The sequence below is a fragment of the Bacillus cereus group sp. MYBKT14-1 genome (genome assembly GCF_051915185.1).
In the GTDB taxonomy this organism is placed as follows: Bacteria; Bacillota; Bacilli; order Bacillales; family Bacillaceae_G; genus Bacillus_A; species Bacillus_A cereus.
In genome coordinates this window covers 173,014-230,684 of sequence record NZ_JBQAEF010000008.1, presented here as the reverse complement: position 1 = coordinate 230,684, position 57,671 = coordinate 173,014, and the positions used below count along the sequence as shown (strand labels likewise).

Genomic DNA, 57,671 nt, shown 5'->3' with positions numbered 1-57,671 from the left:
ATGAGGAAGGTTGCGTGAAAATTGTTGACCGTACGAAGGATGTTATTAAAAGCGGGGGAGAATGGATTTCTTCGGTCGATCTTGAAAATGCTTTAATGGCACATGATGCTATATTTGAAGCGGCTGTCGTTGCAGTTCCTCACCCTCAGTGGCAAGAGCGACCAATTGCCTGCGTTGTTCAAAAGAAAAATAGTACGGTTACAAAAGAAGAAATATATGAGTTTTTAAAACCACAGTTTGCGAAGTGGTGGTTGCCAGACGATATTGTCTTTATGGAAGAAATACCGAAAACATCTGTTGGGAAGTTTTTAAAACAGGCGCTTCGGAAAGAACTGGAGCATTTGCATAGAGAGAAATAAGTGAACTTCTATTTGTAAACTCTAATACATTAATGGTTGACAAAAGAGGAGTGGAAAGATAATATAATTTTTGTAATATGTTACCTAAAATAAATTTTAAGTTTACAAATAGGAGAAGCAAATATGAATACAAAAAACTTAGTTTTTGTCGCTTTATTTAGTTCTATTATGGGAGTGTTAGGGTTAATACCTCCGATTGCTCTTTCTATTACACCAGTTCCAATTACATTGCAATCACTCGGTGTTATGCTTGCGGGTGGGTTGTTAGGATCACGTCTAGGTGCGTTAAGTCAGCTTATTTTCTTACTTATTGTAGGAGTTGGAGCACCATTGCTTGCTGGTGGACGCGGTGGCCTTGGTGTATTTGTTGGACCAAGTGCAGGATATTTACTTGGTTACATCATTGGGGCGTTTGTTATTGGTTATTTAATTGAGCGTTTACGTGAAGTTTCTATTATAAAAGTATTATGTATTAATATAATTGGTGGTATTTTCGTAGTTTATGTATTTGGTATTACTGTACAAGCGTTCTTAATGGATGTTTCTGTATGGGAGACAATGAAAGTGAGTGCTGTGTTTTTACCAGGGGATTGTATAAAAGCAATTATTGCGGCAGTTCTCGTAACAAAATTACATCGTTCATTGAAACATATTATTACGCCCGCTTTAAAGAATGGAAAATATACAAATGCGGGATGATAAAGGGAAGAAACACGTTAATTGCGTGTTTCTTTTTATTATTATTGTAAAGAAAGGACGTCTCATATGGGGATTACAAAAGAATATAAAAAGCATGCCTCTTTACAACCAAATAAAATAGCGATAAAGGAAAATGATAGAGTTTTAACATATAAAGAGTGGTTTGAATCAGTTTGTAAAGTAGCAAGCTGGTTAAATGAAAAAAAATCGAAGAATAAAACGATAGCAATCCTATTAGAAAATCGTATAGAGTTTTTACAACTATTTTCTGGTGCCGCTATGGCCGGGTGGGTTTGTGTTCCGTTAGATATAAAGTGGAAACAAGATGAGCTCAGAGAAAGAATTGAAATTAGTAATCCGGATATGATTGTGACAGAACGATATAAGGTGAATGATCTATTGGATGAAGAAGGAAGAGTAATTGAAATTGATGAGTGGAAAAGAATGATAGAGAAATATCTTCCTACATATTCCACTGTAGAAAGTGTACAACATGCTCCTTTTTATATGGGATTTACATCAGGATCAACAGGAACAGCAAAAGCATTTTTACGTGCACAGCAATCGTGGGTTCATAGTTTTGATTGTAATGTACATGACTTTCATATGAAAAGGGAGGATTCAATTTTAATAGCTGGGACGCTCGTTCATTCTCTTTTCTTATACGGGGCAATAAGTGCATTATATGTAGGACAAACAGTGCACATTATGAGAAAGTTCATTCCGAATCAAGTATTAGATAAGTTAGAAACTGAAAATATATCGGTTATGTATACAGTTCCGACAATGCTTGAATCTTTATATAAAGAAAATAGATTAATAGAAAATAAAATGAAAATTATTTCATCAGGAGCGAAATGGGAAGCTGAAGCGAAAGAAAAAATAAAGAATATATTTCCTTATGCGAAAAGATATGAATTTTATGGTGCATCAGAGTTAAGTTTTGTAACAGCACTAGTCGATGCAGAAAGCGAAAGAAGGCCAAATTCAGTAGGAAAACCTTGTCATAATGTGCAAGTTCGAATATGTAATGAAGCAGGCGAAGAAGTACAAAAAGGTGAAATAGGAACTGTTTATGTGAAAAGTGATCAGTTTTTTATGGGATACATAATAGATGGGGTTTTAACACGGGAGTTGAATGCAGAAGGTTGGATGACAGTGCGAGATGTAGGCTATGAAGATGAAGAAGGCTTTATATATATTGTTGGTAGAGAGAAGAATATGATTTTATTTGGAGGAATCAATATTTATCCAGAAGAAATAGAAAGTGTATTACATGAACACCCAGCTGTTGATGAAATAGTTGTAATTGGTGTGAAAGATAGTTACTGGGGTGAAAAGCCCGTCGCGATCGTAAAAGGAAGTGCTACGAAACAACAATTAAAGAGTTTTTGCTTACAGAGATTATCCTCTTTTAAAATACCGAAAGAATGGCATTTTGTAGATGGAATACCTTATACAAATAGTGGGAAAATCGCTCGTATGGAAGCAAAAAGTATGATTGAAAACCGGGAGAAAATATATGAATAGAGCAGTCATTGTAGAGGCGAAAAGAACACCTATTGGTAAGAAGAATGGGATGTTAAAAGAGTATGAAGTTCAGCAATTAACAACGCCGCTTCTTACGTTTTTAAGTAAAGGGATTGAGAGGGAAATAGATGATGTCATATTAGGTAATGTTGTTGGGCCAGGAGGGAATGTTGCGAGACTATCTGCTTTAGAGGCGGGACTTGGCTATCATATTCCTGGTGTAACGATTGATCGGCAATGTGGTGCTGGTTTAGAAGCAATTCGAACTGCGTGTCATCTCATTCAAGGCGGGGCAGGTAAGTGTTATATCGCCGGGGGAGTAGAGAGTACAAGTACGTCACCTTTTCAAAAAAGAGCACGATTTTCACCTGAAACAATTGGTGATCCTGACATGGGAGTAGCGGCTGAATATGTTGCGGAGCGTTATAATATAACGAGAGAAATGCAAGACGAGTATGCTTGTCTTAGTTATAAGCGGACACTGCAAGCGTTAGAAAAAGGATATATACATGATGAAATATTTTCTTTTAATGGATTATTAGATGAATCTATAAAGCCAGAAATGAATTATGGACGAATCATTAAAAGAACAAAGCCCGCATTTTTACAAAATGGAACAGTGACGGCAGGTAATTCATGTGGTGTAAATGATGGGGCATGTGCTGTTCTTGTAATGGAAGAGGGACAAGCTCGAAAGTTAGGTTATAAACCTGTCCTTCGTTTCGTTCGTAGTGCTGTAGTGGGAGTGAATCCCAAGCTTCCAGGGACTGGTCCGATATTTGCGGTGAACAAATTATTAAACGAAATGAATGTAAAAGTAGAGGACATCGATTATTTTGAAATAAATGAAGCATTCGCCTCAAAAGTTGTTGCTTGCGCAAAAGAGTTACAAATTCCGTACGAAAAAGTAAATGTAAATGGTGGAGCAATTGCGCTCGGTCATCCGTACGGTGCATCTGGTGCTATGCTTGTAACACGTTTGTTTTATCAGGCTCAAAGAGAGTCTATGAAATATGGAATTGCTACATTAGGAATTGGAGGCGGGATAGGGATGGCGCTATTATTTGAGAAAATAGAAGACTAGCGAGGTAACTAGTTTTCTACTTTTTGAGGAACATAAACATTACTACCAGGCTTCGCTTTCATTTCGTTCCAAGCAGCAATCGCATCAGCTTTTGCTTTCCCTTTATTATTTGGATCTTCGAAAAAGTCACGAGTAAAGCGATTGTATTCAAATTGTGCACCGATAGTTGTTTTGTATGTAGGGTCTTTTTTTCGTTCGTTTTCTTCATGCCAAAAAGCTATCGCGTCTTCATATGTTTTTCCAACATTCTCTTTGAAAAATTTTTGAAGAGCTACTGTAAAGCTGAAGTTTGTTCCGATTTTTTCTTTGAAAAAAGCACGAACATCTTCGCTACAGCGGTGATTGTTAGTAATAATCGTTTGAAGAGAAAGGTCTTTATAGGATAGGGAAGCTTTACTCACCTTTTGAACAGAGCTGTTTTTTAATATTTTACCAGTAGTTAAATAATGTGAGATACAATCGGTTATTTCGATCTTAGAGCCACTAGCTGGCAACCCATTCTCACGACAAAATGTTTGGAGTTCTGCTTTTAGCCAATAATAGTTTTGGAAATCTTCAATTGATATAGACTTTGTTAAAGGTGGACGCATGAATGTAACAACTACTTTCTTCCATAATTTTCTTCAATTATAAAACATATGTTCTTTTTATGGAAGGGTTAATTTGTAAATATAATGGGAAGAGGAGATTGCATATGGAAAATGTAATGCAAGTTCGTGTTACAGGAATTTTAATTGAAGATGAAAAGGTATTGCTAGTAAAGCAAAAAGTGGCTAATCGAAATTGGTCTTTACCTGGAGGAAGAGCAGAGAATGGCGAAACGTTAGAGGAAGCAATGATTCGAGAAATGAGAGAAGAGACAGGGTTAGAAGTTAACATTCAGAAGCTACTCTATGTTTGTGATAAACCAGATGCTCGCCCGTCTTTATTACATATAACGTTTTTGCTTAAAAGGATTGAAGGTGAAATTATGCTACCTTCTAACGAGTTTGATCATAATCCAATTCATGATGTGCAAATGGTGCCGATTAAAGATTTAAGTCATTATGGTTTTTCGGAAACTTTTATCAATCTTATAAGTGAAGGTTTTGTCAATGCAGGGAGTTATCAAGGTTTGAAACAAAATATAGGTCTGTAAATATAGGGGAAGGATAGCCGTTCGCTATCCTTCATAACATGTTTTAAACTGCTGACTGTAAAGAAGAAACAAGCTGATTTAAAAATTCATCTCCGCTCATAATTGCTTTCCCGCCACCGCGAGCACTCTTCTTATTTCCGCCACCTTTTCCTTCGATTGTAGGAAGAGCATCTTTTAAAAGAGCATTCATATCGAGCGATACTGATTTTCCGCAAGCGAGAATACATTGTAGTTTGTCATCATTTTCGATGACGAAATACGTAATTGCATGCTCTTGTTGTTCTGTAATAATAGCGGAAAGCTTTGCGATTTCTTGCATAGAACGATTTGTAAATACTTTAGAAATAAGTATGCCGGCATGAATTTTTATAGGTTGTAGAAGTAGTTCATTTGCCTCTGCAAATAATAATTTTTCATTCATTGTTTGTATTGCTTTTTCGTTTTCTTTTTGAGAAGTAAGCAGTTGCGCCACTTTTACTGGAATATCAGTTTCGCTACTGTTTAATTGTTTGGAGACATTTTTCATAATTTGTTGCTGTTGTCCCATTAATTTAAGTGTACGCCAACCAGCGATAAACGTTAAGCGTATACCACCTTTATTGCGCTCCCATCCTAGTACTTGAATAGGACCAACTTCACCAGTTCGTTTCGGATGCGTTCCACCACAGCCGTTGTAGTCAAAGTTTTCGATCATAACAACGCGTATATTTTCTGTCATAGTCGGTTCTTTACGAAGGGGCAACGTTTTCGCTTCTTCTAAGTTCATCCACTGGATGCGGATTGGATGGTTTTCAAAAACAATTTTGTTTGCAATTTTTATTGCTTTTTCAACCGTTTCTGCATGAAGATTTTCTGTTTCTAAATCAATTGTTACTGTTTCTTTACCAAGATGGAATCCAATTGTAGGCATGTTAAAATGGTCCCAAAAGGCAGCAGATAAAATGTGCTGAGCCGCATGTTGCTGCATATGATCAAAACGGCGCTCCCAATTGATTTTACCTTCTATGTCTTCTGTATGTAATTGTTCCGCAATGTAATGACGAATTTCTCCGTTTATCTCTTCTACATTGATTACATTGATATCATTTAATGTACCAGTATCATATGGTTGTCCGCCACCTGTCGGATAAAATGCTGTTTCACTCAAAACAACGTATAAGTTACCGTCTTTATCATAATCTTGCTTTATAATTTTAGTAGTAAAGTCTTGCTTATAAGCGTCAGTGTAATATAATTTGTGCTCCAATTTTCTTTCTCCTCTCGCATTAACTAGTTTCATTGTAAAGCAATTGAAATTAGTTTCCTAATATTTCAGAAGAAAGAAACTATTTTTAGAATTTTCTTGCTATAATAAGAAAAAGAAAATGCGGGGGTGGAATGAATATGTTATATGAAAACGGCGTAGATAAACTGCTTAGTTTAAGCAGAAATATTTCTGAATTATATCGAGAATTAAATGAAATGACCCGGATTTTAACGGATTGTAATCGAGAAAGTGTGAAGTTTGATCGGTTATATGTAAAAGAGGTAATGTGGAAGAAAGAAGATGTAATCGAGAAATATGACCAGTTACTTGTGCAACTTTGTATAAATGAATGCTTTGATCTAAAAAGTGTTATTACAGGGGAATATAAGTATACATATGAAGAAGTAGAAAATATCGTTTTACAATTTAATGAAAAGTATAATGTCGCAATTTTAATTAAAGATGTTTGTAAAGAATTACAGTTTACATATGGCATAGATATGGATATAACGAGAACAGCTCGAGTATCAACAGCTCAAGTATAAAAAGGGAAAAGAAAGCAGATCCTTTGCTTTCTTTTTTTATGTGATAACAGGGAGAGTAGGTTTTTAAGATGAAGGGGAAGTTACAAAATATTCATCCGTTAGGAATGACAATTATAATAGGGACTTTATTTGCGAGGTTCGCCACGTCAATGAGTATTCCTTTTTTAGCAATTTATTTAACGACTGTTAAAGGCGTATCAGCTGGAATGACGGGTGCTATTATTGGAACGAGTGCACTTGTTGGAGTGTTTGCTAGTTTTATCGGAGGGAATTTATCTGATCGATTCGGTCGAAATATGATTCTAATATGCTCCATGATCGTTTGGGTGTTTGTATTCATAGGATTTTCACTTGCAGATCATGTTTTAAGTTTCTTTTTATTAAATGCTTTAAATGGATTATGTAGGTCCTTTTTTGAACCGACGTCAAGAGCATTATTATCAGATTTAACGAAACCAGAGTATCGTTTACTCGTATATAATTTGCGTTACGGTGCAATCAATGTTGGAGTAGCGATTGGGCCACTTGTCGGATTACAGATTGGAAGCGCAAAATCAACAATTCCTTTTTTAGTAGCAGCTGGAGTATATATTCTATATACAGTTATACTAGCGTTCCAATTCAAGAAATATCCAGTGGAACAAAAGACAATCAATAAAGAAAAGCCTGTTACAATGCTAAATGCGCTGCGTATATTACGAAAGGATGTCGTATTTTTAGTTGCGTTAGTTGGTATTATTTTGAGTAATTGTGGTTTTTCTCACTTAACGACGACAGTATCACAATATTTTGCAAATGCACATATATTTGAGGATGGAGTGAAGCTATTCTCATATATGCTCGCTTTAAATGCAATTGTTGTAGTGATTATCCAATACCCTGTTATTCAAATGTGCAAAAAGTATACACCGTTAACATCAATTATGGTTGGGACTTTATTTGTGAGCGGGGGATTGTTTGGATTTGGAATAGTAGAATCTATGCTAGGTGCTGCCGTTTGTACAATTATTTTTACAATTGGAGAAGTCTTAATGTTTTCGATGACGGATGTATTTATTGATGATATTGCTGTTGCGCATCTAAAAGGAACATACTTCGGTGCGATGGGTTTTTCGGGAATTGGAGCAGTAATAGGTCCGTGGTTTGGAGGAGTACTTCTCGATTACTACGGGTACCAAAATGGGTTTGCAGTATTTTCAGCATTAGCTATATTTTCAACTGTGGCATTTCCTGTGCTTTTAGTTACAAAAGGTTTATCGAAAAAAAGATATGATAGAAATTCTAATATAGAAATACATGCGAAATAACATAAGCCCCAGTAACCAACTGGGGCTTAGTGTGTATTATATTAACTCTTAATTTGAAAAAAGAACTTTCTTTTCATGCTTATCAGCAACTTCATTTTTGGAAATATGAATGGCTAAATATCCATTTTCTAAGCAGGCTAGCATCTTCTTATAAATAATATTATCGGGTAAAGGAATGATCCGCTGTAAAGAAATATTTTTATGAAGTATGCAAATGTTTAGGCCTGTCTCCATCTTTTTAATGGCTACATTTTGTTCAGTTACATTTGGTACATCTGTTTCCAAAATGTATTCTTGTTCTGTTTCACAAAGGTCAATATGAATTTGATTTGGGAAACTAAAGTTGCTACAAGAATCAGAACAAAACTGATCCATCCATTCTTCGAAACCATCAACATGAAAAAGACAATCCTTCTTTTTCTTGCCCATGTAAGACACCCTCCGTAAAATCTCAATTCATACTATGTTATGCATGAATGAATTAGGGGTGAAGAATAAATGGAAAAATATAAACATTGTATGTGGAAAAGATAGCTAGTGTGCACTTTTTGTTTTACATGTCATGATGCGCATGATTTTTTTGGCGTGAATGGTTACGGTTTTTTACTTTATGAGATCCGCTTAATGGTTCAGGTTGTCCTTTTTTTTCTTTCGCTTCACGATTGTTTTTTCCCATTGTATGTGACACCTCCTCTTCCTCTTTAGAATGAGAGAAGTTTGCAAATTTATACGAGAATGTTTTTAGAAAAAAAGGTAAAGATAATTGGGACTAACTATTACAGAAAGGGGATTATATAATGCCATATCATAAAGATAAACAACAAGCGTTTCAAGCAGCTCAGCAAGGTGTTACACAAGCAGAAAATGCATTTAACAACATTGTAAAAAATGATCCAAACTACGGTCATGATTTAAAAGAATTACGCCAAGAGGTTCAGGAAGCGTATGAACAAATTCAAAATGCACTAGAAGTAGCTTCAGAAACACAACGCCCACAACTTGAGCAATACGAAAATAACCTTCAAAATATTATGCAGCATGTAGATCAATTAGAAAAGTAAATGAGGTTGTTGTGTATTCGACAACCTCATTACTTTAACGAACATTATGCTAAAACAGAAAATTTTTCTACTCGTTTTTTCTTTATTATGCGCATTACATATATTTCAAGTTGAAAAAGTGGAAGCGAAAATGTTGCTCAGAAAAGAGCTAGAACCAACTGGCTATGTAACATGGGAAGTACCTAATAATGAAAAGATTATTGCTATTACATTTGATGATGGACCGGATCCAACTTATACACCACAAATTTTAAATTTATTACGTCAATATAAAGCAGAAGCGACATTTTTTATGATTGGATTTCGGGTTCAGCGTAATCCATATTTAGTGAAACAAGTGTTAAAAGAGGGACATGAAATTGGAAATCATACGATGAATCATTTGTATGCGAGTAATTCATCAGATGAAAAATTAGAAAATGATATTTTAGATGGAAAGGAATTTTTCGAAAAATGGGTGAAAGAACCTTTGCTATTCCGTCCACCGGGTGGATATATTAACGATGCTGTATTTAAAACAGCGAAAGAAGCTGGTTATCAAACTGTTCTATGGTCGTGGCATCAAGATCCACGTGATTGGGCAAATCCAGGGGTTGAATCCATTGTAAATCATGTAGTGAAAAATGCAAAAAGTGGTGATATTGTATTGTTACATGATGGGGGAAATGATCGTAGTCAAACAGTAGCAGCGCTAGCAAAAATTTTACCTGAACTGAAAAAGCAGGGCTATCGATTTGTAACGGTTTCGGAATTGTTACGTTATAAACATTAGAAAAAATCCCAAAAGGTGAACGCTCCTTTTGGGATTTTTCGTTACTGGTTCTTTTTGCGTTTCTTATTATTTTGTCGTTCTGCAGCAGTTAAGTTTTCATTTGCAAACTCTTCGTTATAACCAGCACCTTGTCCTTGTGCAGATGCCGCATTCATTCCTGAAATAGTATGATTTGCTTTTCTTTTACCCATTTTATTTCACCTCTATAACTTTTTTTGTAAGTTGCATGATGAGCAGTTCATAGTATGTATGAACTGTAAAGAAAGCGCTAATAGAGCACTTTACTTTATGGTAATAGTATTCATAAGGAACATGAACACTATTCAAATTTAGAAACATAAAGAAAACTTATGATAATCTATAAGTTTCTTATTATTTACTTATTTAGAAAGTTGTAATAAGATATTATCGTAAGGTATTGAAAAGTTTGTCTACATTTTATATTCAGACAACTTAGTCACGTTTAACAGGGGGGAAACATAATGGTCAAACATAATCCATTTCAATCACGCGCAACTTTTGAAGTAGATGGAAAAACGTATCATTATTATGATTTGAAAGCGCTTGAAAACGCAGGGGTTGGCAACGTATCTCAATTACCATATTCCGTGAAAGTTTTACTTGAATCAGTACTTCGTCAAGTAGACGGACGTGTAATCACAGAAGAGCATGTTACAAATTTAGCGAAATGGGGAACGAAAGATGTGCAAGATATCGATGTTCCATTTAAACCATCTCGTGTAATTTTACAAGATTTCACTGGTGTTCCAGCTGTTGTTGATTTGGCTTCGCTTCGTAAAGCAATGGCAGACATGGGTGGGGATCCTGATAAAATTAATCCGGAAATTACTGTAGACCTTGTAATCGATCACTCTGTACAGGTTGATAGAGCGGGTACGGCAGACGCGCTTGCATTCAACATGGACTTAGAGTTTAAACGTAATGAAGAACGTTATAAATTTTTAAGCTGGGCACAAAAATCATTTGATAACTACCGCGCAGTTCCACCAGCTACAGGTATTGTACACCAAGTAAACCTTGAATATTTAGCACCAGTTGTTCACGCGGTGAAAAATGCTGAAGGTGACTTAGTTGCATACCCAGATTCATTAGTTGGAACAGACTCACATACAACAATGATTAACGGTATCGGCGTTCTTGGTTGGGGCGTTGGTGGTATTGAAGCAGAAGCAGGAATGCTTGGACAGCCTTCATACTTCCCAGTACCTGAAGTAATCGGTGTAAAATTAACTGGTACACTTCCAAGTGGTACTACAGCAACTGACGTTGCATTAAAAGTAACACAAGTATTACGTCAAAAAGGTGTAGTTGGTAAATTCGTTGAGTTCTTCGGTAATGGACTAAAGAGCATGCCTTTAGCTGACCGTGCAACAATTTCAAACATGGCACCAGAATATGGCGCAACTTGTGGATTCTTCCCAATCGATGATATTTCATTAGAATACTTACGTTTAACAGGTAGAGATGAAGAACAAATTCGCGTTGTTGAAGAATACTGTAAAGCGAACGGCTTATTCTATACAGCAGACAGCAAAGATCCAATTTACACTGATCTTGTTGAAATTGATTTAAATACAATTGAATCTAACCTTTCTGGACCGAAACGCCCACAAGATTTAATTCCACTTTCAGATATGAAAGATGCGTTCCACAAAGCTGTTGTAGCACCAGTTGGAACACAAGGACTTGGATTTAATGAGCAAGAGTTCGATAAAGAAGTGAAGGTTACATTAGAAGATAAAGAAGTAACGATGAAAACAGGTGCAATTGCAATCGCAGCAATTACAAGCTGTACAAATACATCAAACCCATACGTATTAATTGGAGCAGGTCTAGTTGCGAAGAAAGCAATTGAAAAAGGACTTGTAGTACCTGAGTACGTAAAAACATCATTAGCACCAGGATCTAAAGTTGTTACTGAGTACTTAGATAAATCAGGTTTAACAACATATTTAGACCAATTAGGTTTCCAAACAGTTGGTTACGGCTGTACGACTTGTATCGGTAACTCTGGTCCATTAGCGCCAGAATTAGAAGAAGCAATCGCAGCAAACGACTTATTAGTAACATCTGTTTTATCTGGTAACCGTAACTTTGAAGGTCGTATTCATCCACTTGTAAAAGCGAACTACTTAGCATCACCACCACTTGTTGTGGCATATGCACTTGCAGGTACTGTTGATATTGACCTGAAAAATGATGAAATCGGTAAAGATGCAAATGGTAATGCTGTTTACTTCAACGATATTTGGCCATCAGCTAAAGAAATTGAAGATGTAGTTCAAAGCGTTGTTACATCTGAGCTGTTCAAGAAAGAATATGCACAAGTATTTAATAGCAATGAGCGTTGGAATGAAATCCAAACTTCAAACGAAGCTTTATATACTTGGGATAATGATTCAACATACATTCAAAACCCACCATTCTTTGAAGGTTTATCTAAAGAACCAGGTGAAGTTGAAACGTTATCAGGCTTACGCGTAGTTGGTAAATTTGGTGACTCTGTAACGACAGACCACATTTCACCAGCAGGTTCAATCGGTAAGCACACACCAGCTGGACGCTACTTATTAGAAAACGGGGTACAACCAGTTGACTTTAACTCTTACGGTTCTCGTCGTGGTAACCATGAAGTTATGATGCGTGGTACATTCGCGAACATCCGTATTAAAAACCAAATTGCACCAGGAACAGAAGGCGGATATACAACATACTGGCCGACTGGTGAAGTAACATCAATCTATGATGCTGCTATGAAATATAAAGAAGATGGCACAGGTCTTCTAGTTGTTGCTGGTAAAGATTATGGTATGGGAAGTTCTCGTGACTGGGCTGCGAAAGGTACTAACTTATTAGGTATTAAAGCAGTAATCGCAGAAAGCTTCGAACGTATTCACCGCAGTAACTTAGTGTTAATGGGTGTATTACCACTTCAATTTAAAGATGGCGAAAGTGCTGAAACGTTAGGTCTTGTTGGTAACGAGTCATTTGAAATTCAAATCGACAAATCAGTTAGACCACGTGATCTTGTAAAAGTAGTTGCAACTGATTTAGATGGCAACGAAAAACAATTTGAAGTAGTAGCTCGTTTCGATAGTGAAGTTGAAATTGATTACTACCGTCACGGTGGTATTCTGCAAATGGTTCTTCGTGAGAAAATTGAAGAGTCAAAAGTGTCAAACTAAATAATTGAAATGAACGAGAAGGAAGCTAACAACTGTTAGCTTCCTTATTTTATGGAAAGGGATGAAACCATTTGGTTTCATCCCTTTCTTTTTACTATAAAAATGGAGGAAACGTCATGACAGAGTATAAAAGAATATTGTTGCCGTTACGACAAGAGAAAATATTAGTAATAGCAGCTGTATGTAGTGGGATAATTGCTGCCATTTTAAATTTATCACGCCCAATTTTCATGGGATTAATTGTAGACAATCTTATTCAAAGAGAGCTAAAAGGTGCGTATTTATATATAGCTTTGTTTGCGGGTAGTCGCTTTTTAATGTGGGCGAACAATCTTTTATTTGATTATATAAGTTCAAAAGCGAGTCAACGTATATTACAAACGAAACGTATAGAATTATTGCGTCACTATTTCTCATTACCGTTTGAAGAGAGTGAGAAGATTAAGCAAGGAGAGTTAGAAACTTTGGTCGTGTCTGATATTCCGAACTGGGTCAGGTTATATGGCTCTATATTAATAGAATATATACATGCCATTGCGCAATTTATAGGTGCGTTCATAGCACTACAACATATAGATATACAGTTCATATTGTGGATAACTCCGTTTTTATTTTTAAGTGCAACGGTTCCGATGTTGTTTGGGGAAAAGGTAAGAAATATCGCAAGCGTTGCTCAAAAAAATCACTCAAGTGTTGTAGAGATGGTGTCACAGTTTGTAAAGGGAATACAAGATTTGCGGAGTTTACAAAAAGAAAAATGGGCAATTCGCTTATTTAAAAGAGTAACGGCACAATCGTATAAAACAGAAGTAAAGAAGACGATGATGCAACATTGTATTGGAGTAGTTGGAACGGTGATTGAAACAGGAGCATATATCCTTGTTCTCATTATAGGTGCACAAAAAATAATGAGGGGAGAAATAGAAGTTGGTTCACTCATTGCAGTGTTAGCGACAATTGAGATGCTCTTTTTCCCTGTCCGTTATGTAGGCGATTTATTAATAATGACACAAGTTGCAGTCGCTTCGGCAAATAGAGTTTTTTCCTTTTTAGATAAAAGAGTGGCAGATAGTAATGTAGAAAGAGCGATGGGGATGATAATAACAAATGTTTCATTTCAGGAGAGTGAAGAAGAGAAATGTAGAATTAATAATATTGATTTGCAAATTAATCCTGGTGAATTCGTTATCATTGTGGGAGAAAGTGGTGCAGGAAAAACAACGCTTTTAAAGTTAATAACAGGCTTGTATACACCATCTAACGGTAGCATTGCTTATTATGGTAATGAAGCTCGTATGACTACAGTGTGGCAAGAACCACGTTTTTTCCGAACGACGGTAACAGAGAATATGTATTTCGGGGAAGAGGGTTTAGAAAATCAGTTAGAAAAAAATAGTGAACTTATAAATGCAACGCCGATTATTAGAGGGTTGCCTGTGCTACATAAAAGCGGTGAAGAGTTTTCAGGAGGCGAAAAAAAACGTCTTGCATTATTACGAGCAATTGGTTCAAATCCGAATCTTATTATTTTAGATGAACCGACTGCGGGGTTAGATCCGAGTAATCAAGAAACTGTTTGGAATATGATTGAAGGACTAGGAAGAGATGTAACGAGAATTGTGGCAACACATGATGTAGAGAAAGTGATACTAGCGGATCGTGTTGTCATAATGAGAGAAGGAAGTATTGTTGCATGTGGAAGTCCTGAAAAATTAATAAATAGTCATTCATTTTGAAAGAGATGTGAATAAAGATAAGAGCAGTGACCTTATCTTTATTCAACATCATTTATTTGATATTGGATAGATTCTGAATGATTTAGATCTACGTTAAAAGTAGCAGTCATAAGGAAAGTTGCAATTCCAAGGATTAAGAAAAGGACGAATGAGACTAGAGAGATGTAAAGACAAATACGCCCTACTTTCTTTTTTTCAAGATCGTTACTAAAGAGTGAAATGATCCATGTAATAATACCGATTGGGTATAAAAGAAAACTAAGAATATATAATGTTATTTTTTCGAATGAATTCATAAAAAATCCCCCTTTTGTTGAAGTTTATATAACTACGAAAGTAAAAAGGTGAATGGGCCCATAAGAAGATAAACAACACTTCATCTGTTTTTCTAATCATATGATAAAAAGGAAAAGATTACACTTCAAATGAGAATATTCTAATTATTTCGACTCTGAATATTTCCAAGCTTGTCCGTATAAGCTAAAATAAGGTATATAGTATTTTGATGAATGTGTTAAAAGAAGATAATACGTTAGGGTGATATAAAATGTGGCGGAAGCTTACGATTATTGTAGTGTTACTTTGTTTAGCGGGATATGCAGCTTATGAACAGTTTGGTAATAAAGAGCAGGCGGTAAAAGTGAAGCAAGAAAAAAGTGAAGCTGCGATGAAAGAGATTATCGCAAGGAATGGTATTGAAATAGGGAAGAGTGCGCCAGACTTCGAATTAACGAAGTTAGATGGAACGAATGTAAAGCTATCAGATTTAAAAGGAAAGAAAGTGATTTTAAACTTTTGGGCAACGTGGTGTGGACCTTGCCAACAAGAAATGCCGGATATGGAGGCTTTCTATAAAGAACATAAAGAAAACGTAGAAATTTTAGCAATCAACTATACGCCTTCAGAAAAAGGTGGGGGGGCAGAAAAGGTAAGCAATTTTGCTAAAGAAAAAGGAATTACTTTTCCTATTTTATTGGACAAGAACATTGATGTGACAACAGCGTATAAAGTAATTACGATTCCAACTTCGTATTTTATAGATACAAAAGGTATCATTCAAGATAAGTTTATTGGGCCGATGACGCAAAAAGAGATGGAGAAAAGGGTTGCTAAATTAAAATAATGGTGAAAAGGTAGAGGTGGAGAGTTCCCATTTCTGCCTTTTCTTTTTCAAGTAGTAATAACTTCATGATATGATGTAAGAAATATAATCGTTTAGAGATAAAGGAGTGTATGGAGTGGGGAATGTATCCTTACCGTTAGATTATGTTGTAATTGATTTTGAAACAACAGGATTTAACCCTTATAATGATAAAATTATTCAAGTTGCAGCGGTGAAATATCGTAATCATGAACTCGTAGATCAATTTGTTTCATACGTGAATCCAGAGCGGCCAATTCCGGACCGAATAACGAGTTTAACCGGTATTACCAATTATCGTGTTTCAGATGCACCGACGATTGAAGAGGTATTACCTTTATTTTTAGCATTTTTACATACAAATGTTATTGTGGCCCATAATGCTTCTTTTGATATGCGCTTTTTGAAAAGTAATGTAAATATGCTTGGGTTGCCTGAACCTAAAAATAAAGTAATTGATACTGTATTTTTAGCGAAGAAATACATGAAGCATGCGCCTAATCATAAACTTGAAACGTTAAAGCGAATGCTTGGAATTCGTTTAAGCTCTCATAATGCATTTGACGATTGCATTACGTGTGCTGCTGTTTATCAAAAGTGTGCAGCTATTGAAGAAGAAGGGAAACGAAAAGTAAATAAGGTTATGCTTGATGAAACTGCGGTATATGAAGCGGTGAAAGAAATACTTGCATGTAATAAACGTAATGTAGAATGGCTACGTTGTATGAACGTAGGAAGTTATTTAGATATAAAAGCTTTTTATCCAGTTATGAGAGTAAAGGTAAAAGGGCGAAAGAAATATGTATTAACAGAGATATTAGAAGAAGATGTGAAAGAAATATGTACAAGCTTAAAATGTGAACCAGCGTTAAAAAGTGAAGTTGGTAATACGAGAATTATGCTTAATAGCTTAGAGGATGTTATGAGATTAGAAAGTTATATTTTAGAGCAGTATGATTTTGTATTACAGGCGCTTCATGATTATAAAGAAAATGAAATGAATGCAGATGAAAAGTTGAAAGAGTATTTAAATATTATGGTATAAAAAACTCCGTGTGCAATATATTGTACACGGAGTTTTTTTAGGAGTACTAAAACATAAAATTTTCTTACAAATCTGATTAAAGAGTTTTTCGTTTGCTCATACTATGTAATAAGAAAGCGAAGGAGAGAGGGTGAACAACATGAGAAGAAGTCGCCGTAAATCGTTTGAAGAACTTGTAAATGAAAATAAACAACAATTATTAAGCGATCGTGATGCAATTGATCGCATTGAAGAGCGCATTGAAAAACGTTATGAAATGAAACTTTTTAAGCAAGCTGAATAATTCTTAACACTAGTACGATACTAGTGTTAAGGAGGCGATAGTAATGGGTAATCCGAAAAAAAATTCAAAAGACTTTGCACCAAATCATATTGGAACACAATCGAAAAAAGCTGGTGGAAATAAAGGAAAGCAAATGCAAGATCAAACAGGTAAACAACCGATTGTTGATAATGGTTAAAGAAAAGGAGAATATTACATTCTCCTTTTTTATGTATAAATTTGAGGAAAGATAGGTAATTTAAGATGGTGTGTATATACAATATTAGGAGGGAAGTACATGCCAAATCCAGATAATCGAAGTGACAACGCTGAAAAGTTACAAGAAATGGTGCAAAATACAGTTGATAACTTTAATGAAGCAAAAGAAACAGCGGAACTTTCTAATGAAAAAGATCGTGCTGCTATTGAAGCAAAAAATCAAAGACGTTTAGAAAGTATTGACTCATTAAAAAGTGAAATCAAAGATGAATCTTAACAAAATGTACAAAAAGGGCTGACTTTTGTCAGCCCTTTTTCGTAATCGTAAAATTTTCAACGAGTAAACGCCAATTTTGTGGGAATGGTAAACCGATTTTCCAGTAACTAATACCACCTATACCTTGTTCTTTCATTAAATTGAATTTACTTTGAACAGACCGTGAATCTTCAAACCAAACTTCGTGTTGCACGCCGTTTTCATCAAAATAATTAAAATGAGGAGCTTGGGCTGTGAAATCATAACGAATAGGGACATTATATTTACGAGCTAGTGCAACAGCTGCGACAGAGCTAATTGCTTTTGCGAGTGGATTTCCTTGTTTAAATGGAAGCTTCCAATCAAACCCGTATAAATTTTGCCCCATCATAATTTTTTGGGGAGGCATTTGAGATTTTGCATATTGAAGTACTTCTTTCACCGGACCGATAGGAGAAATTGCCATCGGTGGCCCGCCCTGCCATCCCCAGTCATATGTCATAATGACGACGAAATCAACAATTTGCCCTTGCGCTTTATAATCGTGAGCTTCGAAAAATTTTCCCTTTTGATTTGAACTTGTTTTCGGTACGAGAGTTGTGCTCAATGTGTACCCGCTAGGTAAGCGTGTTTTTACATTTCGTAAAAAACGATTATACGCTTCGCGGTCTTCAGGTGCTACACTCTCGAAATCGAAATGAATGTCTCGCATGCCATATTTCTCAGCTGTTTGCAAAATGTTTGTAATAAATTTGTTTTGAATCGTTGCGTCGCGTAAAATAACCGATGTTAGATCGGCACTGAAATTACCATTTTCAATATTTGTAATAACGAGCATAGGGATTGTTTTACCCTGCGTTGCAATATTAGCGATTTTAGCTGTTTCAGTAGGTTCTTTTAATGTGCCATCTCTTTTTGCCTCAAAACTAAAATAAGCTAAGTATGTTAAAAATGGATTGATGGCACGTGTAGCATTAACTAAACTCTCTTTAATCGGTATAGTGGAAGGTTGTAAATAAGCGATGGATTCTACAGCTCGTTTTGTACCTTTTGGTACGTATAATTGTTGTCCGACATGGAGAATAGATTTTAAAGATAAATTATTCACTTTAGCTAAACTAGCGAGGGGGACATTATATGTTTGAGAAATTCGATATAGGCTGTCACCAGGCTGTACATAATAATTATTCCCTTTCGTATTAACGATAAGTGCCTGACCAACCACGAGCGTTTCAGCTGGATTTAATCCATTGTCTTTTACTATTTCGTCAGGTGTTGATCCATATTTTGATGCCAAGCTATATACGCTATCACCACTACGAACAGTTACAATTTGAATCATATGCTGGCTCCTTTCAGTAAAAGATTCACTGTTTTTATTTTATTTTTGATTCCGCTGTATTATGATTAAATGTATGCAAGGTAGCAGAAGTGAAAGAAGGGAAGAAACAGTTAGTGTATATCTACAAAAATATATAATTAGTGATAAAATATTTGTAGATGAAAAATTGTCGCCGGAGTAAAGTAGTTTCATGGGATGAAAAATATGAAAGTATATTCAATTGGTGATTTTGCAAAAAAAGGCAGGTAGGATAGAACAAACTAGTTGCCATCTTCAAGGGAAAATAAGCTAAGAAGAGGGTTAAGGGGTTGCTGGAAAATGATGCTTGCGAAGAAAGTGAGAATCAAGCCGAATAAAGAACAAGAATTGCAACTTTGGAAATCTGTTGGTACGGCAAGATGGGCTTATAATTGGACACTGGCGAAGCAAGAAGAGAATTACAAGAATGGCGGGAAGTTCATATCAGACGTTTTTTTACGGAAAGAATTAACTGTATTAAAGCAGACTGAAGAATATGCTTGGTTGTACGATGTTTCAAATAATATAGCCAAACAAGCGATTAAAGATGCTTGTGAAGCATATAAGCGATTTTTCAAGGGACTGGCTGATAAACCACGATTCAAAAGCAGAAGGAAAGCAAAACTCTCTTTTTACAATGATAATGTCAAGTTAAAAGTAAAAGAAAAACAAGTTTTGATTGAGAAAGTTGGTTGGGTAAAAACATCCGAAAAGTTACCTGTAGGGGTTAAGTACTCTAATCCACGCGTTAGCTTTGACGGTAAGTATTGGTATTTGTCTGTCGGTATTGAACAGGAGTTTACAAAAGAGAAGTTAACGGCTGTTTCGTTAGGAATAGATATTGGAATCAAAGAATTAGCATATTGTTCTGATGGGCAGAGGAAGAACAATATCAACAAAACAAAAATGGTAAGACAGGTAGAGAAACGCCTTCGTAGGTTGCAACGTCAAGTTTCTCGTAAATATGAAATGAATAAGGAGGGAAACCGTTTTGTCAAAACAAGCAACATTATAAAAATCGAGAAAGAGATACGACAACTACATAGAAGGTTATCAAATATCAGAAAGAATCATCTTCATCAATCCACGAGCGAAATTGTGAAAACCAAGCCATTTCGCATTGTGATGGAGACGTTGCATATGAAAGGTCTGATGAAGAATAGATACCTAGCTAAAGCGATTGCGAAGCAGTGTTTATATGAGTTCAAAAGACAAATTCAATACAAGTGTGAAAAATATGGTATTGAATTTGTAGAAGCTGATACATGGTATCCTTCTTCAAAAATGTGTTCCAGTTGTGGAAGCATTAACAAAGAACTAAAACTTTCTGATCGTGTATACAAATGCGCTTGTGGTCACGAAATGGATAGGGATTTAAATGCGGCTATCAATTTGTCACGGTATGAATTAGCCAGTTAACATCTAAAAAAGTTACGGCTAATATGTAGGATTCGTTGTATCCGAATTTACGCCCTCGGAGTGTTACATCAAACGAAAGTAGCTTCTGTGAAATCGGACACGTAGAACAGGGAAATAAACAAAATTTATAGATTTTTATAAGTTTATGGCAACGGCGAATATACATATGTTTGTAGCAGAACATGAAGTTGAAATCCGTTATGCGGAAACAGATCAAATGGGTGTTGTTTACCATTCAAACTACTTAGTGTGGCTTGAGTTAGGTCGCACGAAACTTATACAAGATTTAGGTTTTTCATATGTTGAAATGGAGAAAGAAGGAATTATTTCTCCTGTGTTAGATTTACAAATTTCATACCGTAAAGCGATGCGTTACGGAGAAAAAGCAATCGTAAAAACATGGGTAGATACTGTGAGCCCACTTCGCGTTGTATATGGATATGAAATATATAATGGTGATGGTGAACTTTGTATTACTGCAAGTACGACGAATATTTGTGCGAAAAAAGAAGGGTTCCGCCCTGTATCATTTAAAAAGTTATATCCTGAGTGGTATGCGAAATATGAGGAAATTAAGAAAAAATAAAAAAGCGTGGCAGAAGCCACGTTTTTTTATTTTTCATAATTAAATTGTGGGAAGTCGTCACCTTCGTTAAGTGTAACAGATAAATTATGTCCATCGAAGAACCATTCATCATCGCCTTCAATAAAGAAGTTAATACCTTCTTCTTGAATTTGAACAGCAGGATGTGCAGGGTCATCTTTACGAATACCTAAAGAAAGTCCTTTTTGCACAGTACTGCAACCACCGTATTGTACGAAAAAGCGTAGTGTTTCATTTGATTGTAAGTTTAATTCATTTTTATACCATTGTGCTGCTTCTTTTGTTACGGAAAGATTCATGTATAGTTCCTCCAAATTATGTTGCTTTTTCTTTAGTATAAAAAATAACGCAAAAAGACGCTATTAATATGCTTCACGTTTTCTTTTTGCGTTATGTGGGTTACGATCTTATTTTTGCTTTTTTGAAAAGTTTGCTTTTGGTTCAGTTTTATTTATAATTCGTCCGATATTTGCACGGTGTTTATAAATAACCATACCTGCTAATAAACACATCGCAATAATGAAGATTTTATCCCCGCTAACAATGGATGCAATAACAGCAACAACTGCTGTTACCATAGAAGAAAGTGATACGTATCTTGTTGTAAATAAAAGGGTGAAAAATACAACAGCCAATATTGCAAAAACAACTGGTGAATAGCATAATAGCACCCCAGCAGAAGTTGCAACTGCTTTACCACCGCGGAATTTCGCGAAGATTGGATAGACATGTCCAAGAACAGCCGCTAACCCGAACCATAGTGGATGAATATCTAATCCGAAAATCATTGGTAGACTTGTTGCTAATGTCCCTTTTAAAATGTCAGCAATTGTAACGGTAAAACCTGCTTTTTTCCCTAATGTGCGGAATGTGTTTGTTCCGCCTAGATTACCGCTCCCGTGCTCACGAATATCGATTCCGTAGCCGATTTTTCCAACAACTAGTGCAAATGGAATCGAGCCAAGTAAGTAGGCAACGATAAATAAAAGATATGTAGTAACCATAAGTTCAGTCTCCTTTATTCAAATGTGTTGATAAAGGGTAAAAAGAGTTTTTCCCGTATATTGTACCATATATTTGTAAAGAGCACATTTCTTTTTTGTAAATGAAAAATTCATTATTTCGTGAAAAAAATTTCACAGTAATGTTACATTTCTCACAGAAACAGTAAGACTATATGTAGTAACATTTTAATCAAAAGATAACAACATATTGGTGGAGGGTTATAAATGTTACAAAATAATACACGTGGAGAAGAAGAATTAATGAAAGTGTTTGAGACAATAGTCCACGGCAATGAACAAGATTTGATGCAAGAAAATGCAAATGTAGACGGCCGCTCTCCAATGGGCGTAATGGGAACGTTCGCATCTGAGAGTGCAAAATATTATGCTGTTGAGAATTTATTGTCAGATCAAGTGAAAAAAGCGATAAATGAAAATATATTATATCCACATGATTTAGATTTTTATGCAACAGGAACGACGACTTGTTCACAAATTCCGTTAGCGCAAATGCTTGCTAACGGTTTTCATACTGGACATGGACATATGAGACAACCGCAAGACATTAAAAGTGCATTGGCTCTTTCGTCTATTATTTTTCAAGCGAATCAAAATATGCAGCATGGTGGTCAATCGTTTGCACTCTTTGATATTGATTTAGCACCTTATGTACGAAAAACAATTGAGAGACATAAAAAACGATTACAATCATATCCGCTTACGAAAGAACAAATAGAAGAATTTGCATGGAAAGAAACGGAAAATGATACGTATCAAGCGTGTGAGGCTTTCGTTCATAATTCGAATAGTATGCATAGTAGGGGCGGAGGACAAGTACCGTTTATTTCTATTAATTATGGAACAGATACATCAAAAGAAGGAAGAATGTTAATTAAACAACTTTTAAAAGCGACACAAGCTGGACTTGGTAAAGGAGAGACACCGATTTTTCCGATTCAAATTTTCAAGATGAAAAAAGGTGTGAATTTTGAAGAAAGTGATCCGAACTACGATTTATTTGAATTAGCATTAGAGACAACCGCAGAGCGATTATTCCCTAACTTTTCATTTTTAGATGCTCCGTTTAATGCAGTGCATTATGATGGAAGACCAGAAAGTGAAGTATGTTACATGGGATGTCGTACCCGTGTTATGTCTAATATACATGGAGAAGAAACAGCGATTGGTAGAGGGAATTTATCATTTACGTCTATTAATTTAGTGAAATTAGCGTTAATTAGTGGTTCAAAAGAAGCGTTTTTTGAAGCGCTAAACTATTATTTAGATTTAGGAATTAAGCAGCTATTAGAAAGATATGCGTATCAATGTACGAAGCGAGCAAGAGATTTTCAGTTTTTATATTCACAAGGTGTATGGCGTGGTGGAGAAACGTTGCAGCCTGAAGACTCCGTAGCCTCGATTTTAAAACAAGGGACGTTAAGTATTGGTTTTATCGGTCTTGCGGAATGTTTAGTAGCTTTAACAGGAAAGCATCATGGGGAAGATGAAGAATCATGGAAACTTGGGTATGAAATTATTTCCTTTATGAGAGATAGAATGGATAAAGCGACAGAAGAACATCAACTGAATTTCTCAGTAATTGCAACTCCAGCAGAAGGATTATCAGGGAAGTTTGTGAAAAAAGATAGAGAAGAATTTGGCGTGATTGGCGGCATAACGAACCATAATTACTATACGAATTCATTCCATATTCCAGTTTATTATAACATTCAAGCGATAAATAAAATCCGTTTAGAAGGCCCGTTCCATGCTCTCTGTAATGGAGGACACATTACTTATATTGAACTAGACGGAGCAGCAATGCATAACAAAAAGGCATTAAAACAAATTGTACAAGCCATGGCAGAACATGGCGTTGGATACGGTTCAATTAATCATCCTGTTGACCGTTGTAAGTGCTGTAGTTATCACGGGGTTATTGGGAATGAATGTCCAAGTTGCGGGAATGAAGATGAGGCTAATATAGAAAGAATTCGCCGTATAACAGGCTATCTTGTAGGAGATATGTCAAAGTGGAATAGTGCGAAACGTAGTGAAGAGATAGATCGGGTGAAACATAAATGAAAGTGATGAATATTATTCATGATAGTGTAGTAGATGGAGAAGGATTGCGGACAGTCGTGTTTTTTGCGGGCTGTCCGCATCGTTGCGTTGGTTGCCATAATCCGAAATCGTGGAATATTTGCAACGGAACGGAAATGACAGTAGAAGAAATTGTGAAAGAGATTGCAAGTAATCCATTAACTGATGTAACATTTTCAGGTGGAGATCCATTTTTTCAAGCTGCTGAAGTGAAAAAGGTAGCAAAAATCGTGAAAGATTTGAAAAAAAACCTATGGATGTATACAGGTTATACGTTAGAAGAGATACAGAGTTCTCAAAATAATGATATGATAGAGTTGTTACATTATGGGGATGTTTTAGTCGATGGAAGGTTTGAAATTGAGGAAAAAGATTTAACACTTCCATTTCGCGGAAGCTCCAATCAACGTATTATTCGATTGAAAGAGTAAAAAGGCGGGATAGATTATATGAACAAAACGGTATTGCTTGTTGAAGATGAAAGAAGATTACGTGAAATTGTTAGTGATTATTTTCGTAATGAAGGCTTTGAAGTAATCGAAGCAGAAGATGGAAAAAAAGCGCTAGAGTTATTTGCAGAGCATGAAATTGATTTAATTATGTTAGATATTATGTTACCGGAAATAGATGGATGGTCTGTTTGTAGAAGAATTAGAAAAGAATCAGCAGTACCAATTATTATGTTGACAGCACGTTCGGATGAGGATGATACATTGCTAGGTTTCGAATTAGGTGCAGACGAGTATGTAACGAAACCATTTAGCCCGAAAGTATTAGTAGCTCGTGCAAAGACGTTATTGAAACGTGCGGATGGTGCGGTAGGAGTAGCGGAAGAAAATGCTATGTCTTTAGCTGGAATAGAAGTGAATCGTCTATCTAGAACTGTTTTAGTAGATGGAGAAGAAATTATATTGACACATAAAGAATTTGAACTTCTTGTGTATTTAATGGAGAACAAAGGAATTGTGTTATCACGTCAACATTTATTAGACCAGTTATGGGGATATGACTATTACGGTGATGACCGAACGGTTGATACCCATATTAAAAAACTTCGAAATAAGCTAGGAGATAAAGCGAAGCATATCGGTACTGTTATTCGAGTTGGTTATAAATTTGAAGAATAATCTAGAACGATTTGTGTAATTTAGCCTAGGGAAATGGTAATTTTATACTCTCTTTTGAAGGTAAAATGTACAAAAAATACTTTTTTTGTCTACAATGTTAGATAAGTGTATTTTTTTAATTGGATTTCACGATGAGTTCACAAGAAGGACACAAAACGTGACTATACTGAAAATACGAATTCACCAGAGAGGGGAAATAAAACATGGGATATTACGACGGACCAAATTTAAATGAAGAGCATAGTGAAACGAGAGAAGTGAGAAAATCAGGTAGTAAAAAAGGCTATTTCTTCACAGGTTTAGTGGGAGCTGTAGTCGGAGCGGTTTCGATTAGTTTTGCAGCACCATATATGCCATGGGCTCAAAATAATGGAGCGCCAGTATCATCATTTAGTTCGGATTCAAAAGTAGAAGGTACTGTAGTTCCTGTTGTAAATAAAGCGAAAAATGAAACTGATTTACCTGGTATGATTGAAGGGGCGAAAGATGTTGTTGTAGGTGTTATTAATATGCAACAAAGTGTTGATCCATTTGCAATGCAACCGACAGGTCAAGAACAACAAGCCGGTTCAGGATCAGGTGTTATTTATAAAAAAGCAGGAAATAAAGCATATATTGTAACAAACAACCACGTAGTAGATGGAGCAAATAAACTTGCTGTGAAGCTGAGCGACGGAAAGCAAGTTGATGCGAAATTAGTTGGTAAGGACCCTTGGTTAGACTTAGCGGTTGTTGAAATTGATGGATCTAATGTAAATAAAGTTGCCACTTTAGGTGATTCAAGTAAACTTCGTGCGGGTGAAAAAGCCATTGCAATCGGTAATCCACTTGGATTTGATGGAAGTGTAACGGAAGGTATAATCAGTAGTAAAGAACGTGAAATTCCGGTTGATATTGATGGGGATAAACGACCAGATTGGCAAGCACAAGTTATTCAAACGGATGCAGCGATTAATCCAGGTAATAGTGGTGGTGCATTATTTAACCAAAATGGTGAAATAATTGGGATTAATTCAAGTAAAATTGCACAACAAGAAGTTGAAGGAATTGGATTTGCTATTCCAATTAACATCGCAAAACCAGTTATTGAATCTCTTGAAAAAGATGGAGTAGTAAAACGTCCAGCTCTTGGAGTAGGTGTTGTTTCACTAGAAGATGTGCAAGCTTATGCAGTCAATCAATTGAAAGTACCGAAAGAAGTAACAAACGGCGTTGTATTAGGTAAAATTTACCCAATATCACCAGCTGAAAAAGCTGGTTTAGAGCAATATGATATTGTAGTAGCATTAGATAATCAAAAAGTAGAGAATGCTCTTCAATTCCGTAAATATTTATATGAAAAGAAAAAAGTAGGCGAGAAAGTAGAAGTTACATTCTACCGTAACGGTCAAAAAATGACGAAATCGGCTACTTTAGCAGATAATTCAGCTACAAAGAATCAATAATCGAAATAAAAGAAAGTCTCTTTCATATTGAAAGAGACTTTCTTTATCGGCTATACTAAAGGAATAGGAGGGATTAATTATGACAATTGAAAACCCAACTCGTACGGAAATTGGTGAAGTGTTAAAGAAAAGCAAAACAATTGCGGTTGTTGGATTATCAGATAAGCCAGAACGTACATCGTATATGGTTTCAAAAGCAATGCAAGATGCTGGATACCGCATTATTCCAGTTAATCCAACAGTAGATGAGGTGCTCGGAGAAAAGGCAGTTTCTTCACTAAAGGATATTAAGGAACACGTTGACATTGTAAATGTATTTCGTCGCTCAGAGTTTTTAATGGATGTTGCAAAAGAATGTGTAGAGATTGATGCAGATGTTTTTTGGGCACAATTAGGAGTACAAGATGAGGATACATATAAACTTTTAAAAGAAAAAGACTATACTGTAATAATGGATCGTTGTATTAAAGTAGAACATGCGATGACAAAATAGTATAGATTTAAAGGTAGAAAGATTGATTCAGCCCTCATTATAGATAAGTAGGGCCGATGAACGAGGTGTTCATCATGAGATTTTTTAAAGGCTGTTTTTGGGGATTGTTACTTGTAATCCCGTTTTGGATCTTGATCATTTGGATCATAATAAAGGTTTGGAATGTGTAATCTTGGAATACATATCCATTTCTCGTTGACAAACGATTATTTTTCTGAAATAGTAGCCTAGAGGAATCCTTGTGAGAAAACAAGGATTTTTCTATTGAAAATGGTATATAAAAGAGATAAGATAACTTGCCAAAACGATAGTCGAGGCGTTATTCTATAATAGAAACATATGTTCTGATTTTGGATTAGGAAAGGGGCAAGGAGTTTGGCGAAGCATCAGTTCCAATATAATGAAGATGCGATTCAAGTGTTAGAAGGACTTGAAGCCGTTCGAAAACGCCCGGGTATGTATATCGGGAGCACGGACAGCCGTGGATTGCATCATTTAGTATATGAAATAGTAGATAACTCCGTTGACGAAGCGTTAGCGGGATTTGGCGACGAAATTTCAGTCGTAATACATAAAGATAATAGTATTAGCGTTATAGATAAAGGGCGAGGAATGCCTACGGGAATGCATAAACTTGGGAAACCTACACCTGAAGTTATTTTAACTGTACTTCATGCCGGTGGTAAGTTTGGTCAAGGTGGTTACAAAACGAGTGGTGGTTTACACGGTGTTGGGGCATCAGTTGTAAACGCCTTGTCTGAATGGTTAGTCGTAACGATTAAGCGTGACGGAAATATTTATGAACAACGCTTTGAAAATGGTGGTATTCCTGTAACGACGCTTGAGAAAATCGGAAAGACGAAAGAATCTGGTACAACAATGCATTTCAAACCAGATACAACGATCTTCAGCACTACAAATTATAACTATGAAACATTATGTGAGAGATTACGCGAATCTGCATTCTTATTAAAAGGGATGAAAATCTCAATAAAAGATGAACGAAATGATTTAGAAGATGTCTTTCATTATGAAACAGGAATTGAAGCTTTCGTTTCCTATTTAAACGAAGAAAAAGATTCAATTCACCCAGTTGTATATTTCACTGGTGAACAAAATGGGATTGAAGCAGAACTAGCATTTCAATTTAACGATGGCTACTCAGAAAATATTCTTTCGTTTGTAAATAATGTACGTACAAAAGATGGTGGAACACATGAAGCTGGATTTAAAACAGCGATGACGCGTGTGTTTAACGAGTATGCTCGTAAAGTAGCACTATTAAAAGAAAAAGATAAAAACTTAGAAGGTACAGATATTCGTGAAGGTGTAGCGGCTATCGTTTCGGTACGTGTACCAGAAGAAGTGCTTCAGTTTGAAGGGCAAACGAAGGGGAAACTAGGTACAAGTGAAGCGCGTTCTTCAATTGATGCCATTGTATCTGAGCATTTAGCATACTTTTTAGAAGAAAATCCTGATGTAGCTACACTTCTTGTGAGAAAAGCAATTAAAGCAGCACAAGCCCGTGAAGCAGCCCGTAAAGCAAGAGAGGAAGCGCGTAGTGGTAAGAAAAAGAAAAAATCAGAAGGTACGTTAAGCGGGAAATTAACACCTGCACAATCACGTAACCCGCAAAAAAATGAACTATACCTAGTAGAGGGTGACTCTGCCGGTGGTTCTGCGAAACAAGGACGAGACAGACGTTTCCAGGCCGTATTACCGTTACGTGGTAAAGTAATTAATACAGAAAAAGCAAAGCTTGCTGATATCTTTAAAAATGAAGAGATTAATACAATCATTTATGCGATTGGCGGCGGTGTAGGAAATGAATTTGATGTTGAAGATATTAACTACGATAAAGTTGTAATTATGACCGATGCCGATACCGATGGGGCTCATATTCAAGTATTGTTATTAACGTTCTTCTACAGATATATGAAGCCACTTATCGAAGCTGGTAAAGTATTTATCGCACTTCCTCCTTTATACAAAGTAAGTAAAGGAAAAGGTAAGAGTGAGGTAATTGAATACGCTTGGTCAGATGAGGAATTAGACGGTGTAACGAAAAAAGTTGGAAAAGGCTATATGTTACAACGTTATAAAGGACTTGGTGAAATGAATGCGGATCAATTATGGGAAACAACAATGAATCCTGAAACGCGTACATTAATTCGCGTAAAAATTGATGATGCAGCTAGGGCAGAGCGCCGCGTTACAACGTTAATGGGCGATAAAGTAGAACCGCGCCGTAAATGGATTGAACGTAATGTACAGTTTGGTATGCAAGAAGAAGGAAATATTTTAGAAAATGAAATGATTATGGAGACGGAGGTGGAATAACATGCAAGCAGAGAAGTTTCATGACCTCCCGCTTGAAGACGTGTTAGGTGATCGCTTTGCACGTTATAGTAAATATATTATTCAAGATCGTGCACTTCCAGATGCACGTGATGGCTTAAAGCCAGTACAAAGACGTATTTTATATTCTATGTATGTAGAAGGTAATGTACATGATAAAGCGTTTCGTAAATCAGCTAAAACAGTAGGTAATGTTATCGGTAATTATCATCCACATGGAGATTCCTCTGTATATGAAGCAATGGTACGCTTAAGCCAAACTTGGAAAGTACGTAATGTTTTAGTTGAAATGCATGGTAATAACGGTAGTGTTGATGGGGACCCAGCGGCAGCGATGCGTTATACGGAAGCTCGTTTATCACCAATCGCCTCTGAATTATTACGTGATCTTGATAAAGAAACAGTTGAATTCGTGTCAAACTTTGATGATACGAGTGAAGAACCGGTTGTATTACCAGCAGCGTTCCCGAATTTATTAGTGAACGGATCTACAGGGATTTCCGCTGGTTATGCAACAGAAATTCCTCCGCATCATCTTGGAGAAGTTATTGATGCTACAATGATGCGTATTGATAAGCCAAATAGTACTGTTGATGATTTATTAACAGTTATGAAAGGACCAGATTTCCCAACAGGCGGTATTATTCAGGGGATTGATGGTATTAAAAAGGCGTATGAAACAGGCAAAGGTAAAATTATTATTCGCGGAAAAGCAGAAGTTGAAACAGTGCGCGGTGGGAAACAACAAATTGTAATCACTGAAATTCCTTACGAAGTGAATAAGGCAAACCTTGTAAAGAAAATGGATGAATTACGTCTAGATAAAAAGTTAGATGGTATTGCTGAAGTGCGTGATGAGACAGATCGTACTGGTTTACGAATTGTTGTTGAATTAAAGAAAGAAGCAAACGCCGAAGGTATTTTAAATTATTTATATAAAAATACAGATTTGCAAATTCCATATAACTTTAATATGGTAGCGATCAATAATCGTCGTCCAACACTTATGACATTACCGAAAATTTTAGATGCTTATATTGGACATCAAAAAGAGGTTATTACGAGACGTTCGCAATATGAATTAAGAAAAGCAGAAAATCGTCAACATATTGTAGAAGGTTTAAAGAAAGCATTATCGATTTTAGACCAAGTAATTGAGACAATTCGAGCTTCAAAAGATAAACGTAACGCGAAAGATAATTTAAGTGCAAAATTTGGCTTTACAGAAGCACAGGCAGAAGCAATTGTTTCCTTGCAATTATATCGCTTAACGAATACAGACATTACGGCGTTACAAGAAGAAGCAGATGAGCTTAATAAGAAAATTATTGAGCTACAGGCAATTTTACAAAGTGAAAAAAGATTGCTTCAAGTAATTAAAACTGATTTAAAGAGAGTTAAGAAAACGTATAGTGATGATCGACGCGCTATTATTGAAGATCAAATCGAGGAAATTAAAATCGATGTAGAAGTGATGATCCCACAAGAAGATGTCATCGTTACTGTAACGAAAGAAGGATATGTGAAACGTACTGGATGGCGCTCACATAATGCCTCAAACGGCAAAGACTTCGGTATGAAAGAGGGTGACATCTTACTTGAACGATTCGATACGAATACGACAGAGACAGTCCTCTTATTTACGAATAAAGGAAACTATATATATCTGCCAGTATACGAAATGCCAGATATTCGTTGGAAAGATTTAGGTCAGCACGTTGCTAATATCGTTTCACTCGACCGGGATGAAACAATCATTTGGGCAACGGTTGTACCGAACTTTGAGGAAGAAAAACGATTTATCGTATTTGTAACAAGAAATGGTATGATAAAGAAAACAGAATTAAATCAATATAAAGTTCAGCGTTATTCAAGAGCATTCGTTGCTGTAAACTTGAAAAAAGATGATGAAGTTGTCGATATATTTGCGACAGATGGAACGAGTGATATCGTTCTTGCTACACACGGTGCATATGCACTTATTTTCCATGAAGAGGAAGTAAGTCCAGTCGGTGTAAGAGCTGCTGGAGTGAAAGCAATTAATTTAAAAGAAGATGACTATGTCGCTTCTGGTAAACCGTTAAATGGTGACAAAGATCAACTTATTCTTGTAACACAGCGCGGTGCTGTAAAACGCCTAAAAGCATCAGAAATTGAGAAATCAACGAGGGCGAAGCGAGGTCTTGTTATTTTCAAAGAATTAAAACGTAATCCGTACCGCATTGTCGGTATTGAAATCGTTCGGGACGATGAATTAGTTTACATGAAGACAGAGAAAAACATTGTAGAAGAAATTGATCCGAAAGCGTATCGAAATAAAGACCGGTATAGTAATGGTAGCCTTGTGCTAGATGTTAATGATACTGGTGAAGTAGTAGAAACGTGGACGAAGAAAAGACCAGAATAAAGAGGGCATCTTGCTATGAATAGTAGCAAGATGCTTTTTTCTAGGCAATTTATTATGTAAATAATAATAATCTTGTTATAATAACTAAATGAAATCGTTCTCATAAAGTGAAACTTTAATCAATGGGGAGTTTCTTCATCCTCACTGATTATTAGTTGAACCAATCGGGCTTTAACAAGCAGTTGATTCCTCACCTAATGCCTTAGCTTTCACTGAATTTTGAGTTAGGAATCTTACTGCCCGTTAAAGCGGGACAAATGGAGGGGCAACATGAAAAAAATAGGTGTAGGGATTGTAGGATTTGGTTTTTCTAGTACGACATTTCATATCCCACTATTACAAACAATAGAAGAATATGATATTCGTGCTGTATTATCCTCAAAAGAAGAGGTAGTAAAAGAAACATTACCAAACGCTAATGTTGTTAGTACAATTGATGAATTGGTGAAGCGAGCTGATGTTGACTTAGTTGTTATTACATCACCTAATACAACTCATTTTCCATATGTAAAAGAAGCAATTTTAAAAGGTAAGCATGTTGTTGTAGAAAAACCATTTGTTGTCTCAATTGAAGAAGGGGAAGAGCTTATTTCATTAGCAGAGCAGCATAATGTAATGTTAAGCGTATATCATAATCGTCGTTTTGATAATGATTTCTTAACAATTAAGAAATTGTTAGGAGAAAACAGAGTAGGGAATGTATACGCATATGAATCGAATTTTGATCGTTTCCGTCCACATGTACGTGATCGATGGAGAGAAAAAAATCTACCAGGCTCCGGTATATTATACGATTTAGGATCGCATTTAATTGACCAAGCGTTATCAATATTCGGGAAACCAGATGCGATAAGTGCAGATGTAATAAAACAACGACCAGGTGCAGAGGTGGATGATTATTTCCACATAGTACTTCATTACGGAGTTAAACGTGTCATTTTACGTAGTAGCAGTTATGTGAAAAAAGCTGGACCACATTTTATAGTGCATGGAGAGAAAGGTTCTATCGTGAAGTACGGTATGGATTCGCAGGAAGAGCAATTAAAAAATGGAATGAAGCCAGGTGATAACGGTTATGGAGTAGACGATGAAGAGAATTTTGCTACTTTAGAAACAGAAGAAAGCTTAGAGCGTATTCCAACAGAAGTCGGTTGTTATGACAATTATTATAAAGGTGTACGAGATAGTATATTAAATGGTGAGGAACTACCTGTAACAGCAAAAGAAGGTTTAGATGTTATTAAACTGATTCAATTAGCGATTGAAAGCAGTGAAAAGGGTAGAGTCATTTCTATAAAATAAAAAGACACGAATTTCGTGTCTTTTTTATTAGGAATATGTGAATATGATTAATTAATTAGTTTAGTCGTTTATCATACATTAATTGGATTTGTATGCCATAAGGATCTTCAATAATACTATATGCTTCACTAAATATATTTTTTTCTAGCGGAGAGATTATTTTCACATGCTTATCGGAAATTAAATTATTATAAAACCGTTGTATTTCCTCTAAATTAGCGCTTTGAATGCAAAGTGACATGTTATTTCCAACGTTATAACGTTCATTATGCTTCATTGTATCTTCTGCTATCATTAGCTTTGTATTCCCAATTTGTAAAACAGAGTGAGCAATATGATCTTTATTTTCACTTGTAATTTTAAAAGAACTATCTCTTTTCGCCAGTTCTTCATACGTAACAATCATTAATTTTTTGGCTTCTAAATTACGTGTATAAAAGTTAATCGCCTCCTTTGCTTGCCCGTTCATTGAAAGAAAAATAGCTATCTCTAATGTCATAAATATATAACTCCTTTATTAGTTGATAATTATAATATAGATTAAAAAGGTTTCAATACATGATACCTTTTTGGGAGGGAAATATGAAAAAAACTGAACGAATAAATGACATGCTTATTTTCTTAAATAATAAAGGATATTTTAATTTAAAAGATTTAATGGCTAGATATGATATTTCTAAAAGTACTGCGTTGCGAGATATTCAATCATTGGAAGAAATAGGTGTACCCATATATTCTGAATTAGGTAGAAATGGAAGTTATAAAATTATAGAAAATAGTGTGTTATCGCCAATTTATTTTAGTGTGGATGAAATGTATGCGTTATACTTTTCAATTCTTACGCTAAATGGATACAAGACAAAACCATTTAATGTAGAAAGTATTGCGCTTGAAAATAAATTTAAACATGTATTACCTGATAATGTGAGTAAAAATATTTCAATTATGGAACGAACGCTTTCCTTTGAAGTAACAAATCATAGTAATTTTAGTCCGTTCTTAAAAGAAATTTTACAGGGAATTTTTGCTGAGCGAGTTTATCATTTAACATATTTAAAAAAAGATGAGGAGCAAGCATTGGTTGCCCAATTTATTCGAGTAGAATCTAAATTTGGCCAGTGGTATGCTAAAATCTTTGATTTTGAGACAAATCATGTTCAAATAATTAGATGTGATAAAATTCTTTCTATTGTGGAAACGAGCAATATTAATCCGAAAAATCTTGAAGAATTATTAAGTTATCTTACTACCTTTCACAGAAAGTCTGATGCAATTGATTTTAGCGTCATTGTTAATCAAAAAGGAAAGGACATTTTTGATAAAGAGAATTATCCTTCCATGAGGATGCAAAAGGAAAATGAAAATTACATTATAACAGGCTATTTTAACAAGCAAGAATTTGATTTTATTTCAAGTTATTTTATGAATTTCGGTGAAACGATTATTTCAATTCAGCCTGTTATGCTAAAAGAGTTAATCTATAATAAGGTGTTATCTATAAAGCGGCATTTAACTTCTTTAAGATAAAGTTAGTTTTAGCTATTTATTTGATATGAAAAAGCCCTTGAGATTTAAATATCCAAAGGGCTTTTTGGTGATTGTATTTGTTTTTTAGAAACAATTATTTTTCTGGGACGGACAGTCCATAAAAGAACATCGTGACGATATCTTGTATATGTTTTTCCCGATTTCCTTCAAGAAGTTGTGCCCCAAAATCATCACCTAATTTAGTAAACATTTGAATGTAAAGTAACATCATTTCTTTAGTAAGGTGTGGATTAATTTCGTTTTTGCGCTGAGCTCGTTCTAATATTTCTAAATACCAGGGTAGGATTTTTTCATTTTGATAACTATAAATAAACTTACGGAGTTCTTCGTCCCTTTGCATCATTTGTAGTAACATATCAGGTTGAAATAATCCGCCAGTATTCATTTTTCTTACAATCATTTTTTGCATCATATCATGAAAAGGTAATTTTTCTTCTGCAAGCTCTTTATAATATTGAAATTCAGATATGATAAATTCTTGTATAAGCTCCCTAAATAACGCATCTTTACTTCCGAAATGATTATAAATTGTAACTTGAGAAACGTTTGCTTCTTTTGCGATATGTTCTATTTTCACTTCATTAAATCCACGTTCTGAAAATAATACGAATGCTGCTTCTTTAATGGCACGCTTTTTCTTTTCTTTTACTCTTTCAAAGCCGTTCAATGCAATCACCTCACTTAAAATATACAAGAAAAAATAATGGAAAACAATAATTTTGAAATATGGACTAATAAATATTTCAAAAAATTGTTGCGAATATGGAAGATGAGGAGTACAATAATTTTGAAATATCACATATTCAATATTTCAAAAAATGAGGTGGAATTATGATTTCAGTTCAAGATGTCACAAAACAGTTTTCGAATGGAAAAGGTTTGTTTCATATTACATTTGATGTAAAAGAGGGAGAAGTATTTGGTTATTTAGGACCGAATGGTGCCGGAAAATCAACGACGATTCGTAATTTAATGGGATTTATAAAACCGACAGCTGGTAAAGCGACAATTTTTGGATTAGATTGTTGGAATGAAGCAGCGAAAATTCAAAGGGAAGTTGGTTACTTGCCAGGTGAAATTTCTTTTATTGAAGGAATGAATGGATTAGAGTTTTTAAAATTAATGCAGGGAATGCGTGGATTAAAGGATACGAAAAGACGAGATGAACTGATAGAGCGTCTGCAATTTGATGTGAAAACACCGATTCGCAAAATGTCTAAAGGAATGAAGCAAAAAGTAGGGATAGTCGCTGCATTTATGCATGATCCAGAGGTGTTAATTTTAGATGAACCAACATCTGGACTTGATCCACTTATGCAACAAGTGTTTATAGATTTAATATTAGAGGAAAAGCAAAGAGGAAAAACAATCCTAATGTCATCACATATTTTTACTGAAATTGAGAGAACTTGTGATAGAGTAGCTATTATTAAAGATGGTCGACTCGTAACGGTTGAAAATATTCACGATTTACAAAGTATGAGAAGACAGGTGATAGATGTAACAGTATCATCACAAGAAGAGATTGAGTCCCTTACAAAGTGTAATTTGCAATTTGAAGCGGTAAAAGGTAGAGAGGCATCTATCATTGTACAAGGAAACTATCAAACTGTTTTACAAACACTTTCAAACTATAATGTAACGGCACTTCAAACGAGAGCGATGGATTTAGAACATTTATTTATGCATTATTACGATAAGAAAGAAGGGGTAACGCATGAATAAGCAATTATTTTTAGCTAGTTTGAAAGAAACACAAAAAAGTATTTTGAGTTATGCGTCTGGTGCAGCTTTATATCTGTGGTTATTAATTTGGATATTCCCGTCAATGGTATCAGCGAAAGGGCTAAATGAATTAATAGCTGCCATGCCTGATAGTGTGAAAAAAATCGTTGGTATGGAAAGTCCGATTCAAAACGTAATGGATTTTCTAGCGGGCGAATACTATAGTCTATTGTTTATTATCATTTTAACAATTTTTTGCGTAACAGTTGCGACACATTTAATTGCTCGTCATGTAGATAAAGGAGCAATGGCATACTTGCTAGCAACACCTGTATCTAGAGTGCAAATTGCGATTACACAAGCTGCTGTTCTCATATTGGGACTTCTAATTATTGTATCTGTTACGTATGTAGCTGGGTTAGTAGGTGCAGAATGGTTTTTACAAGATAACAACTTAAATAAAGAATTATTTTTGAAGATAAATGTAGTCGGAGGGCTCATATTTTTAGTCGTTAGTGCGTATTCATTTTTCTTTTCTTGTATATGTAATGACGAAAGAAAAGCACTAAGTTATTCAGCGAGTTTAACTATTTTATTTTTCGTATTGGATATGGTGGGGAAGTTAAGTGATAAGTTAGAATGGATGAAAAACCTATCATTATTTACGCTGTTTCGTCCGAAAGAAATTGCTGAAGGATCATATAATATATGGCCGATAAGTATAGGTTTAACTACTGTAGCGCTTTGTATTTTTATCGTAACGATTGTAGTATTTAGGAAGAGGGATTTACCGTTATAGAGTAGAAAGTCCACTGAGAAAGTGGGCTTTTTTTATTTGTAAATTTAAACTAGTATGTTTATCACATAACACTTATAAAGGATATTTATCTTTTTAATTACAGGAATATTCAAAAAAATGAACCTTTTTCTAGGTTCATACGTCTAATACATGTAAAGTTAAATTGGAAGTGATGAAGTGAGGATGAAACAGGAGGAGCAATTGTGAAAGTAATCCCTTTATATAAAATGATTGTAAAAGAAGAAACGGATGTTTCTTTAGCGAAAAAAGGTGATCATGAAGCCTTTATAGCGCTTATACATACAGAAAAAGCGAAGATGTATCGAATAGCAAAGGCGATGTTACGTGATGAGACAAATATAGAGGATGCGATACAGACAACAATTTTAAAAGCCTATGAAAATATAAAAAAATTAAAAAAAGAAGAATTTTTTCAAACTTGGTTAATTCGAATACTAATAAATGAGTGTAACAATATTATTAGAGCGTATAAAAATGTAATTGTGACAGAAGAGAATGATTACAATATGAGTGTTTGTGATCAGTATGAAGATATAGATTTGTGTAATGCGATTCAATCGTTACATGAAGAATTAAGAGCTGTTACGGTGCTTTATTACTATGAAGACATGCATCAAGAGAGTATAGCAAAGCTGTTAGAAATACCGGAAGGAACAGTGAAATCAAGATTATCACGTGCGAGGGAACAACTACAAAAACGATTAAAGATGGAATAGGGGGTGTAAAGGATGGATAATGAAAAATTATTTGATGAGAAATTAAAAAAGAGAATAAAAGATGAAAATGTTATAGTACCTCCAGAGTTAAATGAAAAGATTAATAGCAAGCTACATAATCTTAAGGTAAAAAAGAAGAGTTACAAAATTCATATGATGATAATTAGTACAGCGGTTTGTATACTTTCAGTGGTATCTATGTCTGAGTTTTCTATACAAAGTTTTGCGCAAAATGGTGGAGTATTTGAATATGTAAAGAAAAAAGCGTTTTCTGATTATGAAAATGAAGAAGAAATAAAATCGAATGTACATTATCCAGATAAAGAAAAGATTCATCAAAAAATGCTAGATTCTATTGATTATTTTAAAAATATTTCAGGACAATTTGAGGAATATTCTAGCTCATCAAGAATTGCTACAACATATAAGTATGCGATTGATACGGAGAAACAAAGAGGTATCTCTTCGAAAGAAGATAAACTAGCCAAAAAACGAACAATTATATATAACGAGGGGAAGAAAAAAGAATTTGATGATGAGAAGTATACTTATAAAGAGAAAAAATGGAACCCGAAAGAAAGAAACAATGAACTATTAAAATTAAATCCTACGGAAAGGTTAGTGAGAAAATCAGATGAGAAAAAGAGATATGATGATGAATATGTAGGGCTAGCTAAATATAGTATTCAATCAGAATTCGCAGATTTATTAATTCGATATAAAGATTGGAATTATAAAGAAACGAAATATCTTGGATTAGATTGTTACAAAATTGAAGGAGTTATAAACATAGAGATGCCTGTTAGCACCTCTGAAGATTTAAGAGGGAAATTCGAAATGGTTGTGGAGAAAAATACAGGGGTTATGTTGAAATTTCTTAGTTTTCAAGAAGGCTTGATTCAATATTCAGTTACGACTGAATGGATACAAATAGATAAGGGATTGAAAGAAAGTATGTTTCAAAAGGATAGTGCTAAATATGAAAAAATGAAAAACATATTGGATGAATAGAAACAGGAGGAGAGTAAATGGGTAATCATTCATCTTTAAGAGAAGAGAAAAATAAGCAAAAATATAAAAAGAAAACGATAATAAGTTTACTACTGGCGGTATTACTATTTGGTGGAATTGGCTATGGAGCCTATGTATATATGAAAACTTCTAGTCTTGTACAAAAATCTAATTTGAATTTAGCACGAGGTGAAAAATCCAATTTACGTGAGAAATCTGTAAAGCCAATTGCAAATCATGTTTCACTTTTAATTATGGGAATTGATGAAAATCAAGAACGACAAAAGGAATATAATGGTGCATTTCATACAGATGCATTATTGTTAGCGACTTTTAATAAAGACGATAAAACAGTGAAATTAACGAGCATACCGCGTGATACATATACATATGTTCCAGTTGAAAAGAAAAAAGATAAAATAACCCATGCATATGGAAGTGGTTTCGTTAAAAATGGTAAAGATGGAGGACCGCAAGCTTCTGTGGAAGCAGTAGAAAAATTGTTACAGGTGCCTGTTGATTATTTTGTGAAATTTAATTTTGGTTCCTTTACTAAAATTGTTGATGGGTTAGATGGTATTGAAGTGGATGTCCCAGTTGAATTTACGGAGCAAAATAGTAAAGATGAACCTGATGCGATTCATTTGAAAAAAGGATTACAAAAATTAAATGGGGAAGAAGCACTTGCACTAGCAAGAACGCGCCATATTGATAGTGATGCAATGAGAGGACAGCGCCAACAACTTGTTATTGAAGCGATTTTAAGTAAATTAAAAAGTGTAGGATCGATTACGAAGCTAGAAAAAATAGTTGAGGCGGTTGATGGTGATTTTAAAACAAATTTAGTAATGGATGATATTTTATCTTTTTATAAATACGGTTTAAACGGTTCATTTGAAAAAATACAATTAGCTGGTGATGATTTATACTTACCTAATGGCCCAAACGGGCAACGTGTATATTATTATAATCCTAATAAAAAAGATCTACAGAGTTTGAGTAATACTCTTAGAACACATCTAGGATTAAGTGAAAAAAAGATTGAGGAGAATTAAAGCAGATGTAATGTCTGCTTTTTTATTATGTTAAATAGTATGTCTTTTATTCGTAAATATTATATACTATTTTCAATTTTAAGATAATAGTGTAACATAAAATTATAGTTTAAGTTAAATAACAGGGGGGCTATTACATAGAATATATCATTAGCAATTATTGAAATAGTATGGGAGAAATGAAAATACAGGGGAGTATCAAAAATGAGAATCGTAAAGAATTTAACATTCCAAGTTATTGTGGCCATTATTTGTGGTATTGCAGTAGGGGCAATTTGGCCGAGTGTTGGACAACAAATGAAGCCAATTGGTGAAACATTCATCAATATGATTAAAATGGTTATTGCACCGATTATCTTTTTAACAATTGTGCTCGGTATTGCAAGTATGGGAAGTATGAAAAAGGTAGGCCGTGTTGGTGGGAAGGCACTATTATATTTTGAAATTGTTACAACAGCGGCTTTAATTATTGGTATCATCGTAGCGAATGTTGTACGTCCAGGAGATGGATTAGATCCCTCAAAACTAAAGGGCGGAGATGTTTCACAATATGTACAAAGCGGACAAGAAATGAAATGGATGGATTTCTTTTTACATATCGTGCCGTCTAACATGTTTGAAGCATTTGCCAAAGGTGATATTTTACAAGTTCTGTTCTTCTCCATTTTATTCGGCGCAGGGTTAACGATGTTAGGGAAAAATGGACAACCGGTTATTGACTTTTTTGAAAGATTATCGAAAGTATTTTTTAACATTTTATCAATTGTAATGAAATTAGCACCGGCTGGAGCATTCGGTGGGATGGCATTTACAATTGGGAAGTATGGTTTAAGCACGCTCATACCACTTGGTAAATTAATGATTTGTGTATATGCGACAATGGTATTATTTGTTTTTATTGTTTTAAATTTTATTTGTAAACTGTACAAATTTAGTTTGTGGAAATATTTAGCGCATATTAAAGAAGAATTACTTATTGTTCTCGGGACATCATCGTCAGAATCAGTACTGCCGCGGATGATGACAAAGATGGAAGACTTCGGGTGTTCGAAACCGGTAGTAGGTTTAGTCATTCCAACAGGCTATTCTTTTAACTTAGATGGAACAACGATTTATTTATCAATGGCAACTATATTTTTAGCACAAGTTTTTCACGTTGATCTTTCACTAGGTCAACAATTAACTATAATAGCTATTTTGTTAGTTACATCTAAAGGAGCAGCGGCAGTAACCGGTGGGGGATTCATTGTACTAGCATCTACTCTATCTGCAATGAATGTTATCCCATTAGAAGGTTTAGCGTTATTACTTGGTGTAGATCGTTTCATGTCAGAAGCACGTGCTATCGTTAATTTAATTGGTAACGGTATTGCAACTGTAGTTGTTGCGAAAAGTGAAAATGAATTTGATGATGAGAAGTATACGAGAGTAGTAGAGGAAATGAAAAGAGAAAAAATGGTCGGGTAAAAAGTCAGCTTTGCTGACTTTTTTATTTTTGTAGAAAAGATGTTTTTAGATATATGCATTATTTATTAGCAATAATTAACAAGTATTCAAGTGGTAAATGAGATGAAAGTGATTAAAACAACGGATGTGTATGAATGCGAAATAAGGTTTGAACAAAATATGGCATTTTTATGAATATTACTGTAAAAAAATAATTTTTTAAAAATTTTCAATAATAATACTTTACAAAAATTAAAAAATTAGTAGAATAAGAATTAGTAAGAATCGTCTGATAAATATATAGAGAAAAACAGAATTATCAGAAAATTCTTTAATAGCTATCGTTAAGAATTAGGGAGGGTACAAAATGAAAAAGAAACAAATGAAAAAACTAACAGCAGTTGTAGCACCGGTTTTAGCAATGAGCATGGCGTTAACAGCATGTTCTACATCAGGTGGAGATAAGAAGACAAGCACAAACTCAAGTGGAGATAGCAAGTCAGAGGGAAAATTAGCGGCAAAACAAGTGTTGAATCGAACAGTAAACCAAGAGATTCCAACGATGGATTCTTCTAAATCAACAGATACAGTATCTTCACAAATGCTAGGGAATACGATGGAAGGATTATATCGTCTTGATAAAGATAATAAGCCTATTCCAGCTGCAGCAGAATCTAGCACGAAAAGTGAAGATGGTAAAAAATATACATTTAAACTACGTAAAGATGCAAAATGGTCAAATGGAGATCCAGTAACGGCGAAAGATTTCGTATATGCTTGGCAACGTCTATTAGATCCAAAAACAGCTGCTGAGTATGCATTTATCGCATTCCCAATTAAAAATGCAGAAGTGGTTAATAAAGGTGAAAAACCTGTAGCTGAATTAGGAGTGAAAGCGGTAGATGATCTTACGCTTGAAGTTGAATTAGAGCAAGCGGTACCGTACTTCTTAAACTTAGTAGCATTCCCATCGTACTACCCATTAAATGAAAAATTCGTAAAAGAAAAAGGGGAGAAGTTCGGTATAGAGTCTGATACAACAGTTTATAATGGACCGTTCGTTCTTAAAGATTGGAAGCATGAACAAGGATGGCAATTAAAGAAAAATGATCAATATTGGGATAAAAAGACTGTAAAACTTGAAGAAGTTAACTTCAGTGTTGTTAAAGAACCAGCAACTCTTATCAATTTATATGATAGCGGTCAAGTTGACTTTGCTTTATTAACTGGAGAGTTCGTAGATAAATATAGAAGCAAGAAAGATGAATTTGGCACATATTCACAAGTGAGTACGTATTTCATTCGTATGAACCAAAAACGTGATGGACAAGACACGCCATTAAAGAGCAAAAAATTACGTGAAGCAATTGCGCTATCAATTGATAAAAAGAATTTAGCAAATGTAATTTTAAATGATGGATCAAAAGAAGCTGACTTCTTAGTACCAAAAGGATTAGCAACTGGACCGGACGGTAAAGATTTCCAAGAAACATTTAAAAATGGTTTGAAACCAAATCCTAAAAAAGCTGCTGCAGCTTGGGAAGAAGCGAAAAAAGAACTTGGAAAAGATCAAGTTACGATTGAATTCTTAAACTACGATACTGGTAATGCGAAAAAAGTTGGCGAATATATTAAAGATCAGATTGAGAAAAACTTAAAAGGTGTAACAGTTAATATTAAACTTCAACCATTTAAGCAAAAACTAAAATTAGAGACTGAACAACAATATGATATTTCGTATGGCGGATGGAATCCGGATTATGCAGATCCAATGACGTTCTTAGATATGTTTGAGACTGGACATTCTCATAACCAAATGAGCTTCTCTGACCCTAAATATGACGGCATGGTGAAAAAAGCTGGAACGGAATTAATGAGCGATGCGAAAAAACGTTGGGAAGAGTTAGGAAAAGCTGAAAAAACATTACTTGAAGAAGATGTAGCGATCGTACCTTTATATCAACGTGGAGATTCTTATGTTTTACAACCAAATGTAAAGGGAGTAGTAAAACATAATATCAGTCCAGAATTTAGCTTTAAGTGGGCATATGTAACTGAAAAATAATAGAGTTAAAAAAGCATTTCAAAGTAGCTAAGCTACTTTGAAATGCTTTTTTTGAGCTTAAAATACTAATTTTTAGTATGGTTAAATAGAGGAGAATAAGGTGTATAGTATGTACATATAGTAGATGGGGGATAAATCCTACTAAAATTAAAGAGTCGGAATATTTAAAATTAAACTATTTACAAATGCGAAAAAAAGAGTAGAATAACATTAGTTGTAATTTTCTGAAAAATTAATCTTTAGTAAGGGGTCTCTCAAGGGTTGGTAATGTACATATAATTAGGGAGGGTACAAAAATGAAGAGAAAAAAGATGAAAAAGTTAACGGCAGTTGTGGTACCAGTTTTAGCGATGAGTGTTGCATTGACAGCATGTTCTGGGTCAGGTGGGGAAAAGAAAACGACTACTACATCAAATAGTGGGGAAGAAAAAAAATCAGATATTAAATATGCAGCGAAACAAGTATTAAATCGTACGGAAAACCAAGAAATTCCGACGATGGATACTTCTAAATCTACTGATACATTAGGTGCGCAAATTTTAGGGAACACGATGGAAGGCCTATATCGCCTTGATAAAGACAATAAGCCAATTCCTGCTGCGGCAGAGTCTAGTACGAAAAGTGAAGATGGTAAAAAGTATACGTTTAAACTGCGAAAAGATGCAAAATGGTCAAATGGTGATCCTGTAACAGCGAAAGATTTCGTTTTCGCATGGCAGCGCTTACTTGATAAGAATACTGCGGCAGAATATGCATTTATTGCTTACTATATTAAAAATGCAGAAGCGATTAATAAAGGGGAAAAACCTGTAACTGAATTAGGAGCGAAGGCGGTAGATGATTACACGCTAGAAGTAGAATTAGAAAAACCGGTACCGTATTTCTTAAATTTATTAGCATTCCCATCATACTATCCATTAAATGAAAAATTCGTAAAAGAAAAAGGTGATAAGTACGGTTTAGAAGCAGATACAACTGTGTATAACGGTCCATTCGTTATGTCTTCATGGAAACATGAACAAGGTTGGCAGCTGAAGAAAAATGATAAGTACTGGGATAAAAAGACTGTGAAATTAGAAGAAATTAACTATAGTGTAGTAAAAGAGGTTGCAACGAAAGTAAACTTATATGATACAGGATCAATTGATTTTACATTACTATCAGGAGAGTTTGTAGATAAATATAAATCGAACAAAGAAGAATATGGTGAGTATGCGGAATCAAGTACATTCTTCTTACGTTTAAATCAAAAACGTAACGGACAAGACACGCCTTTAAAGAGCAAAAAACTTCGTGAAGCAATTGCATTATCAGTTGATAAAAAAGGATTGGCAAATGTAATTTTAAATAATGGATCAAAAGCAACAGATCAATTGGTTCCAAAAGGACTTGCGACAGGGCCAGATGGTAAAGATTATCAAGATACATTTAAAAATGGTCTGAAATATAATCCGAAAAAAGGAGCAGCAGCTTGGGAAGCGGCGAAAAAAGAACTTGGAAAAGATCAAGTGACAATTGAATTGCTAAGTTATGATGATGGAACTGCGAAAAAGATTGCTGACTATGTAAAAGATCAAATTGAGAAAAATTTAAAAGGTGTAACGATTAATACAAAAATTCAGCCGTTCAAACAAAAATTAAAATTAGAAACTGCGCAAGATTATGAAATTTCTTATGCAGGTTGGAGTCCAGACTATGCGGATCCAATGACATTTATTGATATGTTTGAATCGAAGAGCCCGTACAACCAAATGAGTTATTCAAATCCAAAATACGATGAAATGGTAGGAAAAGCAGGTAATGAATTAATGAGTGATGCGAAAAAACGTTGGGAAACGTTAGGGAAAGCTGAAAAATTATTCCTTGAAGAAGATGCAGGGTTAGTTCCTTTATATCAAACAGGAAGATCGTACGTAATGAAACCGAATGTAAAAGGAATTGTGAAACATAACATCAGTCCAGAATATAGCTTTAAGTGGGCGTATGTAACTGAGGATGGCGGAAAAAAATAAAGTGAAAGCATTTCAAAAGTGGCTGAGCTGCTTTTGAAATGCTTTTTAGTATGCATAAGGGAATAAATCTCGTTAGCCTATCGAGAATCGGGTAGGTAATTAGGAAGGTTCTATCGGAGGAAAATAGAGAGGTCAGTAAGTAGTAAGACAGATGAATGATAGTAAGAGACCTCATGCTAATAAGAAAAATATAGAACGTAGTAATAGATTGGAATAAGGGAAGGGATGTTTACATATAGTAGACGGGGGATAATTCATATAGTAGTTAAAACAGCAAGTTACTATAATAAAAAAATAAATATTTAGAAAATTTACAAAAATACTTTACAAAATCTAAAAAAACAGTAGAATATTAATTAATAAGAATTTTCTGATAACGAAAGTTAGTAGAGAATTTCTAAATGTTAATATCGTACATATAATTGGGGAGGGTACAAAAAAATGAAGAGAAAAAAGATGAAAAAATTGACAGCGGTCGTAGCACCAGTTTTAGTAATGAGTATGGCATTAACAGCTTGCTCTGGATCAGGAGATAAAGAGAAGGCAAGCACAACACCGAAAAGTGGTGAAAAAGAAGGCGGAAAATTAGCAGCGAAGCAAGTCTTGAATTTAACAGAAGCCCAGGAAATTCCATCTATGGATTCTTCGAAAGCGACAGACCAAGTATCGTTTCTTGCTTTAAATAACGTAATGGAAGGTTTATATCGACTTGATAAAGATAATAAAGCAGCTCCAGGGGTTGCTGAATCATATAAAAAGAGTGATGATGGTAAAAAGTATACATTTACATTAAATAAAAATGCAAAATGGTCAAATGGAGACCCTGTAACAGCGAAGGATTTCGTGTTTGCTTGGAAACGTGCAGTAGATAAAAATACAGCAGCAGAATATGCATACATTATGTTTGATTTAAAGAACGCAAAAGCAATTAATGATGGGAAAGCACCACTTGATACGTTAGGTGTAAAAGCTGTAGATGACTACACATTAGAGGTAGAATTAGAAAATCCAGTTCCTTACTTTGTAGAATTAACTTCATTTGGAACATTCTATCCGTTAAATGAAAAATTCGTAAAAGAAAAAGGCGAAAAATTTGGTTTAGAAGCAGATACAACGTTATATAACGGACCATTTACATTAACGGACTGGAAACATGAAGAAGGATGGAAATTAAAGAAAAATGCACAATATTGGGATAATAAAACAGTTAAGTTAGATGAAATCAACTTTAACGTAGTAAAAGATAGCGGTACACGTGTAAACTTATATGAAAGCGGACAAATCGATCGTGCGGGACTTACATCTGAAATGGTTGACAAATATAAATCAAATCCGGACTTCTATACACAAAAAACACCATCAACGTTCTTCTTACGTTTAAACCAAAAACGTGGTGGGCAAGATACAGTATTAAAGAATAAAGATTTACGTTTAGCGATTGCGAAGGCATATGATAAAAAAGGCTTAACAAACGTTATTTTAAATGACGGATCTACACCGGCAGATTACTTAGTACCAAAAGAATTTGCGAAGAGTCCAGATGGAAAAGACTTCCGTAAAGATAACGGAGATATTTTAAAAACAGATGTAAAAAAAGCAAAAGAACATTGGGAAAAAGCGAAAAAAGATCTTGGAAAAGAGCAAGTAACGATTGAGCTATTAAACTACGATAGCGATAATGCGAAAAAAGTAGGAGAGTTCTTAAAAGGAGAACTTGAGAAAAACTTACCAGGGTTAACAGTGAACTTGAAAAATCAACCGTTTAAGCAAAAGTTAAAATTAGAATCAGATTTAGATTATGATTTATCTTACGCTGGTTGGGGACCTGACTACTTAGATCCAATGACATTCATTGATATGTTCGTTACAGATGGTCCTCATAACCAAACTGGATATTCAAATCCAAAATATGATGAAATTGTACAAAAAGGTAAAGGCGAGCTATTAACGAAAACGAAAGAACGTTGGGATAGCTTACTAAAAGCTGAGAAAATGTTACTTGATGATGCTGTAATTGCACCATTATATCAACGTGGTGATGCTATCGTTCAAAGACAGAAAGTAAAAGGTATTGTTCATCACCCAGTTGGTGGAGACTACAGCTATAAATGGGCATATATTACAGAGGATAAGTAAGATGAGGGGCGTACAATACGCCCCTTTTTCTATGCATTTTTCTTCCGTCTTCGAATATATAAAATAAAAAAGGGAGAATCCCATGAAGCGAAACACATACATCGATTTCCTAGCTTATTACGGAATAGGAAGTGCTCATCCTGGTGGTTTTACGTTAACAAAACAATTGTTAGCACAACTGCCTTTTAAATATGGGGCGAATGTCCTTGAGATAGGTTGCGGTACGGGGAAAACAGCGGCATATATGACAAGGGAATTTGGTTATAAAGTAACAACGGTTGAAAAGAATGAAATTATGATTCAAAAGGCAAAAGATAGATGGTTGTTTGAAGGGTTAGATATAAAATTAATTGAAGGAAATGTAGAGCATTTACCGTGTTTGAATAACTCATTTGAGTTCGTACTTGGAGAATCAATCATCGCTTTTACAGACAAAGAAAGGGTTATCTCGGAGTGTTATCGTGTATTACAGCAGGATGGTAAGCTTGTTGTCATTGAAATGATTATTGATAGGCACATTGATAAGAGTGAGGAAGAAAAAATCGCCCAATTATATGGCATGAAAGAACTATTAACTGAGAATGAGTGGGTACAATTATTTCAGAAAGCAAATTTTAAAAGAATTACAATTGCTGGCGGTGGCACGATTGCAGAAACGATCTCTGGCTATGTAGAAGAGCCAGAATGGAATGTATCCTCACATATTCCGAATGAGTTATATGAGGCGTGGGTACAGCATGAAAATGTACGGCTTATGTACCAACACATTTTAGGGCATCGTATTTTTATATGTGAAAAATAAAGAAAAAGAGTTGGCTAAAGGTAGTCAACTCTTTACTATGTTAAATGAAAAATAATGCAGCTAATGTAATTCCGAAGATGAAACCAAATCCGAGTTCAACACCCCAGCCACAACCGCCGCCTCCCCAGCCGCCGCAACCACAACTACTACAACCACGACCACCACATCCGCAGCTGCTGAATCCACCACCGCCACCGCCACCGCATCCAAATCCGCAACTATCACATCTGCTAAGGCCGCCGCAAAGATCGCAACCACCGTTTGCATAAGCGTCATAGTATCCGAATCCGGAATCAAAAGATGAGCGCTGTTGCACCGGTTCAATCCATACAGAGCTTTGTGTCACATCAATTATTTTTCCTAAATGTATACGGCCATCACGGTCTTCAATCCGAACAACTTTTCCGAAGTAACGTCGGCATGTATCATAACATTTTTGTCTATGCATGTTCTTTCCTCCTTCCGCATTACAGTAATACGATATGTAAGGGGGACAAGTGCGGCTTGTACGAATGCCCTATCTATCATAATTGTTGTAGGAAAGGGGAAATATAAAAAGAGGATATATAAGGAGGAAAAGGCATGAAATCTACAGATCAGTTTCAGACATACGAAGTACCGTGGGAAGAATTTATTGAAGCGTTGCGAGAGGAAATGAAGAAGCAAGTAGGGGCAGATATTATTGATACAGTAGTTTGCAATTTAGAAGATGGTTTTGAAGTGTATACATATGTGCAGGGGGATTTAGATTTTGAATATAAGGAAGCACTTGAGAGAAAATACGGAAGTGATGCGAAGACATCTAATGTGTTAACGATAATGTTATTAGCTAGTATTTATAATACAAGTGAAGAGAATATACGCTTGCATGCGGATAATAAAGAGAATCCGATTGTTGAAGTGTATGTAAAGCAAGGAAACACGCTGTGAAAGGCGTGTTTTTTAATTGTATGATAAAATGTTAGAAAATTAAGAAAGAAGGTGATGAATTGGGAATTAAACATCTTAATTTAACAGTTACAGATGTAACAGTATCTAGAGAGTTTTTAGAGAGGTATTTTGGTTTAATTTGTAGTGGAACAAGGGGGAATGCCTTTGCAGTTATGCGTGATAATGATGGATTTATACTAACGTTAATGAAAGGAAAAGAAGTTCAGTATCCAAAAACATTTCATGTAGGATTTCCACAAGAAAGTGAAGAACAAGTAGATAAGATAAATCAAAGATTGAAGGAAGATGGATTTTTGGTCGAGCCTCCTAAGCATGCCCATGCGTATACGTTTTACGTTGAAGCACCTGGTGGATTTACAATAGAAGTGATGTGTTAAGTTAAAAATCAAACTTTTTGTTATGTGTTTTTAAAATAAAAAGTAGGAAAAGTCTGTTTTAAGCGTGGAGCTTAAACAGGCTTTTTTACTTATATAATTGGATAGAGAATGCTAGAAGGAATATTACCAAGTGTATGATCTGTTTACATAATAAAGTTATGGTGGGTTAGTTGTCCTAAAATACAAGTCATATATCTTGTTTCCTCTCATAAATTTAAACATAGGAATTTGTCTACAAAGGTGGCGAAGCCTCATCATGAAAATCCGAATTTGTGCCACGTTCATGTTGTTTCTATTTATATGTTTACCTTTATCAGCTTTTGCAAAAGGAGAGGAGGCAAAGGAAAGGGTCGTTTCACTTGTATATGACGATTCGGGCAGCATGAGAAATAACGATCGCTGGAAATATGCCAATTATGCTTTGCAAAGTTTAGTTGCGCTATTGGATGAAAAAGATAAATTTTCTTACGTTCCAATGAGTAAGCCGAATGATCCATTAAACATTTCGTTAACGAAGGATAAAAGGCAAACAGAAATTGAGGGAATTGGAGCATGGAAAACGTATTTAAATACTCCATTTAGCGCAGTAGAAACGGCGATGCAATCTATAAAAAAGGAAGCCGATATAGATGGGAAACGTGAATTTTGGCTTATTGTGTTAACTGACGGGGCATTTAATGATTTAGAGAAAGATAAGGTTGGCGGAAAAGAACAAATTTTGCGGAAATTAGCCCAGTTTAAGAAAGAAATGGATGCAAAAAAGATATCGTTACATCCAGTCTTAATTACGATGGAAGAAGATTTAGGACAACAAGAAAAAGAACAACTAAATACGTTCAAGGAAATATGGAAGAAAGAGATAAATGGTGTTACGATGCCGTCAAGCGGAGAAGATGGCATTGTAAAAAGCGTCAATCAAGTGGCAGCATTAGTTGCAAATCGTGATCCGTTCTCTTCCGTTGAATCGATTGTAAAAACGAAAGTAGTAGGGAAGAAAGTAGAGATTACAACACCATTTCCGTTAAAACGTATGACACTGGTACGACAATCGCCTTCTTTGCCCGATTATCAGGTCACACAAATTTCTAAACCATTACAATTACAATCTTCTTTTTCCATACATGCACCAGGTGAAGCGAAATTGTTCGGAAATATAGTTCATATCAGTACGGAAAATGAAGAAGTTATTAAACCAGGAACGTATACGATAGAAGTGGACCGAGATATTGAGAAAGAAGGATTACAAGTACTAGTCGAACCGGCACTTAATTATACTGTTTCTACTTATGACAAAGAGGATAAGGATAGAAAAAATGTTGAGGAAATGTATGAAGATGTGACAGCTGTTATTGAAGCAAAACCTACTGAGTTGCCAGTTCAGTCTTCTTACTTTCAGGCAGAAGTAGAAATAGACGGGAAGCAATATGCGATGAAGTGGGACGATAAAAGACATGTATTTTATTACGAAACGAAGCTTACTAAAGGATTAGTACGCGGGAAAGTTCATATGAACATAAAGGGGTTTTACAGACAGACGAAAGAATTTAAAATCGAAACAACGAAAAAGCCTAAATTATCACTTCAAACTGTCACGAAAGATTATGAAGAAAAAGTAACAAATTTAGAGAATAGTAAACCATTTATTATACAACCACAGTTAGATGATAAGCCGATGACAGAAGAGGCTGTAAAAAAACTATTAAAATCTACTGGTGTCACATCTAAACAATCAATCAACTATGAAATAAAACAGCATGGTAATCAAATTTACATTTATCCTCGACCGCATTACTCCGACACATTCAATTTTACAGATACCGGCACCGTAGAAGCTACCATCGTAGTGCAGGATTCAAAGTTACAAGAAGTAAAGAAAAACATAACATTCCATATTCAAGATGCTCCGTTTTATGAAAAATATGCGCTTATTTTTAAGTTTGTCATTCCTATCACTTTATTACTGCTAGTAGTAGGAATCATTGTTTTAGGATGGATTATTCGGCCAAGATTTCACCGGAAAGCACTACTGTATTATGAATGGGATCAAGAGGTAGCGAAAGATTGGCTATATCAATCTGAACCAGAATTACTTCGGAATAAATGGTGGAACCATTATTTTGGTATCCCATTTAGAGCAGAAAGAAAAACCGTGCAATCCGTTACGTTTATAGCGAAGAAAGGTTCGAAATCTGTCTTTGTAGCGAAAGAATCACAAGTAGTTGGAATGATTATTGATGGAATGTTTATAGCAGAGGATGAAGTAGGAATGGAACATAAGACACTATATCCAAATGAACTTTTACTAATTGATAGAGGATATGGTAAGGAGATTTACAAATACGAGTGTGAATAGTAGGTAGGGATAAGAAGGGGATGGAGTATTGATCCTCTTTCCTTTTTTCCAACAAGCAAGAATAGGAAGGTGGTTCACATGACATTACAAGTTCCAACAATATTAATTGGTTTAGGTGGAATCGGTAGTACTGTGACGCATCAAATATATGAAAAACTGCCTGAAGAGCGCCGGAAAAAGGTAGCAATGCACGTATTTGATACAGATGTGAATACATTAAGTAAATTCGATCATATTCGAAAGTTTAAGACACAAACAAGTTCTAGTAAAACGCCTAGGGAGTATATTGCGGGAGATCCAACGATCCCAGAGTGGTTTCCGATGGATCCGACTATACTTGATAAACCATTAACAGAAGGAGCAGGACAGTTACGCGTCATTTCACGTTTAGCGTTACGTGCTGCGATGAAAGAAGATAAATTGACGTCTTTTTGGCAAGAAATCGAGAAAATCTTTCCGGTTACAAGTGATCAAACGGAATATGGTGTGCGTGTCATTATAGTAACATCACTAGCAGGCGGAACAGGTTCAGGGATGTTTCTGCAAATTGCTTTATATTTACGTGAAATGCTTCGGAAGAAATTGCAGCATCATAACATTTTAATACGCGGTGCGTTTTTAATGCCGGATGTTTTAGTAAAGACGAGAACGGTTAGCGCGAAAGAATTTGAAACGGTGCAAGCAAATGGCTATGCATCTTTAAAAGAATTACATGCTATTACGCTCGGGTCTACTGGAGAATTATCAAAACGCGGCGGTGTAACAATTGAATTAGAGTATCGCCCTGATCAAGTAGATGAAGACGGAAGAACGAATCATACAATTAAACAACATCATTTACCGTACAATTATTGTTTCTTATACGATTACGAAAACCTACATGGACACCATTTACACAATTTATCAGACTATATGGAACAGATGGCAAATACAATTTATTTACAGTTATTTAGCCCGATGTCCACAAGTCATTTTGCACAGGAAGACAATCAAATTCAGCAATTAGCAGAATCAAGCGGAAAAGGACGATATTGCGGGGCAGGAACGGCAAAACTCATTTATCCATATGAACATGTGTTAAAATATTGTGCTTTAAAATGGGCCGTGCAAGGTTTAGATGAATCGTGGCTTCATTTAGATCAACTGTTTCAAGAGAAGAAGCAAAGATACGATCAAGATGTAAAACGTGGGATGCAACGTGAAAAGCCGGAGAGAGGTAAAAGTTATTTAGAGGACTTGGAGCATCTTGCTACCCGTCCAGAGCAAGCTCATATTTTCTATAGACAAATGTACAATGAAACACGTGAAGGAGCAGAGGGTGGTAAGCTCGGAGTTGCGAAATCAAAACTGTTTTTAGAAGCTGTAGAAAGTTATGTACAACGAACGGTGCAAAAAGATGAGGAATTAAATCGTCTGCAACATGAGTGTAAAATTTCAGCTACGAAACTGAAAATGATGGAACAGATGAAGGGTGAAGTGGCAAGAGTGGATCATGCGGTGCGTTTATATGCGTATGCGATTCCGAGCCGGGTACATGAACATGTAACGACACTTTTATATGACATGATTGAATCAGACCGCTTTTCACCAAGTGGTTCTGAAGGGCAGTCCTATCAATTAAATACATGGTTTTTAAAGAAAACAGATCCCGTTCACCCAGTAGCAGCGCGTTTTATGTTATATGAAATTCGAAAGCAGTTAGTAGAAAAAATGAATCGACTACATGAAAATAATGAACAAAAGCGTAATGTAATTCAAAATTACGATAAAAAATTTAATGTGGGTAATATTGATGGAACGGTAACGGCTGTACGCCGAGTAGAAATTGCTCAACAACAAGGCTGGTTCGGAAAAATGATTAATAATCAGCAACGTTTATTCAAAAGAGAATTTGAAGACATCGTAACGCAATATGTACACAAATTAAATGAATATCGAAAAGAAATGCTATTAGAACTTGTATATCAATCGCTATATCAAGCAGTTAATAAAATGATTCAATATTGGGAAAGATTTTTTGATAATTTACATGAAACACGTGAAAATTTACTGTTTGAAATCCAAAAGCGCAGTAAGGAATTTGAAGGGAAAACAAACCCGACGAATGTATATGTATTAGCTGAGGAACAGCTGCAAGAAAAGATATGGCAAGATATGCAGCAACATTTAAATTTAGGTGTACTACCGAAAGATATATCAGCGGAAATTTACATGAGTTTGTACGGGGAATATTGTCGTGATGCGAAAACAGAAGAGATTCAGTCGAAAAAGGTAGAGGATTTCTACCGAGAACATATACTGAGCTATTGTTATGACGAACTGCAAGTACGCTATCGTGATAAATTAGAACTGAATATTATTGAAGCGTTGCGAAAAGAAGCAGATTATAAGAAACGTGATCGCGATGAATACGTTCGTGAAAAAATTGAAGACCTGTTCCATTTAGCGAGTCCATTCGTTCCGAAAGTTGCTCATCATAGGGAATTACAATATTGGGGTATACATCCTTCTTTAAAGAAAGAGTTGCAAGAGGAATTAATTCAAGAAATGTTTAAAGAAAAAGATACAGTACATGAAGCCTTTTCGCCATTTGAAGTGATCTGTTATCGAGCGCATTACGGCTTATCGCTGCAAGACTTTCCTAAATTATCATCAGGACATATTTCAAATGGATTTATGAATGATAAAGGTGACTATTTCCAATCGTATTATCGCCGTGTAAACAAATTAAATAGTAAAAAATCTAGTTTAACGCCGCATTTAGATAAGTATTGGCACTTACCAGCCTTTATGCCAGATTTAAATGCGACTCAAACAAAATTAGATTATGATAAATGTAATCGTGCATTACTATACGCATATATGTATCGCTGGATTAGTTTAGTTGCTGTTGATGGACAGTTTGTGTATCAATATAACGGTGTAGGACGTAGCTTTTTAATTCAGTCAATGGGGAAAAATATTTCAAGCGAAAGTTATAAATTACACAGAGCGTTGCTTCATAATCCGTTTATTTATGAAAACATCTTGTCACGATTTGAAGAAGAGCAAGAAAAGGCGATGATACAAGGTGGACATTTATATACACATCCGTTCGTATTAGGAGCCCAAGATGTAAGATGGCTTAGAAAAGAACATGTCCACAATCTTTTAGATATGATTTTAATGTATGATCGTGAAGCGAAGTATGATCCGACGTTAGAAGAAACATCAGATGAATTATTAAGACTATTCCTTGATGAAATCGAGTTGTATTTCCAGAACTATTACGGTACAGGTGCCGATATGGTGGCAAAGAAAGAGAAAGAAATGTTTATTAAACAATTGTGGGATCGCTCGCATGCGAAAGGATATGTAGATCCAAATAGCGCTCCGTATAAAAAATGGCAAAATTTATTAGGTGTTCAAGATGAAGAAGAAACGTCAAAAACGAATGTATAATGAATGAAAAGGGAATCCTTAAAAGTGGCAATACAACTTTAGAAAAGAGGGATTCTGATGCCGTTTTTAGGAAGTGTATATCAAATATTTGGGTTATATCCGGAACTTTATTATGGGATGATTTCAGCGGAGCTGCAAGAGGAAGCTCAGAAGGAGCATCTTGGAAATAGTAGTGCAGAAGCTGAAGCGGAAGAATAAAAAAAGTGCAGATGAAAATCTGCACTTTTTTGTTAGTATTAAAATGGTAAAATAACCTCAAATGAATTATTATTTTTAAATAATAATTCATTTGAGGTTATTATAATTTTTATTGCATTGTATGTAATGAAAATTGTATGAAAATCAATGTAATAAAATGTGTATGAATATTAAGGTGGAAAACAACAATGTTTTTGAGAAAATAATTATGTATAAAAATAACATTTGATACATAATCAACCGATTGTTTTTGATTGATTTATTATTGACAATATAATTAATTGTATGATAAATTCAATCAGCATTCTTAATGGTTTTTTGGTACGATTAATATTTTGAAAATTCAATACAGCATAAAGAGATTGATTTTTCTGTTTTTTTGAGGCGGGTTACTAAGTCTATAGGGGAAGTGAACTATGTATATTTTTATTTTTAAAATAGAACAGTAATAAAGAATGTAACAAGTAAGAGATAAACTTGAAAAAGAGGTTTCAAAGAATGAGTCTTTTCATAAAGAAAGCAATGGATGAAGAAAAGAAAAAAGTATTGAATCAAACTTTAGGAGCGATTGATCTAACTCTTTTAGGGATTGGAGCAATTATTGGTACAGGTATTTTCGTATTAACTGGTATTGTAGCAGCGAAACATGCTGGTCCGGCGATTGTATTATCTTTTGTATTAGCGGCAATTATATGTGCATGTGTAGCTTTCTGTTATGCTGAATTTGCATCTACAGTTCCAGTTTCGGGAAGTGTATATTCATATACATATATGACACTAGGTGAGATTTTTGCATTTATAGTTGGCTGGTGTGTTATGCTGGAGTATTTATTAGCGACTTCTGCGGTTGCAGCAGGCTGGTCAGCATATTTTCAGTCATTGCTACTAGGTTTTAATATTCACATTCCTACGATTTTTGCTTCGGCACCAGGAATGGGGAAGGGTGGAATCATTGATTTACCAGCAGTTCTTATTATTTTAGTTGTTACATTTTTATTAAGCCGTGGTGCAAAAGAAAGTGCACGAATGAATAATATAATGGTTATTATTAAACTGGCTGTTATTGTAGGGTTTATTGTTGTAGGGACACAATATGTAAGACCAGAGAATTGGCAACCATTTCTACCGTTTGGTTTTCACGGTGTGGTAGGAGGCGCTGCTACTGTATTTTTTGCTTTTTTAGGATTTGATGCAGTTGCAACAGCCGCAGAAGAAGTGAAGCGTCCACAACGTAACGTGCCAATTGGGCTACTTGTTTCCTTGTTCATTTGTACGGTTCTATATGTAGGTGTTTCATTCGTGTTAACTGGAATGGTTCCGTTTACGGAATTAAATGTTGCTGATCCTGTTGCATATGCGTTGCGCACTGTAGGAGAAGATAGAATTGCTGGGTTGTTATCGGTGGGAGCGATAGCAGGGCTAACAACAGTTCTGTTAGTAGCTATGTTTGCATTTGTTCGTGTATCTTACTCGATGAGTCGAGATGGATTGTTACCAAAAAGACTTTCAAGTGTCCATAAACGTTTACAAACTCCATTTTTTAATACATGGGTTACAGGTATACTAGCAGCTTTATTAGCGGGATTAGTGGATTTGAATTTATTAGCTAATTTAGTGAATATGGGAACGATAACAGCATTTGTGTTTGTATCTATAGCTGTCATTGTATTAAGAAAGACACATCCTAATATGAAGAGGCCATTCCGTGCTCCTCTAGTACCTTTTTTACCTATCGTTTCGATAGTAAGTTGTATATATTTAGCTTTGAACCTTTCTAAGCTTACTTT

General features: G+C 35.1%; 55 protein-coding genes (2 of these 55 only partly in view). 43 read left to right on the top strand and 12 right to left on the bottom strand.

Annotated features, from left to right (window positions below):
- The 4 genes from ACTFO4_RS20445 to ACTFO4_RS20430 form a co-directional block, all read left to right on the top strand.
- A protein-coding gene (locus ACTFO4_RS20445) for a long-chain fatty acid--CoA ligase (RefSeq protein ID WP_000980172.1) crosses the window boundary here: on the top strand, positions 1-359 show its final stretch. The gene continues 1,255 nt to the left of window position 1, outside the view; only the last 359 of its 1,614 coding nucleotides appear in the window; the start codon falls outside the window, past its left edge; the stop codon is at positions 357-359.
- A 123-nt stretch (positions 360-482) separates the two neighbouring features.
- The gene (locus ACTFO4_RS20440; protein WP_001093334.1) at positions 483-1,058 is read left to right on the top strand and encodes a biotin transporter BioY; all 576 of its coding nucleotides are present in this window, start codon (positions 483-485) and stop codon (positions 1,056-1,058) included.
- A gap of 66 nt (positions 1,059-1,124) precedes the next feature.
- Positions 1,125-2,588, top strand: coding sequence for an acyl-CoA synthetase (locus ACTFO4_RS20435; RefSeq protein WP_061457596.1), 1,464 nt, complete (start codon positions 1,125-1,127; stop codon positions 2,586-2,588).
- On the top strand, positions 2,581-3,672 hold the full coding sequence (locus tag ACTFO4_RS20430; protein ID WP_017673173.1) for an acetyl-CoA C-acyltransferase: 1,092 nt from the start codon (positions 2,581-2,583) through the stop codon (positions 3,670-3,672). The genes ACTFO4_RS20435 and ACTFO4_RS20430 overlap by 8 nt, the downstream gene beginning before the upstream one ends.
- Positions 3,673-3,680: 8 nt before the next feature.
- On the opposite strand, the gene ACTFO4_RS20425 is transcribed toward ACTFO4_RS20430, so the two are convergent.
- A complete protein-coding gene (locus tag ACTFO4_RS20425; RefSeq protein ID WP_001247728.1) occupies positions 3,681-4,262 on the bottom strand; it encodes a DUF6434 domain-containing protein in 582 nt (193 codons plus the stop codon).
- A 104-nt stretch (positions 4,263-4,366) separates the two neighbouring features.
- Here ACTFO4_RS20425 and ACTFO4_RS20420 point away from each other — a divergent pair, with 104 nt between their 5' ends.
- Entirely contained in the window at positions 4,367-4,810 is a 444-nt protein-coding gene (locus ACTFO4_RS20420) for an NUDIX hydrolase (protein WP_000432568.1), read from the top strand.
- 43 nt (positions 4,811-4,853) lie between these two features.
- Here ACTFO4_RS20420 and ACTFO4_RS20415 read toward each other — a convergent pair whose 3' ends face one another.
- Positions 4,854-6,056 (bottom strand): serine-tRNA(Ala) deacylase AlaX, encoded by a 1,203-nt coding sequence (locus tag ACTFO4_RS20415; RefSeq protein ID WP_017673171.1) that lies wholly within the window; start codon positions 6,054-6,056, stop codon positions 4,854-4,856.
- Positions 6,057-6,193: 137 nt separating this feature from the next.
- Here ACTFO4_RS20415 and ACTFO4_RS20410 point away from each other — a divergent pair, with 137 nt between their 5' ends.
- Positions 6,194-6,601, top strand: coding sequence for a hypothetical protein (locus ACTFO4_RS20410; RefSeq protein ID WP_000965152.1), 408 nt, complete (start codon positions 6,194-6,196; stop codon positions 6,599-6,601).
- Between the two features lie 68 nt (positions 6,602-6,669).
- Complete coding sequence (locus ACTFO4_RS20405; RefSeq protein WP_000676833.1) at positions 6,670-7,908, top strand: MDR family MFS transporter; 1,239 nt, start codon at positions 6,670-6,672, stop codon at positions 7,906-7,908.
- 48 nt (positions 7,909-7,956) lie between these two features.
- On the opposite strand, the gene ACTFO4_RS20400 is transcribed toward ACTFO4_RS20405, so the two are convergent.
- Positions 7,957-8,337 (bottom strand): Hsp20 family protein, encoded by a 381-nt coding sequence (locus ACTFO4_RS20400; protein ID WP_000516740.1) that lies wholly within the window; start codon positions 8,335-8,337, stop codon positions 7,957-7,959.
- A 124-nt stretch (positions 8,338-8,461) separates the two neighbouring features.
- Complete coding sequence (locus tag ACTFO4_RS20395; protein ID WP_000517650.1) at positions 8,462-8,584, bottom strand: small acid-soluble spore protein P; 123 nt, start codon at positions 8,582-8,584, stop codon at positions 8,462-8,464.
- Between the two features lie 121 nt (positions 8,585-8,705).
- Between ACTFO4_RS20395 and ACTFO4_RS20390 the strand changes: the two genes are divergently transcribed.
- Positions 8,706-8,969 (top strand): hypothetical protein, encoded by a 264-nt coding sequence (locus ACTFO4_RS20390; protein ID WP_001146294.1) that lies wholly within the window; start codon positions 8,706-8,708, stop codon positions 8,967-8,969.
- 46 nt (positions 8,970-9,015) lie between these two features.
- Positions 9,016-9,741, top strand: coding sequence for a polysaccharide deacetylase family sporulation protein PdaB (gene pdaB, locus ACTFO4_RS20385; protein ID WP_004406622.1), 726 nt, complete (start codon positions 9,016-9,018; stop codon positions 9,739-9,741).
- Positions 9,742-9,782: 41 nt separating this feature from the next.
- Here the strand turns inward: pdaB and sspO are convergent, their stop codons facing one another.
- Entirely contained in the window at positions 9,783-9,932 is a 150-nt protein-coding gene (gene sspO, locus ACTFO4_RS20380) for an acid-soluble spore protein SspO (RefSeq protein ID WP_000518051.1), read from the bottom strand.
- A 291-nt stretch (positions 9,933-10,223) separates the two neighbouring features.
- On the opposite strand from sspO, the gene acnA reads away from it, so the two are divergent.
- On the top strand, positions 10,224-12,947 hold the full coding sequence (acnA, locus tag ACTFO4_RS20375) for an aconitate hydratase AcnA (RefSeq protein WP_000238564.1): 2,724 nt from the start codon (positions 10,224-10,226) through the stop codon (positions 12,945-12,947).
- Between the two features lie 116 nt (positions 12,948-13,063).
- Positions 13,064-14,683, top strand: coding sequence for an ABC transporter ATP-binding protein (locus tag ACTFO4_RS20370; RefSeq protein WP_061457592.1), 1,620 nt, complete (start codon positions 13,064-13,066; stop codon positions 14,681-14,683).
- A 38-nt stretch (positions 14,684-14,721) separates the two neighbouring features.
- Here ACTFO4_RS20370 and ACTFO4_RS20365 read toward each other — a convergent pair whose 3' ends face one another.
- Positions 14,722-14,979: a hypothetical protein gene (locus ACTFO4_RS20365; RefSeq protein ID WP_001083876.1), complete on the bottom strand. Its 258-nt coding sequence runs from the start codon at positions 14,977-14,979 to the stop codon at positions 14,722-14,724.
- Between the two features lie 251 nt (positions 14,980-15,230).
- Here ACTFO4_RS20365 and ACTFO4_RS20360 point away from each other — a divergent pair, with 251 nt between their 5' ends.
- The 5 genes from ACTFO4_RS20360 (at position 15,231) to tlp (ending at position 17,627) form a co-directional block, all read left to right on the top strand.
- A complete protein-coding gene (locus ACTFO4_RS20360; protein ID WP_017673170.1) occupies positions 15,231-15,806 on the top strand; it encodes a redoxin domain-containing protein in 576 nt (191 codons plus the stop codon).
- A gap of 115 nt (positions 15,807-15,921) precedes the next feature.
- Positions 15,922-16,869, top strand: coding sequence for a 3'-5' exonuclease (locus ACTFO4_RS20355; RefSeq protein ID WP_061457590.1), 948 nt, complete (start codon positions 15,922-15,924; stop codon positions 16,867-16,869).
- 139 nt (positions 16,870-17,008) lie between these two features.
- Entirely contained in the window at positions 17,009-17,152 is a 144-nt protein-coding gene (locus ACTFO4_RS20350) for an FbpB family small basic protein (protein WP_001254699.1), read from the top strand.
- Between the two features lie 43 nt (positions 17,153-17,195).
- Positions 17,196-17,330 (top strand): acid-soluble spore protein SspN, encoded by a 135-nt coding sequence (sspN, locus tag ACTFO4_RS20345; protein ID WP_000527987.1) that lies wholly within the window; start codon positions 17,196-17,198, stop codon positions 17,328-17,330.
- Between the two features lie 99 nt (positions 17,331-17,429).
- Positions 17,430-17,627 (top strand): small acid-soluble spore protein Tlp, encoded by a 198-nt coding sequence (gene tlp / locus ACTFO4_RS20340; RefSeq protein WP_001133511.1) that lies wholly within the window; start codon positions 17,430-17,432, stop codon positions 17,625-17,627.
- Between the two features lie 28 nt (positions 17,628-17,655).
- Here tlp and ACTFO4_RS20335 read toward each other — a convergent pair whose 3' ends face one another.
- On the bottom strand, positions 17,656-18,948 hold the full coding sequence (locus tag ACTFO4_RS20335) for a glycosyl hydrolase family 18 protein (protein WP_061457586.1): 1,293 nt from the start codon (positions 18,946-18,948) through the stop codon (positions 17,656-17,658).
- A 318-nt stretch (positions 18,949-19,266) separates the two neighbouring features.
- Between ACTFO4_RS20335 and ACTFO4_RS20330 the strand changes: the two genes are divergently transcribed.
- Together ACTFO4_RS20330 and ACTFO4_RS20325 are read left to right on the top strand one after the other, a co-directional pair.
- Positions 19,267-20,385, top strand: a complete 1,119-nt coding sequence (locus tag ACTFO4_RS20330; RefSeq protein ID WP_017673169.1) for an RNA-guided endonuclease InsQ/TnpB family protein — start codon at positions 19,267-19,269, stop codon at positions 20,383-20,385.
- 166 nt (positions 20,386-20,551) lie between these two features.
- A complete protein-coding gene (locus ACTFO4_RS20325; protein ID WP_000495812.1) occupies positions 20,552-20,971 on the top strand; it encodes an acyl-CoA thioesterase in 420 nt (139 codons plus the stop codon).
- Positions 20,972-20,997: 26 nt separating this feature from the next.
- On the opposite strand, the gene ACTFO4_RS20320 is transcribed toward ACTFO4_RS20325, so the two are convergent.
- Together ACTFO4_RS20320 and plsY are read right to left on the bottom strand one after the other, a co-directional pair.
- Positions 20,998-21,288 carry a HesB/YadR/YfhF family protein gene (locus ACTFO4_RS20320; protein WP_001054453.1) on the bottom strand — a complete coding sequence of 97 codons (291 nt, stop codon included), beginning with the start codon at positions 21,286-21,288 and terminating at the stop codon, positions 20,998-21,000.
- A gap of 108 nt (positions 21,289-21,396) precedes the next feature.
- Complete coding sequence (gene plsY / locus ACTFO4_RS20315) at positions 21,397-21,993, bottom strand: glycerol-3-phosphate 1-O-acyltransferase PlsY (protein ID WP_000258974.1); 597 nt, start codon at positions 21,991-21,993, stop codon at positions 21,397-21,399.
- Positions 21,994-22,218: 225 nt separating this feature from the next.
- Here plsY and ACTFO4_RS20310 point away from each other — a divergent pair, with 225 nt between their 5' ends.
- The 8 genes from ACTFO4_RS20310 to ACTFO4_RS20275 all read left to right on the top strand — a co-directional run bounded on the left by ACTFO4_RS20310 (position 22,219) and on the right by ACTFO4_RS20275 (position 33,228).
- Entirely contained in the window at positions 22,219-24,078 is a 1,860-nt protein-coding gene (locus ACTFO4_RS20310; RefSeq protein ID WP_000940069.1) for an anaerobic ribonucleoside triphosphate reductase, read from the top strand.
- A complete protein-coding gene (gene nrdG, locus ACTFO4_RS20305) occupies positions 24,075-24,527 on the top strand; it encodes an anaerobic ribonucleoside-triphosphate reductase activating protein (RefSeq protein ID WP_000867076.1) in 453 nt (150 codons plus the stop codon). Before ACTFO4_RS20310 ends, nrdG begins: the two co-directional genes overlap by 4 nt.
- Before the next feature lie 18 nt (positions 24,528-24,545).
- The gene (locus ACTFO4_RS20300; RefSeq protein ID WP_001044679.1) at positions 24,546-25,223 is read left to right on the top strand and encodes a response regulator transcription factor; all 678 of its coding nucleotides are present in this window, start codon (positions 24,546-24,548) and stop codon (positions 25,221-25,223) included.
- A gap of 203 nt (positions 25,224-25,426) precedes the next feature.
- A complete protein-coding gene (locus tag ACTFO4_RS20295) occupies positions 25,427-26,668 on the top strand; it encodes a S1C family serine protease (RefSeq protein ID WP_000542646.1) in 1,242 nt (413 codons plus the stop codon).
- 79 nt (positions 26,669-26,747) lie between these two features.
- Positions 26,748-27,161 (top strand): CoA-binding protein, encoded by a 414-nt coding sequence (locus ACTFO4_RS20290; protein WP_440014109.1) that lies wholly within the window; start codon positions 26,748-26,750, stop codon positions 27,159-27,161.
- 375 nt (positions 27,162-27,536) lie between these two features.
- Positions 27,537-29,501 carry a DNA topoisomerase IV subunit B gene (gene parE, locus ACTFO4_RS20285; RefSeq protein WP_001062193.1) on the top strand — a complete coding sequence of 655 codons (1,965 nt, stop codon included), beginning with the start codon at positions 27,537-27,539 and terminating at the stop codon, positions 29,499-29,501.
- Between the two features lies 1 nt (position 29,502).
- Positions 29,503-31,926, top strand: coding sequence for a DNA topoisomerase IV subunit A (gene parC, locus ACTFO4_RS20280; protein ID WP_001147464.1), 2,424 nt, complete (start codon positions 29,503-29,505; stop codon positions 31,924-31,926).
- Positions 31,927-32,196: 270 nt separating this feature from the next.
- Positions 32,197-33,228: an oxidoreductase gene (locus ACTFO4_RS20275; RefSeq protein WP_017673167.1), complete on the top strand. Its 1,032-nt coding sequence runs from the start codon at positions 32,197-32,199 to the stop codon at positions 33,226-33,228.
- A 55-nt stretch (positions 33,229-33,283) separates the two neighbouring features.
- On the opposite strand, the gene ACTFO4_RS20270 is transcribed toward ACTFO4_RS20275, so the two are convergent.
- On the bottom strand, positions 33,284-33,727 hold the full coding sequence (locus tag ACTFO4_RS20270; RefSeq protein ID WP_017673166.1) for a VOC family protein: 444 nt from the start codon (positions 33,725-33,727) through the stop codon (positions 33,284-33,286).
- A gap of 59 nt (positions 33,728-33,786) precedes the next feature.
- Between ACTFO4_RS20270 and ACTFO4_RS20265 the strand changes: the two genes are divergently transcribed.
- On the top strand, positions 33,787-34,755 hold the full coding sequence (locus ACTFO4_RS20265) for a helix-turn-helix transcriptional regulator (RefSeq protein ID WP_031312154.1): 969 nt from the start codon (positions 33,787-33,789) through the stop codon (positions 34,753-34,755).
- 94 nt (positions 34,756-34,849) lie between these two features.
- Here the strand turns inward: ACTFO4_RS20265 and ACTFO4_RS20260 are convergent, their stop codons facing one another.
- Positions 34,850-35,452 carry a TetR/AcrR family transcriptional regulator gene (locus ACTFO4_RS20260; RefSeq protein ID WP_128809258.1) on the bottom strand — a complete coding sequence of 201 codons (603 nt, stop codon included), beginning with the start codon at positions 35,450-35,452 and terminating at the stop codon, positions 34,850-34,852.
- Positions 35,453-35,607: 155 nt separating this feature from the next.
- On the opposite strand from ACTFO4_RS20260, the gene ACTFO4_RS20255 reads away from it, so the two are divergent.
- The 10 genes from ACTFO4_RS20255 (at position 35,608) to ACTFO4_RS20210 (ending at position 48,564) form a co-directional block, all read left to right on the top strand.
- Complete coding sequence (locus tag ACTFO4_RS20255) at positions 35,608-36,501, top strand: ABC transporter ATP-binding protein (RefSeq protein WP_000626569.1); 894 nt, start codon at positions 35,608-35,610, stop codon at positions 36,499-36,501.
- Positions 36,494-37,300 carry an ABC transporter permease subunit gene (locus tag ACTFO4_RS20250; protein ID WP_017673163.1) on the top strand — a complete coding sequence of 269 codons (807 nt, stop codon included), beginning with the start codon at positions 36,494-36,496 and terminating at the stop codon, positions 37,298-37,300. Before ACTFO4_RS20255 ends, ACTFO4_RS20250 begins: the two co-directional genes overlap by 8 nt.
- Positions 37,301-37,503: 203 nt before the next feature.
- Positions 37,504-38,037, top strand: coding sequence for a sigma-70 family RNA polymerase sigma factor (locus tag ACTFO4_RS20245; RefSeq protein ID WP_061457581.1), 534 nt, complete (start codon positions 37,504-37,506; stop codon positions 38,035-38,037).
- A gap of 12 nt (positions 38,038-38,049) precedes the next feature.
- Complete coding sequence (locus ACTFO4_RS20240; protein WP_017673162.1) at positions 38,050-39,048, top strand: hypothetical protein; 999 nt, start codon at positions 38,050-38,052, stop codon at positions 39,046-39,048.
- A gap of 17 nt (positions 39,049-39,065) precedes the next feature.
- The gene (locus tag ACTFO4_RS20235) at positions 39,066-40,103 is read left to right on the top strand and encodes an LCP family protein (protein WP_017673161.1); all 1,038 of its coding nucleotides are present in this window, start codon (positions 39,066-39,068) and stop codon (positions 40,101-40,103) included.
- Positions 40,104-40,307: 204 nt separating this feature from the next.
- On the top strand, positions 40,308-41,570 hold the full coding sequence (locus ACTFO4_RS20230) for a dicarboxylate/amino acid:cation symporter (protein WP_017673160.1): 1,263 nt from the start codon (positions 40,308-40,310) through the stop codon (positions 41,568-41,570).
- A 346-nt stretch (positions 41,571-41,916) separates the two neighbouring features.
- Complete coding sequence (locus ACTFO4_RS20225) at positions 41,917-43,614, top strand: peptide ABC transporter substrate-binding protein (protein ID WP_000730151.1); 1,698 nt, start codon at positions 41,917-41,919, stop codon at positions 43,612-43,614.
- Between the two features lie 296 nt (positions 43,615-43,910).
- A complete protein-coding gene (locus ACTFO4_RS20220; RefSeq protein WP_061457579.1) occupies positions 43,911-45,626 on the top strand; it encodes a peptide ABC transporter substrate-binding protein in 1,716 nt (571 codons plus the stop codon).
- A gap of 441 nt (positions 45,627-46,067) precedes the next feature.
- The gene (locus ACTFO4_RS20215; protein ID WP_061457577.1) at positions 46,068-47,762 is read left to right on the top strand and encodes a peptide ABC transporter substrate-binding protein; all 1,695 of its coding nucleotides are present in this window, start codon (positions 46,068-46,070) and stop codon (positions 47,760-47,762) included.
- 82 nt (positions 47,763-47,844) lie between these two features.
- Positions 47,845-48,564, top strand: coding sequence for a class I SAM-dependent methyltransferase (locus tag ACTFO4_RS20210; RefSeq protein ID WP_061457575.1), 720 nt, complete (start codon positions 47,845-47,847; stop codon positions 48,562-48,564).
- A 40-nt stretch (positions 48,565-48,604) separates the two neighbouring features.
- On the opposite strand, the gene ACTFO4_RS20205 is transcribed toward ACTFO4_RS20210, so the two are convergent.
- Entirely contained in the window at positions 48,605-49,012 is a 408-nt protein-coding gene (locus ACTFO4_RS20205; protein ID WP_017673158.1) for a hypothetical protein, read from the bottom strand.
- A 134-nt stretch (positions 49,013-49,146) separates the two neighbouring features.
- Here ACTFO4_RS20205 and ACTFO4_RS20200 point away from each other — a divergent pair, with 134 nt between their 5' ends.
- The 6 genes from ACTFO4_RS20200 to ACTFO4_RS20175 form a co-directional block, all read left to right on the top strand.
- Positions 49,147-49,494, top strand: a complete 348-nt coding sequence (locus ACTFO4_RS20200) for a hypothetical protein (RefSeq protein ID WP_017673157.1) — start codon at positions 49,147-49,149, stop codon at positions 49,492-49,494.
- 59 nt (positions 49,495-49,553) lie between these two features.
- Positions 49,554-49,892: a VOC family protein gene (locus ACTFO4_RS20195; protein WP_017673156.1), complete on the top strand. Its 339-nt coding sequence runs from the start codon at positions 49,554-49,556 to the stop codon at positions 49,890-49,892.
- 256 nt (positions 49,893-50,148) lie between these two features.
- On the top strand, positions 50,149-52,245 hold the full coding sequence (locus ACTFO4_RS20190) for a vWA domain-containing protein (protein ID WP_017673155.1): 2,097 nt from the start codon (positions 50,149-50,151) through the stop codon (positions 52,243-52,245).
- Positions 52,246-52,323: 78 nt separating this feature from the next.
- Positions 52,324-55,686, top strand: coding sequence for a tubulin-like doman-containing protein (locus tag ACTFO4_RS20185; RefSeq protein WP_000175124.1), 3,363 nt, complete (start codon positions 52,324-52,326; stop codon positions 55,684-55,686).
- Between the two features lie 57 nt (positions 55,687-55,743).
- On the top strand, positions 55,744-55,884 hold the full coding sequence (locus ACTFO4_RS20180) for a hypothetical protein (RefSeq protein ID WP_001116195.1): 141 nt from the start codon (positions 55,744-55,746) through the stop codon (positions 55,882-55,884).
- 498 nt (positions 55,885-56,382) lie between these two features.
- Positions 56,383-57,671 carry the 5' portion of an APC family permease gene (locus ACTFO4_RS20175; protein WP_242259306.1) on the top strand. 118 nt of this gene lie beyond the right edge of the window, so 1,289 of the gene's 1,407 nt are visible here — the first part of the coding sequence; it begins with the start codon at positions 56,383-56,385; the stop codon falls past the right edge of the window.

What these genes read in the sequence shown, in the direction of transcription:
- ACTFO4_RS20440 (WP_001093334.1), top strand. Translation starts at nt 483, where the DNA reads ATGAATACAAAAAACTTAGTTTTTGTCGCTTTATTTAGTTCTATTATG.
- ACTFO4_RS20435 (WP_061457596.1), top strand. Translation starts at nt 1,125, where the DNA reads ATGGGGATTACAAAAGAATATAAAAAGCATGCCTCTTTACAACCAAAT.
- ACTFO4_RS20430 (WP_017673173.1), top strand. Translation starts at nt 2,581, where the DNA reads ATGAATAGAGCAGTCATTGTAGAGGCGAAAAGAACACCTATTGGTAAG.
- ACTFO4_RS20425 (WP_001247728.1), bottom strand. Translation starts at nt 4,262, where the DNA reads ATGCGTCCACCTTTAACAAAGTCTATATCAATTGAAGATTTCCAAAAC.
- ACTFO4_RS20420 (WP_000432568.1), top strand. Translation starts at nt 4,367, where the DNA reads ATGGAAAATGTAATGCAAGTTCGTGTTACAGGAATTTTAATTGAAGAT.
- ACTFO4_RS20410 (WP_000965152.1), top strand. Translation starts at nt 6,194, where the DNA reads ATGTTATATGAAAACGGCGTAGATAAACTGCTTAGTTTAAGCAGAAAT.
- ACTFO4_RS20405 (WP_000676833.1), top strand. Translation starts at nt 6,670, where the DNA reads ATGAAGGGGAAGTTACAAAATATTCATCCGTTAGGAATGACAATTATA.
- ACTFO4_RS20400 (WP_000516740.1), bottom strand. Translation starts at nt 8,337, where the DNA reads ATGGGCAAGAAAAAGAAGGATTGTCTTTTTCATGTTGATGGTTTCGAA.
- ACTFO4_RS20395 (WP_000517650.1), bottom strand. Translation starts at nt 8,584, where the DNA reads ATGGGAAAAAACAATCGTGAAGCGAAAGAAAAAAAAGGACAACCTGAA.
- ACTFO4_RS20390 (WP_001146294.1), top strand. Translation starts at nt 8,706, where the DNA reads ATGCCATATCATAAAGATAAACAACAAGCGTTTCAAGCAGCTCAGCAA.
- pdaB (WP_004406622.1), top strand. Translation starts at nt 9,016, where the DNA reads ATGCTAAAACAGAAAATTTTTCTACTCGTTTTTTCTTTATTATGCGCA.
- sspO (WP_000518051.1), bottom strand. Translation starts at nt 9,932, where the DNA reads ATGGGTAAAAGAAAAGCAAATCATACTATTTCAGGAATGAATGCGGCA.
- acnA (WP_000238564.1), top strand. Translation starts at nt 10,224, where the DNA reads ATGGTCAAACATAATCCATTTCAATCACGCGCAACTTTTGAAGTAGAT.
- ACTFO4_RS20370 (WP_061457592.1), top strand. Translation starts at nt 13,064, where the DNA reads ATGACAGAGTATAAAAGAATATTGTTGCCGTTACGACAAGAGAAAATA.
- ACTFO4_RS20365 (WP_001083876.1), bottom strand. Translation starts at nt 14,979, where the DNA reads ATGAATTCATTCGAAAAAATAACATTATATATTCTTAGTTTTCTTTTA.
- ACTFO4_RS20360 (WP_017673170.1), top strand. Translation starts at nt 15,231, where the DNA reads ATGTGGCGGAAGCTTACGATTATTGTAGTGTTACTTTGTTTAGCGGGA.
- ACTFO4_RS20350 (WP_001254699.1), top strand. Translation starts at nt 17,009, where the DNA reads ATGAGAAGAAGTCGCCGTAAATCGTTTGAAGAACTTGTAAATGAAAAT.
- sspN (WP_000527987.1), top strand. Translation starts at nt 17,196, where the DNA reads ATGGGTAATCCGAAAAAAAATTCAAAAGACTTTGCACCAAATCATATT.
- tlp (WP_001133511.1), top strand. Translation starts at nt 17,430, where the DNA reads ATGCCAAATCCAGATAATCGAAGTGACAACGCTGAAAAGTTACAAGAA.
- ACTFO4_RS20335 (WP_061457586.1), bottom strand. Translation starts at nt 18,948, where the DNA reads ATGATTCAAATTGTAACTGTTCGTAGTGGTGATAGCGTATATAGCTTG.
- ACTFO4_RS20330 (WP_017673169.1), top strand. Translation starts at nt 19,267, where the DNA reads ATGATGCTTGCGAAGAAAGTGAGAATCAAGCCGAATAAAGAACAAGAA.
- ACTFO4_RS20325 (WP_000495812.1), top strand. Translation starts at nt 20,552, where the DNA reads ATGTTTGTAGCAGAACATGAAGTTGAAATCCGTTATGCGGAAACAGAT.
- ACTFO4_RS20320 (WP_001054453.1), bottom strand. Translation starts at nt 21,288, where the DNA reads ATGAATCTTTCCGTAACAAAAGAAGCAGCACAATGGTATAAAAATGAA.
- plsY (WP_000258974.1), bottom strand. Translation starts at nt 21,993, where the DNA reads ATGGTTACTACATATCTTTTATTTATCGTTGCCTACTTACTTGGCTCG.
- ACTFO4_RS20310 (WP_000940069.1), top strand. Translation starts at nt 22,219, where the DNA reads ATGTTACAAAATAATACACGTGGAGAAGAAGAATTAATGAAAGTGTTT.
- nrdG (WP_000867076.1), top strand. Translation starts at nt 24,075, where the DNA reads ATGAAAGTGATGAATATTATTCATGATAGTGTAGTAGATGGAGAAGGA.
- ACTFO4_RS20300 (WP_001044679.1), top strand. Translation starts at nt 24,546, where the DNA reads ATGAACAAAACGGTATTGCTTGTTGAAGATGAAAGAAGATTACGTGAA.
- ACTFO4_RS20295 (WP_000542646.1), top strand. Translation starts at nt 25,427, where the DNA reads ATGGGATATTACGACGGACCAAATTTAAATGAAGAGCATAGTGAAACG.
- ACTFO4_RS20290 (WP_440014109.1), top strand. Translation starts at nt 26,748, where the DNA reads ATGACAATTGAAAACCCAACTCGTACGGAAATTGGTGAAGTGTTAAAG.
- parC (WP_001147464.1), top strand. Translation starts at nt 29,503, where the DNA reads ATGCAAGCAGAGAAGTTTCATGACCTCCCGCTTGAAGACGTGTTAGGT.
- ACTFO4_RS20275 (WP_017673167.1), top strand. Translation starts at nt 32,197, where the DNA reads ATGAAAAAAATAGGTGTAGGGATTGTAGGATTTGGTTTTTCTAGTACG.
- ACTFO4_RS20270 (WP_017673166.1), bottom strand. Translation starts at nt 33,727, where the DNA reads ATGACATTAGAGATAGCTATTTTTCTTTCAATGAACGGGCAAGCAAAG.
- ACTFO4_RS20265 (WP_031312154.1), top strand. Translation starts at nt 33,787, where the DNA reads ATGATACCTTTTTGGGAGGGAAATATGAAAAAAACTGAACGAATAAAT.
- ACTFO4_RS20255 (WP_000626569.1), top strand. Translation starts at nt 35,608, where the DNA reads ATGATTTCAGTTCAAGATGTCACAAAACAGTTTTCGAATGGAAAAGGT.
- ACTFO4_RS20250 (WP_017673163.1), top strand. Translation starts at nt 36,494, where the DNA reads ATGAATAAGCAATTATTTTTAGCTAGTTTGAAAGAAACACAAAAAAGT.
- ACTFO4_RS20240 (WP_017673162.1), top strand. Translation starts at nt 38,050, where the DNA reads ATGGATAATGAAAAATTATTTGATGAGAAATTAAAAAAGAGAATAAAA.
- ACTFO4_RS20235 (WP_017673161.1), top strand. Translation starts at nt 39,066, where the DNA reads ATGGGTAATCATTCATCTTTAAGAGAAGAGAAAAATAAGCAAAAATAT.
- ACTFO4_RS20230 (WP_017673160.1), top strand. Translation starts at nt 40,308, where the DNA reads ATGAGAATCGTAAAGAATTTAACATTCCAAGTTATTGTGGCCATTATT.
- ACTFO4_RS20225 (WP_000730151.1), top strand. Translation starts at nt 41,917, where the DNA reads ATGAAAAAGAAACAAATGAAAAAACTAACAGCAGTTGTAGCACCGGTT.
- ACTFO4_RS20220 (WP_061457579.1), top strand. Translation starts at nt 43,911, where the DNA reads ATGAAGAGAAAAAAGATGAAAAAGTTAACGGCAGTTGTGGTACCAGTT.
- ACTFO4_RS20215 (WP_061457577.1), top strand. Translation starts at nt 46,068, where the DNA reads ATGAAGAGAAAAAAGATGAAAAAATTGACAGCGGTCGTAGCACCAGTT.
- ACTFO4_RS20210 (WP_061457575.1), top strand. Translation starts at nt 47,845, where the DNA reads ATGAAGCGAAACACATACATCGATTTCCTAGCTTATTACGGAATAGGA.
- ACTFO4_RS20205 (WP_017673158.1), bottom strand. Translation starts at nt 49,012, where the DNA reads ATGCATAGACAAAAATGTTATGATACATGCCGACGTTACTTCGGAAAA.
- ACTFO4_RS20200 (WP_017673157.1), top strand. Translation starts at nt 49,147, where the DNA reads ATGAAATCTACAGATCAGTTTCAGACATACGAAGTACCGTGGGAAGAA.
- ACTFO4_RS20190 (WP_017673155.1), top strand. Translation starts at nt 50,149, where the DNA reads ATGAAAATCCGAATTTGTGCCACGTTCATGTTGTTTCTATTTATATGT.
- ACTFO4_RS20185 (WP_000175124.1), top strand. Translation starts at nt 52,324, where the DNA reads ATGACATTACAAGTTCCAACAATATTAATTGGTTTAGGTGGAATCGGT.
- ACTFO4_RS20180 (WP_001116195.1), top strand. Translation starts at nt 55,744, where the DNA reads ATGCCGTTTTTAGGAAGTGTATATCAAATATTTGGGTTATATCCGGAA.